This window comes from Metaplanococcus flavidus (assembly GCF_042675885.1).
Lineage (GTDB): Bacteria > Bacillota > Bacilli > Bacillales_A > Planococcaceae > Planococcus > Planococcus flavidus.
This window is the reverse complement of sequence record NZ_JBHTKI010000012.1, coordinates 112,959-170,629: the sequence shown is the minus strand read 5'-3', so window position 1 is coordinate 170,629 and position 57,671 is coordinate 112,959. Positions and strand designations below refer to the sequence as shown.

Sequence of the window (57,671 nt, the reverse complement as noted above, 5' to 3'; positions counted from 1 at the left end):
CATGGAGATTAACCGATTTTCAAACGTTTGAAGAAAATCTGGTCTTATGCAAATGTGAAAACGTTACCGTTCAAGACATCCATAACACCTTAATGCAGCCTTCGCCACCAACCGACTTGAATTCAATCAAACTTCAAACCAGGTGCGGTATGGGGTTGTGTCAAGGAAAGTATTGTGAAGAAAGTCTGTATCGAGTAGCCTGTGGAACTCTCAGTGAGCCGCCTCTGACCGATACATTTAACGGTCAATCGCCTGCTAAGGCAATCGCGATCCGCAATTTGTAACTTCCCTGGAATCTGTTTGGGATACGTTTAAAGTGAAGGTTGTCACTTAAACTGTCACTTTAAGAGATAATTTGCATCAATTTCAAGCTTTATTTTGCATAGGATTTTAAAGACCAGTAACCTTAATGCAGAGGTTACTGGTCTTTGAATTTTTCCTCCATATTATAAAAACTTCTGCCCTTTTAGTTTTAGGTAATATTTAATTCGTAAGTCTGTTGTCGATTTTCACTTTAATTTTCTTTATTACTTCTAAAACTAATGGCATTCCTCTAATGTTTATACTTAAGTTGTATGAAGCATTAATTCAATAAGAATTAAATTAATATTTTCAAAAAAATCCAGAAAGGGAAATTATTCATAATTTTATTTAGTGGATTGTCTATATCTTTCTACTTGATTGGATTTTGAATAGTTCGGTAATAATCATGAAAAAAATTCTGAACAAAAAAACCATGTTTATCTCGTTTGTCACTTTAGGTTTAGTAGTCATTCTGAGCTTCTCTATCTTTTTTATTTGGTCTCAAAATACATTTGAAGCGATAGATGCTGATCAAATAGAAATAGAGGAAGTTATAAAATCCGAAGATGGGTGGTATATCTATAGAGCAGAAAATGCAGATAAAGGTTTGATCCTCTATCCTGGCGCAAAAGTCGATCCTGAAGCATATGCCTATTTAGCACAAGAATTATCAAAGCAAAATATCACAGTTGCTATCCCTTCAGTCAGATTAAATTTATCAATTCTAGATGTTTCAAAAGCGGATGAAATAATAGAGAAGGATGACAGTCTCGAGTGGTATGTGTCTGGCCATTCAATGGGAGGCGCAGCAGCAGCTATGTATGCAGATCAACATTTAGATAGCATAAACGGGCTAATATTGCTTGGGGCATACGCAGCAAGCAATGATTATTTAAGTGAATCCAACTTACCCGTTTTATCCATAAGCGGTTCAGAAGATGGATTAAGTACTCCTGAAAAAATTATCGAAAACAGCTCGAACTTACCAGAAACAACAGATTTCATTGAAATTCCTGGCGGGAACCACGCTTATTTTGGCGTATATGGCAGTCAGTCCGGCGACAATGAGGCTCAGATAACAGTTAGTGAACAACAAGAAATCATCATAGATTTAATTGTTGATTGGTTAGAAAATAATCCTTCCTCCTCAAGGTGAATCATGAAAATTTATGAACTCTATTGAATAGAGGATTGTATTTGATATAGGCACTGGAGAAAGAAAGATCCTATCGATGAGGCGGAAACGAATAGCTGAACTGAAAATATCTTCAATTATTGGAAAGTAAACTCCTCAATATAAAAAACTCGCACCAGCAATGAAGCTGGTGCGAGTTTTTTATGGTGTACTATTCAATTGAAGTATCGCCGAAAAGGTAGTAACCGTTACCTGAAACGCTGAACCCTTGTACGGAATCATTCACGCCAAGCAAGAATTCAGTGTGATTTACAAACATCATAGGGGATTTCTGGATTAACATTTCAGAAGCTTCAGAGTAAAGCTGTACGCGCGTATCCAAGTCGCCCTCTCTACGAGCTTCATCCAGAATTTCATCGACTTCAGCATCATCGAAGAAAGTCATGTTTCCGGCCATTCCGTGGTTGTCTGAATGGAAGAGTTGATAAGTTGAATAATCTCCATCCATTGTCGGAGTTGACCAGCCAAGAATGAACATTTCTGTCTGTCCGCTTGCTGCATCTTCAATGAATGCACCAAATTCCATTGCTTCGATCTTAACAGTGATATTTAAACTTGAGAGTGCACTCTCTACATACGTTGCCATATTCATACGTTGTGAATTGTCACTATTTGTTTTCAGGCTGATTTCGAATCCGTCGCCATAGCCAGCTTCTTCAAGCAATGCTTTCGCTCCTTCAACATCAAAATCCAAACCTTCAATACTATCATCGTATCCTAATACTCCTGGAGGAATTGGCCCTGTTGCTGGAATGCTTGTACCGCCATAGATACCATCGATAATTTGTGATTTATCAATTGCCATTGAAATCGCACGGCGTACACGCTCATCATTTAATGGCTCCACTTGAGTGTTGTAGGCGATAAAGTTCAGGGAGGTTGAACTTTGTTGAAGTACCGATGCGTTTTCAATCTCTTCTACACGGTTAATGTTATCCGCCTCAATTGCATCTACAATATGAACTGCACCTGTTTCGAGCTCTGCAAGGCGAGTTCCTGTTTCTGGAATTGTTCTAAATGTAATTGATTCTAAATCTGGAGCTTCATTCCAATAATCTTCGTTGCGCATAAGTGTGATCTGGTCGCCTGGCGTATATGCTTCGAACATAAATGGACCAGTACCTATCGGATTTGAGTTAATGTATTGATCCACTTCATCACCTGATTCTACTCCTTCGGCATCCGCCTGGATAACTTCCGAAGACATTAGTGCTGTATTGTTGTGTGCCAAGTGGTTCAAGATCGGTGCAAATGCGAATTGCAGCTTGACTTGAACTGTGTAATCCCCTGTTACTTCTACGCTTTCAATTGCGCTGACAATTGAAGCGCCTTGTGAACCGATATCTGGATCCATAAGCCGGTCAAAGTTGGCTTTAACCACTTCAGCATTCAGTTCCGATCCATCATGGAAGGTAACACCTTCACGAATCATAAATTCCCATGTCGTGTCATCTACTTGACTCCACTCTGTTGCAAGATTCGGCTGAGGATTTCCGTCAGCGTCAAGTGTTATCAACGTTTCATAAATATTGGCACGGACATTGCCTGAAGGAACGTCATTTGAACCATGGGCTGATAATGAAGACAACTCAGCAGGAACTGCAATGATTAAATTCTGATCACTGCTTCCACTAGCTTCTACATCTTCAGATGACACATCGTCATCCCCTTCATCACTCTGGTTTGCATTGGTATCCGTACCACCTTCTCCTGCACAGGCAACTAGCAGTAGTCCAAGCACTAGCACTAGCATCATTAACCATAAAATTTTTCTCAAGCTCATAAATTATACCCCCAATATTTTTTTAACCGTCGCAACAATCTGTTATAAATTGTTAGAATATTGCGAGATTATTATAAAATATAAGGGAGATATACATATAAAACTATAAAAAATTTTACAAAGTGAAAAATGTCTTTTCGATTCCTTTTATAAAATCATGGTGAATATTATTGGGTAAAACTATATTCCGTTCTTATAGAAAGAATGAGCAGCGTTAAATCTTTATGTGACTTTGTAAAAAATTATATAGTTTGCGTTAAATACTAATGATAATATTTTGAATAATAATTAGGAAAATTCAAACAAATCAATTTAGAAGTAATGGAGGAATTCACATGGCCAATTCTCATGAAGAAGTAGTGAAATCAGACGCACCTTATGTAACTCTGAAATCAAACCCACGGCTTAGGAGCTTAAGGGATTTTTACCGTAAACTGAAACGAAATAAGGCTGCCTTAGTCGGCGGTTACCTCATTATCTTTTTAATGATAGTGGCAGCAATCGGTCCATATTTTTTGAGCCATGGGATCAATGATGTGGATTACACTGTGCGCCTTCAGCCACCGAGTGCAGAATTTTGGTTGGGGACTGACCATAACGGCCGGGATATATTCTCACGCATTATCTATGGCGCACAAATCACATTATTGGTCGGTTTTCTATCCGTTGTATTAGGAGGAGTCGCGGGAGTTGCAATCGGAATTGTATCAGGTTTTTACGGTGGAAAGATTGATGCGGTAATCATGCGGATTATGGATGTCCTGCTTGCTTTTCCAGGAATCCTGTTAGCGCTTGCGATTGTCAGCATTCTAGGTCCAAGTATTATCAACGTAGTATTTGCGGTAGCGATCAATTCGATTCCAGCATTTGCAAGAATTGTCCGTGGTTCCACACTCGTGACAAAAAGGCTTGAATATGTAGACGCATCCCGAGCACTCGGAGCAAGTGATTTTCGTTTGATTTTTATAAATATCCTTCCAAACGTTCTATCGCCATTAATTGTTCAAGCGACTTTATCGATTGCGACAGCTATTTTGACGGCGAGTGGATTATCATTCCTGGGGCTTGGGGCTCAACCGCCTTCTCCAGAGTGGGGAGCCATGCTGAATGAAGGAAGAGGTTATATGCATGATTCAGGGTATATTGCTTTGGTCCCTGGACTTGCTATTGTAATCGCCGTGCTCGCGTTTAATTTATTTGGAGACGGAGTTAGAGATGCATTAGATCCGAAATCGAAATAATCAAGAGGGATGTGTTGGAATGTTTAAATTTGTAATACGCCGATTGCTTCAGTTGATTCCAGTACTTTTGGGAGTCACATTACTCATATTTTTAATGTTACATATTACTCCAGGTAACCCGGCCGCAATCTTGGCAGGAGAAGGGGCAGACAGGGAAACGATTAACAATGTAGCAAACCGTCTCGGGCTTAATGACCCTTTATACATGCAATATGCAAACTTTTTATGGGATGCTATGCGATTTGATTTTGGAACATCATGGAGATCCGGGATTCCAGTCGGAGATGAAATTTCGTCCAGATTTTGGGTCACAGTCGAGCTCGCAGTGTATAGCACAATACTGAGCATATTTCTCGGGATTATTGCTGGGGTAATTTCAGCGATGAAACGTTATTCTTTTGCTGATGTCGGCATAATGTTGGTTGCATTATTCGGTCTGTCAATGCCGAACTTTTGGCTGGGGTTAATGTTGATGCAGTGGTTTGCAGTCGAACTTCGTTGGCTGCCGGCATCCGGATGGGGGAGTCCTGAACAAGTTATACTTCCAGTCATTGCTTTAGGAACAGCAGGAGCAGCGATTATTGCCCGGATGACACGATCAAGTATGCTGGAGGTTATCTCTCAAGACTACATTCGGACAGCCAGAGCAAAAGGGGTAAAGGAACGCCTTGTTATTTATCGTCATGCACTGCAAAACGCACTGATTCCTGTCGTCACGGTCATCGGCCTTCAATTCGGTTATCTACTTGGGGGCGCCGTGTTAACAGAAACTGTATTTGCTATTAATGGGCTTGGAAGGCTTGTAGTAGATCGTATTTCGTCCAGGGATTTCCCAGTGATTCAAGCTTCAATTCTCATCATAGCGACGTTGTTCGTGCTAGTGAATTTCTTTGTGGATATCTCATATCGGATATTGAACAAGCGGATTGATTTGGAATAAGGAAAGAGAGGGAACAAAATGGGCAATGAAAATATTTTAGAAATTAAAGAGCTGAGAACGCACTTTCCAACCGGAAAAGGCAGTGTGGTAAAAGCGGTTGATGGTGTCTCTTTTGTTGTTCAAAAAGGCAAAACACTCGGGATCGTAGGAGAATCCGGATCCGGAAAAAGTATCACTGCACTGAGTGTGCTGCGTTTAGTGGATGAGCCAGGTGAGATTGTTGGGGGAGAAATTTTATTTAAAGGAGAAAACTTACTCGATCAGAAGATTTCTAAAATGCGAAAAATTAGAGGGAATCAAATCTCGATGATTTTTCAAGAGCCGATGACATCGCTAAACCCGGTCCACTCAATTGGGAAGCAAATTAGGGAAACTTTAGAAATACATGAAGATTTAACTAAAAAAGAGAGTAATAAGCGAGCGCTTGATTTATTGAAGATGGTGGGAATCCCATCACCTGAAAAGAGACTGACCCAGTATCCTTTCGAATTATCGGGCGGGATGAGGCAGAGGGTGATGATCGCTATTGCGCTTGCGTGTAATCCGGATTTATTAATTGCGGATGAGCCAACAACGGCATTGGATGTAACGATTCAAGCACAGATTCTGGAACTCATTAAAGAATCGCAAGTAGAAATGAATATGTCTGTCATGTTGATCACACACGATCTTGGTGTTGTAGCTGAGACGTGTGATTACGTTGCGGTAATGTACGCCGGACAAGTTGTTGAATACGCGGATGTTGAGACCTTGTTTGAAGAGCCGAAACATCCCTATACTGCAGGACTTTTGAAGTCACTGCCTCGACACGATATAAAAATGGAAGAATTGACACCAATTCAGGGGATGGTTCCGAGTCCATTTGATATGCCCCCAGGATGCAGGTTTGCTCCACGTTGTCCATTTGCGACAGAACTTTGCAATCAAAAATTACCTGACTTGATTGACCTGCCGGATGGACATGAGGTTAGATGTTGGATTTATTCGGATGAATGGGACGGAAAAGAGGGAGTGGAAGTCTATGAGACAAGCTCAATTACTTAAAGTCGAAGGGTTAAAGCAATATTTCCCGATTTATGGTGGGTTTCTAGGAGCGCAAGTCAACAATGTAAAGGCTGTTGATGATATTAGTTTCGTTGTTAATCGGGGTGAAGCGGTTTCGATTGTTGGAGAATCAGGCTGTGGAAAATCAACGACAGGCCGTGCTATTCTCCGGCTGGATGAGCCGACAGCAGGATCCATCGAGCTTGACGGAGTTGACTTGCTCTCACTGAACCGGGGAGAAATGAAAGATACACGGAAAGAAATTCAGATAATTTTTCAAGATCCATACGCTTCTTTGAATCCCCGATTAACTGTTCGGCAGATTCTTTACGAATCGATGAATATTCAAAAGCATATTAAGCGGAAAGACCGTGAAGCGAGAATGTACGAATTGTTAGATCTTGTCGGGTTGCAGCGAGATCAAGCAGAGCGATTCCCACATGAATTCTCCGGTGGTCAAAGACAACGTATCGGCATAGCACGTGCTCTGTCGGTTGACCCTAAGTTGATTGTATGTGATGAAGCAGTATCGGCATTGGATGTATCCATTCAAGCCCAGGTGTTAAATTTATTGAAAAAATTACAGAGGGAAATGGGTCTGACGTATTTGTTTATATCACATGATTTAGGCGTAGTGAGACATATTTCTAATCGAATCATCGTGATGTATTTAGGGAAAATTGTGGAAATCGGAGATAATGATTCGATTTTTGAAAATCCGAAGCATCCCTATACTCAGGCGTTGCTATCGGCCATCCCTGTACCAAACCCGAAAAAGAAAAGTAAGCGAATTCTACTAAAGGGCGATGTGCCTTCGCCAATCGATCCGCCACAAGGATGTCGCTTCCATACCCGTTGCCCTTTTGCAACAGACCTTTGCAAAGAAGAAACACCGCAGCTAAGAACCGTCGACAAAATGGCAGAAGGACACCAGGCGGCTTGCCATTATATTAATGAAGTCAGCTTTGATAATTTAAAAATAGAACAGGAGTTAGTCAAAGTTGAAAGTCTGCAAAGTGAGGATGCGTCATATGAAAGAGTTAAGTGATGAAGCGCTGAAAGCACTGCAGCAACTCATTGCGATAGACACGAGTTATCCAAATACGGAATGGGAAGCACTGCTGTTTTTAGAGTCGACGGCAAAAAAAGAAGGGCTTTTTACCAGACTTCGTGAAACTGCACCGGGTCGTGGAAATCTCGATATTTATCTAAATAAAAAAAATGCACCAAAGTTGATTTTGTTGTCACACGTGGATGTCGTACCTGCTGTTAAAGAAGAGTGGACATATCCTCCGTTCTCTGGAGAAATTCACAACGACTGGATGTGGGGACGTGGCACAATCGATACTAAACAATTGTCAATCATCCACCTTTTCACACTCATTCATTTTAAACGTACAGGCGTTGATCGGCCAATACAGATGCTGGTGACATCTGATGAAGAACGTGGGAGTAAAGAAGGGCTGCTTCGTTACATTGAAGAGGAGCCGGATGTTTTTCAAGGAATGCCCGTCCTGAACGAGGGAGGAGGATTCCCGATTGTGATTAATGGTAATGTCTTTCATCTCGTAGAGCTTGGTCAAAAAGGCGTTGCCCGGATCCGCATTCGAATTTCTAATTATCCATCTGCCAATCCATATATGCCAAATCATGAAGCACTCTTTGAGATGACAGAAGCACTTAGACGATTAGATCGTATGAAGGAAAGTGAACTTTTACCCGAAACGGTCAGTCAAATGTTCAAAATCATTGCAGAAGTTTCACAGTCTGCTTTTGAACCTTCTGAGCCAGGAAAATTTATTGACACTCAGATGCCGAAATCCCTGAAGCGAATGATGCGTGCGATGACGAAAACGACATTTTCAGTCACTCAGCTGCGTGCAGGAAAGCAGTTGGATGTTCTGGAGGGCGGGTATGAGGTAATGATAGATTGTCGTATGCTGCCAGCGGTTACATACGATGTGTTGGAATCACATTTGGAAACGGTAATGGAGGGATTGAACGGCTCTTGCGAGATTCTCTCATTCTCTGGAGGGTACGAATCTAAAATCGAAGAAACAAAATTAGAGATAGTAGAAAAAGTGCTTCAGGAAGATTGTCCCTCGCACCGAATTGTTCCATATTTATCGATCGGCAGCAGTGATGGAAGACATATCGCGCCTCTCGGTGCACAGGTCTTGGGATATTGTCCAGTAGATACAGATATGCCATTTGATGAAGTAATCAAGCTCGTGCACGGCGTTGATGAACGCATTTCAATACATTCTTTTGAACTAGGCCTTAAACAAATGACCAAACTCTTAAAAAAATTGGTATAGGAAGTGACTGATATGCAACTGGGAGATCCGGAAATCTCGAAACAAAAACTAAAACAAGCAACTCAATATATGACTGAAGACGGTATTGATACGTGGTTGATTTTAACTCGGGAAGGGACCGATCCTTCTTGCCCACTGCTGATCAGTATCCGCTCTGTTCACCTTGCTGCCGTGTTTATTCGGGCAGATGGCAAACATAAAGTTCTTACTTCAGCAAGTGACTTTGGAAACTATGAAAGCATTGGATTGTTTGATGAAGTAATTCAATATGAGTCTAGTATTGAGTCTGACTTCCAACAGTTATTTAATTCGCTGGGCATAAAAAAACTCGCCCTGAACATATCTGAAACAGATCATTTGTGTGACGGCTTAACAGCCGGGTTGTTTGAGTGGCTGCAGGACACTATAGGACATGAGCAGCTTGATTCAGTCATGATCAGCAGTGAACCGTTATTGAAACAAATTCGGAGTATTAAATCAGACAAAGAGCTTGTATTAATTGAAGAAGCTGTGCGTCTTACGGATGAAATATATGAGACCGTTTTTACAAAAATCGGGCCGGGTATGACCGAGATTGAAATGGGACAATTATTTGTGGAAGAAATGAAAAAGAACGGTGTATCCAATGGACTTGGAAATGCATTCGATCCGCCCATGGTCTGTTGTGTTCGAAACGGACTTGCACACCGGAAACCAGCTGATTTCGTCATACTTCCCGGTGATATTGTGATTTTTGACTTTAGTTTGAAATACCAGAATTATGTTTCTGATATCGCCCGCACTGTCTATTTCTTAAAGCCGGATGAAGATGAAGCACCGCACGATATCCAACATGCTTTTGATACGGCTAAGAAAGCGATTCACACGACCATTAATTCTATGAAAATTGGTCAGAAAGGGTATGAAGTCGATTCGGTGGGAAGAAAAGTCATCGAAGAGGGAGGCTATCCAACCATTCGCCACTCAGTGGGCCATCAGGTTGGGCGGGATACTCACGATGGGGGAACGATTCTTGGACCGCAGCGTACACCAAAGCGCCCTCAAGTAGAAGGGAAACTTCAAATGGATGAAATATATGCGATTGAACCGACTGTAATTCAGGATAACGGCCTTCCGTGCATACTTGTGGAGGAGAACCTTGTGATGACGACTTCAGGTGCCCGCTTGCTGAGTCGCCCACAGCTTGAGCTTATATTGGTCGGGTCTGAACGAGCGGGGTGAGTACTATAATGGAAGCAAAAAAGTTATTCATCCAATTAATTCAAGCTAAGACCGTAAATGACGATCAGAGCGAATGGGCAGGAATTAACGTTCTGGAAAATTGGATGAACGAGTGCGGGCTTGAGTACCAGGTTTTCGAAAGCCCCCAAAGGAGGCCGAACCTGGTGGCAAAACTACTTGGAACCTCAGGTGATTCAGAAAAACCGCCGCTTATTTTACTTTCACATATAGATGTAGTGGCAGCGGCTGAAGAGGAATGGACTTATCCGCCATTTAGCGGGATGGAAGCAGAAAATGCGATATGGGGCAGAGGTACACTCGATACCAAGCAGCTAACGGCCATGCATGCCCACGCATATTACCTTCTTTCGAAACAGAAACAGCGCTCAAGGGATGTCTATTTTATTGTGACATCAGATGAAGAAAACGGAAGCACCGAGGGAATGGAATTTCTGGTTAAAGAACAACCCCATTTATTTGAACAAGCAACAGTTTTCAGTGAGGGTGGTGGTTTTTTGATCGAAGACCAGGACAATGAAACATCTTACATGCTATACGCAAACAGCGAAAAAGGAGTCGCAACAGTTCGCTTGTCTGCAAAAATGGAAGGCGGTCATGCAGCTGCACCACCGGATGAATCATTGATTCTCATACTATTAGAAACAACCAGTCAAATCGCTTCATCAATAAAACCAGCTCACGTCAATCAGGATTTGGTAGATTTCCAATCTAAAATGAACGGCATGCTTGAGTCGAAACGAGATTCAAACGACCATCAAGACTTGGTACAAAGATTTGTTGACTATATGGGACAGCCTTCAATTAAAATTCCAGACTTTGAAATTGGAAGCAGCAGCATAAATGTACTGCCTGCCAAAGGCGAAGTGACTCTGGAGATCCGTGTTTTGCCACAGATGACAGAAGGGCAAATAAGGGATCAGCTGAATCACGTTGTCAGTCACCCGAAGGTTTTGTGGGAATTGACATCGTTTGAACCAGGTTATCAAAACACACAAGATGATCTGCTTATTGAAATTTTCAAGTCCACAGCAGAAGACCTTGGTTTTTATGGAGAGTGGGTCCCTTTTACTGCGCTTGGGAGAACGGATGGTCGCTGGGTTGCTGATTCAGCAGCAAGTATCTATGGGATCTCTCCAACATTGACTAATTTTACAGAGGTATTGAAGAGAGTACACCAGAAAGACGAGCGAATAGAAATAGACTCGTTCGAATTCGGATCGAAATGGATGGATAAAGCAGTAGCAAAAATATGCGAATGAAAGAGGTGGAAACATGTATGAAACGCAGAAAGAAAAAATGAATCAGGCTATTCGCTATTTAAATGAAGAAAAAATTGATGCATGGATAATTTACACCAGCGAAGGAAGTGATCCCTGTTTGCCATTGGTAACAGGCGTGAAAACGGTAGGACCTGGTGCATTCCTTTTTCACAAATCGGGGAATAAAGTCGCTATTACAAGCTCGATCGATGCCCAGGACGCAAGGGAGTCCAAACTGTTCGATCAAGTATTAACCTACAATAATGGTTTGGCAGAGGAACTTTCCAAGGTTATCAGTGAATGGAATCCGAAAACAATTGCACTGAATAAGTCCAGATACGAGCACTTAGCGGACGGTCTCACAGCTGGCCGAATGCTGTGGCTGAAATCAACATTAAAAGATGTCTTTGAAGGGGAATACGTTAGTGCAGCACCTTTTCTAAATAAACTGAGAAGTATCAAAACAGCAGCAGAAATAGAGAAGATTCAGACGGCTATTAATATAACTCATGATATTTATCAAGAGGTTTTTCACAAGATTCATGCTGGTATGACCGAAAAAGAGATGGGGCAGCTTTTCGTTAAAGCTATGGAAGAACGCGGGTTAGTAAACGGAATTGACCGGACCTTGTCGATGCCGATCGTAATGAAAGATAATATTGCCCATCGTGGACCAAGTGATCGCAAAGTTGAGAAAGGAGATCTCGTTATTTTTGACTTCAGCGTCGATTATGAAGGTTACGTTTCAGACATAGCGAGAACCGTTTATTTTCTAAAGGATGGAGAAAAGTATGCACCTGAAAAGATTCAAAAAACGTTTGATACGATTCACGAAGCAATTACGCTGACAGGTAAACAGATGAAGCCGGGCATCACGGGCAATGAAATCGATCAAGTTGCGAGAGAGCACTTAGTGAAAAATGGTTATCCGGAAATAGAACATGCAACTGGACACCAGATTGGTCAGGCTGTTCATGATGGAGGAGCGCTTTTAGGTCCTAGTTGGGAACGCTATGGTAACGCTCCAAATGAACCGTTAGAAAGAGGAAATGTGTTTACGATTGAACCGACTGTATTCTTGAGGGATGAAGGGATTCATTTTATTGTCGAAGAGAATGTGGTCGTGACTGACGATGGAATCGACTATTTAAGCATACGTCAAAATGAACTGATACTGATCGATTAAATAAGAGGAGGTTTCAAGATGACACGTTATGATGGAATAATAGTAGGTGCAGGAATTATTGGAGTATCGATTGCCTACCACTTAAGTAGATTGGGCTACGAAAAATTACTGGTCGTGGACAAAGGCGGTGTAGCTTCTGGTGTGACGGGGATTTGTCCTGGTGGTATTCGCCAGCAATGGGGAACAGAAATCAACTGTCGAATGGCAAAAGCTGCGGTCAATTTCTATGAGAATATTAATGACCACCTGGAGCCGGATGAGCCAATCGGCTACAAAAGTGTTGGCTACATGTATACGTTTCACTCAGATGAAGCAATTGAAAACTATAAGAAACATATAGAGTTACAAAATCGCCTTGGAATACCAACTGAATTTCTAACACCGGAAGAAGCAGCGAAAATTGTACCGGGAATTGACCAAAGCGCTTTCAAAGTCGCTTCTTTTTGCAAAACAGACGGCTTCGTTGATGATGCTTATCATGTGACGCAGAGCTTTGCTGAAGCGGCCAAAAAAAGAGGTACGACAATTATCAATGACGAAGTAAAGCAAATTTTGATGGAAGGCGATCGAGTAACTGGAGTCGAAATGACTAAACGCGGAAAGATTCATGCTGATTTTGTCGTAAATGCTGCAGGATTGGGAGCGAAAGATTTAGCAGCCACTGCAGGTATCGATTTGCCGATTTCTTATGAGACTCGCCGCATTCTTTATACAAACCGTGTTGAAAAAAGATTAATTGAACCATTGTTGATTTCATTTGAAAAAGGTTTTGCTGCAAAACAATTGTCTGATGGTGTTCTATATATGAGCTACCTCGGAGAGAGTGATAAGAAATTATCAATGTTTGAGTTTCAAATGAAAGTTGCAGAAATCGGTATGGAGATTTTTCCGCCCCTTGAACAAGTGGAGTTCCGATCTCATGCGGATGGCGTATATGACAGTACACCTGATCACCAGGCGATTATCGGTGACGTTGAGGGGGTAGAGGGTTATTATCAGGCAGTGGGAATGAGTGGTCACGGTTTTATGATGGCCCCACCAATCGGTGAGACTCTAGCTGATCTGATTGCAGGGAATGAACCATCAATCAATGTTCAGCCATTGCATTTTAATCGATTCAAAGAAAACCGTTTGTTATTCGAACCAAGCGTCGTATAAATTAAAATTGTAAAATAGTGAAAGGTGAGATGTTAATGAACTACTTTGTAATTGAATTTCCTGATTTCAATGAAAGCATCCAATTCGATTTATTGACAGATAAAGCCCCGAATACATGTAGAGCTTTTTGGGAAGTGATCGATGAACCAGTTGAAATTATTGTGAAACACGCAATGTATACAGGGAAAGAAATCTCTGCCCAACTCCCGCCAGAGGGGAAAGCAAAGGATGAACTTTATAATCCCAAGCCCGAAAATCTAACTTGCTTTCCGTTGCCGGGAGATATATTGTTTACGTTCATGCCTGAGTATGCGTTTGGTGGTGCACCAGTTCCCATTTTCGATATAGGCATCTTTTATGGAAGAGATGCGCGCACCTTTTTTCCTATGGGATGGCTGCCTGGGCACTTGATGGCGCAGGTTCATTCTGCAGAAGAACTCGTACGTTTACAAACAATTGGCCAAAAGGTTCATTCAGAAGGACAACAACGCATGATTATTCGGAGAGGTGAATAGAGCAGCTGAATTTCAGGATTAATAGTAGCTTAATTCGATGAGAGCATCTAAATCTTTAATGATGTAATGTCTGCCTTCTTTTCGGATATACGACTCATTAAGCAGCCATTTGATATTATTGGCAATCGTGACACGGGTCATTCCAAGCAAGTTCGCCATTTCCTGATGAGTAAAAGAGATCGTTAATTTGATTTCTTTTTCTTCAACGGACTGCCCATACTCTTTTGCAAGATGAATGAAAGTTGCGCATACCCTAGTAAATGCTTTCGTATAGCTTAGCTCCATTGATTGCATACAAAGCAGCTGATACTTTTTTGTAATCAAATTCAGAAGATGATCATACGTTTCAGGGTGTGAATGTATATGGTTTATGAAGTCCTGACGCTCTACCTTCACTAAATCGCATTTTGATGCGCTGATTGCATTCGTTGCATATTTCATTTCGCTATTCAAGCTGCATTCACCTAATAAACCATTCACACCTATAATAGCGAGTGCTTTTTCCTCACCATTTTGTGAAATCAGACTAAGACGGACCCGTCCCTTTCTCACAATATATATGTAGTCTCCCTCGTCATTCTGATTAAATATGGTCTCGTTTTTCAGGAAGCTAATTGGAATTCCAACCTGATAAAGCGATTCCCAATCATAATTTAAATTTTCCAGCCAAGGGTTTATAAAGCTAAACGCTGTCTCTGAATGACTCATTTTATCACTCCGTGTGAATATAATGAAAGGAAGGTGGAACATGAAAATGATGAAATTACCAGTGGAAAGAAGCGATTTTCCTACTTTACAAAATAAAATTATGCTATCGAGTTGTTCTCAAAGTGCTCCGCCGCAAGCTGTAATAGATGCATTAGATGCTTATAAGTATAGCTTAATTGAGTCCGGAATGGAATGGGGGGAGTGGATTGAGCACGTCGAAGGTGCCAGGAAAAATTTTGCTGAACTCATTTCCTGTGACCCGGAAGAAGTAGCGATTCTTTCATCTGTTTCAGATGCTGTATCATCAGTTGTGAATTCGCTGGATTTTAAAGACGATGAAGGTATCTGTGTAACAGAAATTGACTTTCCTTGCATCGGACAAGTCTCATTATCTAAAAAACTCAAGCAAGGTGTGCCTGTTACCTTTATTCCCCATCAAAATCATATGATGAAGAAAGAGGATTATGAAGCGGCGATTAATGAAAACACAAAGCTTACATGTGTTCCACACATTAGCTATTACAATGGATTCAAACAAGATATAAAAATGATTTCTGATATCGCTAAACGAAATGATTCATTGTTACTCGTAGATGCTTATCAGTCGGCCGGGTCAGTTCCAATTAATGTGAAAGAGATGGGGGTGGATATATTAGTGGCAGGTCTGCAAAAATATTTGATGGGCATACCAGGAATAACATTCCTCTACATTAAGAAAGAGATTTCAGCGGAAATGATCCCTGCCGTTACAGGATGGTTTGGCCAATCAAATCCTTTTGCATTTGACCTGAAATCAACTGATTACGCAGACTCCACCAGGCGATTCAATACAGGTACCCCACCCATTGTAAACGCTTACGCAGCTGAAGCTGCTCTCAAATATATCCTTAATATCGGTGTTGATAACATCCAAGCCTACCTGCAGGAATTATCAAGTTATACAATAGAATACGCAGAACAGCTTGGCATGAAGGTGGCCAGCCCAAGAAATTCCGCTGAAAAAGGTGCAACAACTGCCATTTACGTTGAACATGCTGATAAAGCGGAGACAAAATTAAAAGAAGAAGGAATAGTCGTGTCGGCCCGTAAAGATATTATTCGAATAGCCCCACATGTATATAATACAAAGCAGGATATTAAGCGAGCTTTAGATCATCTAAAAGAATGGACCTGAGCCAAACAGAAACCCTATATTTGAGTGTTGGATAACGCTAAAAATTCTTTATTTCTTATTTAAGCAGAATTCTTATGTCAATTTGATAATTAGAAGCAGCTATCAAACAATCATGCATAATTGGCAGATAAGTGCTGAATTTACATTAACGGGAAAAGTATTTATAAGAGTTTGTGAAGAGAAACCATCTGTAAATGGTTGTATGGCTGAGAAAATCAGATATCATTGCAGAGTGATTTCAATAGATCATAACCGTTGAAAAAGACTACCACCCCCCGGTAGTCTTTTTTAATTTTTCAAATACTTTACATCAATTAATTGTTATTAACGCCTGATTTCATTGAGAAATCTAAAGAAGACATAGAGTGTATACTAATAACTTGCTTCGATAGAGAAGATTTTATTAATGAAGTTAGCAGTATAGCTGGTGTAGAACGACTCGTATATGCCGGAATAAAAGTAAATACACTGCAGGACTTGCATACATGGCCCTATACATTCAATAAAGAAACAATAACTATGGATTCAGCTAACTTTACCTTCAAGGGTTTTTATAAGAACCATGATTTTGGAGTGCTGATGGAGAACGAAATAATCTTTGCGCAAGAGTATAGTCAATACTTCGAAAAATTGCTTCTGATATCATTGATTCAGGTAACTGGGGGTCACTTCTTCTATTGTTGAAGAAGAGAAAAACATATGCAATAAAATAATTGGTGAACGAGCAATTGCTCAAAAAAATCCCGGGAAAAATGTATCACCACTTGTTATACTGCCGAATCCTAAAAAATGTGGGCGGTACTTTCTAGTGACATCTCTAATGAAGATACAGAAGTACCCGCTAATGAACAGTAATATCTTTTCAGATGAAATATTTAAATATCGATTGCGTCATTTAATTAAAAAATATTTAAATGCAGCTTAGTTCTTCAAATTCTTAAAAAATAAAGACTAGAAAGTTCATTTCTATTAATGTCCAAAGATTAAAAACCTCATTTAAATGTAATACTGAGAGCCATACCACAAGTAAAGGCAAAATATTAAGGGACTCTAGCAGCTTCCTTTTATATTTATTAGGTGAAATAGAGCTTATTGATCAAATATTTAGCTGCTGTTCGAGCGCTATTCTAAAGTCAAAGCCAATCATAGTAGCATGAACAAGGGGCCAGGGGCTTTGTCTTAAGACAAAGCCCCTGGCCTCTTAAATTTCATTATTTTAACGAGTAGCCGCCATCTACGACTATTTCTGCACCGTTTATATAGGATGCTTTGTCTGAAGCTAAGAATAGAACGACTTCTGCAATCTCACTTGGTTTCCCGTAACTTCCTCTAGGATGTCCCTGTGATTGTTTTTCATAATTCTCTTTTCCGCCATATGCATTAATGGCCAGGTCGGTTTCTGTAGGGCCGGGGGATATGCAATTTACTCGGATTCCTTGGTTAGCAAAGCGAAGTGCCGTGCTTTGGGTCATCGCGACAACCGCTGCTTTGGTCCCGCTGTAAGCTGGCAGCATAGGATTAACCTTATCGTTTCCAAGGATGGCTGCGTTATTGATGATGACTCCATTTTTTTGCTTACTCATCACGAGTAAAGAATATTTCATGTAGGCAAAGATAGCCGTTTGATTGACAGCAATTAAATGATTCCAGTCATCTAGCTTTACTCGCGACAATGGCCCCATTCCTGTAGACAGAATACCAGCATTGTTGAATAGAATATCAACATTATGCCCATCATTTTCAAGCGCTTTAAAAAAACTTTCGATTTCTTCCACGTTTTCGTTATGGACTTGGTAAAAATGAGCCTTGCCGTCGCATTCACTCTCTACCTGAGAGCCTTTGGTACGATCTCTTCCAGTAAAATGAACAGTAGCCCCTTCTTTACAAAAGAAACGAACCACTTCCTTGCCAATTCCATCCGTTCCACCATTAACAATCACTACTTTGTTTTCGAACATCGTCTGATCTCCTCCAAACACCATAGTAAAGTCATAAAGAATGTGTAATCAGTATATAACATTCGTATCACCATAGGAAATTTAGGTATTCACCACTTAAGGAGACATGGACGTTCCCTTATATGAAGGATTCGCCCCTCTTTTCCCTTCATCTATTTAACTAAAATAATTATGCTTCAAGCTGTATCACAATTTTCGTGAAGCCTTTAAAATCCCGACTTATTGACCTGCAATTTAAGCAAGCTCCCCTGCCAATATATACCGTTCGTATGAGGATAACTGCTGCTTACTAAAAACAGCTAAATCAATGTCGCTATCAGCTCGATTTGCTTCTTTTACTATTAATTCCACTCCTTACAGACAGTTGCGGACACAAAATAAGCTTCATTCATCGTAAAAGATTTTTGGAATGCTTTGAAAGCTTGAAATTTACCGTTATAAATTATTTGAAAATAAAGAAATTTATCCGTATACTTAGTTCGGGGTATATACAAAGTAAAATGAGAAAAAATTTTATCTGCGCAATTCAAGAAATATAGAATATCTTGTCTTACTGATCAGAAAATGGAGGGGTTAGATTGAAAAAGATAGTCGTAACAGGCGGAAGTGGCCTGCTTGGCCGTGAGGTTATAAAAGAATTTTTAGAGCATGGCTATGAAGTGGTCAATGCAGACATCAAGCATCCCAAAGAAGTTCTTTGCAGAACAGTCATAACCGATTTAACGAATCTGGGTGAAGTGTATGGTGTACTGGCTGGTGCGGATGCAGTTGTCCATCTGGCGGCGATTCCGGTGGCATATTCACATCCAAACGAAGTGACTTTCCAGAATAATGTCATGTCCACTTATAACATTTTAGAAGCCGCTGGAAGCTTAGGGATTAAAAAGGCTGTAATTTCATCCAGTGAGTCGTCTTACGGTATTTGTTTTTCAAAGCAGGATCTGCAACCGTTATATGTACCGATAGATGAGGATCATCCGCGACTGCCTGAGGAAAGTTACGGTTTATCCAAGATAGTAAATGAAAACACCGCTGATATGATCCACCGCAGAACGGATATGCAGGTGGTTTCCTTCAGATTGGGAAATGTCATTGCACCTGAAATGTATCAGAGTTTCCCTGGCTTCATACACGATCCTGAACAGCGAAAAACGATTTTATGGAGTTACATTGATACACGCGATGCGGCTGCTGCTTACCGATTGGCTGTTGAAACTGATGGACTCGGTTCTGTTGCCCTTAATATCGGAGCGGACGAAACCAGTATGGATATCGAGAGCAAACAACTGATGGAAACGTGCTACCCGGACGTAAAAGATTTCCGCAAAGAACTTACAGGCTTTGAGCCGTTATTAAACAGCGAAAAGGCGAAGAAACTGCTGAATTGGAAACCTGTTCATAAGTGGAGAAATTACGTAAGCCTGTAATGCCGTGTATTGAAATTTTATAAAAGGAGTGAGCAGTATGTTGAATCATATTCAAAGTACAACCACCTTACATAATGGTGTGAAAATGCCTTGGCTCGGCCTGGGTGTCTTTAAGGTCGAAGACGGGGAAGAAGTGAGGAATTCGGTAAAAGCCGCGCTTGACGCCGGCTACAGAAGTATTGATACGGCCGCCATCTATGGCAATGAAGAAGGAGTCGGCAAAGCGATCGCTGAATCCAGTGTACCCCGAGAAGAATTATTCATTACGACAAAAGTTTGGAACGCCGATCATGGCTATGAAGAGACCCTTGCTGCTTTTCATACTAGTATGAAGAAACTGGGCTTAGACTATTTGGACCTTTATTTAATTCACTGGCCGTTTCCTCTTCAAGGGAAATCGCTGGAAACCTGGAAAGCGCTTGAGAAGCTTTATAAGGACGGACGTGTCCGGGCTATTGGGGTGAGTAACTTTAAGGTTCATCATCTTGAAGAAATTATTGCAGATGCCGAAATAGTGCCGATGGTCAATCAAGTGGAATATCATCCCCGGTTCAAACAACAGGAATTGCATGATTTCTGTAAAGCGCACAAAATTCAGCTTGAAGCGTGGTCTCCATTAATGCAGGGAGGATTGCTTGATGATCCGGTTTTGATGGACATTGCTGCAAAATATAATAAATCCACTGCCCAAATTATTATCCGCTGGGATATGCAAACGGGAGTAGTGACGATACCGAAGTCAGTAAAACTGCATCGTATTGCTGAAAATGCGGATGTGTTCGATTTTGAACTTTCCCCGGAAGATATAGACAAAATTAATACCCTGAATAAGGATCAGCGAATGTTTGCAGATCCGGATGAGTTTGACCGGGTATAGATGCTGTATGAAGACTTAAATCTTCATGGATTTCGCGGTCCATGGGAAATGGGTTTATAGTGAAAAAACGGACTCAGCTGGAACACCTGAGTTGCCACTTTGCACAATCAAACATTGTTATACTAAAGGAGCACCAGAAGCTGCGTAACAGCACTGGCTGCTCTTTTTTTACATATAATATTCTTTAGTCAGAGAAGGAGTGAGCAATATGGCTTTTAGCGAGACCGTTTATATCGATGCACCTATTGAAACCGTATTTAAAATCACAACGGATTTTGAACAGGCTCCGATGATTATGGAAAATGTAATAAAAGCTGAAAAGCTGACAGAAGGACCTCTGCAAGTAGGGGCCCAAGTTAAAGAAACCAGAAATGTAAGGGCCAATGAAATAGTTACTGTCCTTCATGTCATTGAATTTATTCCAAATCAAAAGTATTCAGTGAAAAGCGAGAGTGGCGGTATGACGGTGATATATCAGTATCAGTTCCTGGCCAACGAGGATGGAACGACCGTTAATTTTACTGGAACGATAAAGTCAAAAGGATTGAAAAATGCTTTTATCAGGCCTTTTTTCGAAAAGATCTTAAAAAAAGAAGATGAGAATCATTTGGTGAAATTAAAGGATTATATTGAGCAGCAAAAAACGGAGTGAATCCAATGAAAAACAATAATTTATAAGGAGGACTCAAAAATGATCACCAAAACAGATTTGCAGCATTTGCGGCGTTGTGTGAAATTGGCGGAAACGGCTTTGGAAAAAGGGGACGAGCCGTTCGGTTCCGTCCTTGTTTCAGCTGCCGGGGAAGTGCTTTTTGAAGACCATAACCACGTGGCGGGAGGCGACCATACGCAACATCCGGAGTTTGCGATTGCGCGTTGGGCGGCAAACCACCTGACGCCTGAAGAAAGAAGCAAGGCGACGGTTTATACATCAGGGGAACATTGCCCGATGTGTGCGGCGGCTCACGGCTGGGTCGGCCTGGGCAGGATCGTCTACGCAAGTTCATCGGAGCAGTTGGCCGGGTGGTTGAGTGAATTGGATGCTCCGCCAGCGCGCGTCCGCAATCTGTCCATCGAAGATATCATTGTGGATGCAGAAGTGGACGGCCCTGTTCCTGAACTGGCCGAATTGGTTCACCAACTTCATCGGCGTTTGCATGAGACGAAACGGTAAACAGCCGAATTCTTTTAATTTAAGTGCTGTCTACCCACCGTCATCCATCCCAATAGTTGTTATAATGTAAGAGCATCAAAAGCTGATCGAAGCTTTGGCTGCTCTTTTTTTTGCAAACAACACAGATTTTACTTGCCAGGGAGTTGGAAATAGAAATGAATAAAAAAGACATAGCAGAGATCCGCAAAAACTTTAAGATGGAAACGGATTTGCTGAAAATTGCTGATATTTATAATGTGTATGTCCAGAAGGAAAGCACGGAAATCTTCCATGAGGAGAGCCGCTCCTTTTCGTTATTGGACCAGGAGCAGCAGGAGCTGTTTCTGGCCAATTTCAAAAAGGTTTTGGGCGGGAAACTGGATCAGAAACTGTTTGAAGTCAAGTTTCAGCCGCAGGAAGAAGGACAGAAGGACCATACCCAACACTTGCTATATGAAGGACTCGAAACAGAAGAGACAGCGGAATGGAAAGAACATATGCAAGGGATTGCCCTGAAGATGATTCAGGAAGGCAAATACGAAAAAGACCTGGTCGTCACGTTTATTCGCGGAAAATATTCCAAAACGACAAAACGCCAGCCGGATGAAACGGAAATCGACATGCGGGATGAAGTGTATTCCACACCGTTTATCCTGTGCAGCATGAATCAGACCGAGCTGCCGAAAAGTTCGCTGGTGTTCGATTTTGTCGAGAAAGAGTTCAAGTCGAATCTGGTGACGGATCCCGTCATTAAATTGGCGTCACCGATTGGCGGATTCCTGTTCCCGAGCTTCACGGACAACGCCGCAGATATCCATCACATCCTATATTCGGCAAGCAAAGCGAACAAACCGGATTTCCAGTTTATCGAGCATGTTCTGAATGGCACTGAAATCATAACAGCAGAGGAAGACAAAGCGGTGTTTGAGGAAATTGTCAAAGCGGTCATCGGGGATGAAGTCAATTCGAAAACGCTCGCCAACGTCTACGATGAAATCAACGCCATGCTGGTGGTGGATGAGGAATATGATGACGAAGATGAAGAGACGCCGACTTTGGACGCGAAAGAAGTTGAACGTGTGCTGAAAGCCAGCGGTGTGCAGGACCTGAGCACTGAAAAAGTGGAGCGGGCCTTTCAGCAAGTGGTGGAAGACAGAGCGTACGAGATGAAAGCGAGCCATATCGTGCCAAGTTACGCCTCCAAATCCATCAAAATCAGCACCAAAGTCGCAGATATCAAGATCAGCCCACAAGACTTACGTTACGTCAAAGAAGTCAATTACAACGGCAAACGCTGTCTGTTGATCGAAGTGGAAGAAGATACAATCATTGAAGGATTCAAGCTGATTGCGGAAGAAGAGTTGGAGTAGAGATTTTGGGATCCTTTAGCTAAAAGGGGAAGGCAAGAAGGGGGTATGGAGCAGCTTGTGGAACTGAACATTCCCTCTTCCGGTGTGTCTTGTGCTTGTTTATCCACGAGGGTTATTTTACTGCTGAATGCAGTGTATTTGGCTGCCTTGCATATTTTTTAATCGGTCAACGAAACCCAGGAAATTCTCTAAGCCAGAGAATTTCCTGGGTTTTCGCTTACAAATTTTGCCCAACTCTACCTTTTCGATGGAGAGAGCTTTTTTAGTCGCAATCAATAACCACTCAACCGCCCATTATCATCCCACTGGCCATACATTTTATTTTCTCGTGTATTTTCAATGAACTTATCCAAACGCTTCTCGTAAATTTCGGGGTCGTACTCCTTATAGCCCTGGATATTATCAATCCGGATTCTCCGGTACAGCTCAGGGAAATTCAAAAAATTCCGGTAGGCTTGGGGGTCTTCTTGGAGACGGTCCAGAATATCGGGATCGATGGTAAATGATTCTGGCCGCATATCGGGAAGAATTTTCATTCCTTGCTCTTTCATCAAACCCAATTTTTCCAGCCTTCTGACCCGCTCTTTGTTCAATTCGGTCCAATTGCTCTTTTTCTTTCGGGGTGACAGCCTCTGAGCCGTTTCCGAGGGAGATATTTTCTTCATGATTCCGTCAATCCAGCCAAAACACAATGCTTCTTCGACCGCATCCAAATACATAATTACCCCTGGCTGTTCCGTGACGCTGACGACCACCCAGCAGCATTTTTCCGTCGTTGAATGTTCTTCAAGCCACCTCCTTAATTCCTGCCTGGATGCAGCACCGAGCAAATTCTCAATCTCCATTTTGAACAACGCCTTTCTACAGAAGATAGGGACTTGGACGAATAAGTTATAAAATCGACTAATTTATTTTAAATATTCAGATAATAAAATACAATTAGTGTATGATGAAGTTGACATAAAAACTGGAAGAAGCCGTGACCAGCCGAAGCAATTCACTAAAAGGAGGAGAAACCATGGTAAGGGAAGATCGATTACGAAAAGAGAACGAGATAAATCCATTTACCGATATTTGGCTTCGAACACGCGAAACCGTCCGTAACGTCATTGAATACAAAACAACTAAATACATTATCCTGCTCATTGTTCTGACAGGCTTTGCATCCGGCCTGATCGGGCTCATGAACACCCGCAATGCGGACAGGGAACCGTGGGCAGCCGTTCTTCAGGCACTGATTACCGGTCCGATCGGGAGTGCCTTTGGCTTTTTCATTGGCGCAGCGATATTAGTGCTGGTCGGGCGGCTGTTCAAAGGGACTGCGACCTATCCTGAAATGTTCAAAGCGCTGGTTACAGCGCAGATACCGCAAATTTGGCTCCTGCCGCTGCTGATCATCTGGGCGTTTGCAGCACCGGCCACTTTTTTTGCGGATCGCATGGATGTGGAAGGCGATCCAATAGTGGTAATTATGTCCATAGTGATGGCGGTGGTTTCCATTTGGACATTCGTCATCGTCTGCAAAGCGGTGGGCGAAGCGCATCAAGTATCATCCTGGAAAGGTTTTTTTATCGTTGTGATACCAGGCATCATTATTACGATTTTTGTCCTGATCATTGTCTTTGTGCTGTTCGCCTCGTTTTTTAACCAGTTCAATTAAGAGGAGAAAATTTGGTCGACATAAATGTTATTTCGCGGATAAAGCCGGATCTCCTCTTTGCCGGGCAAGAATTATTTAGTGATTGAGCTCTGATAAAGCGTATGCTGCAGCTGAAGCGGGTGGCATACGCTTTTTTATGATCTCCAAGCGGCCGCATCAATGTAAGTTCCACCCCCGCAAAATCCATTGCCAAAGAGCATTTCTCAATTCGGTCCCCACTTGAAAAGATTTGTCCCTGTTTTCCAGCCATATTACTGTTCAGTGCACCGCTAGTTTAGTATAATTCTAATGTAAGAATTATTATCTGCCGTCAACTACGTCCGGCAACAATAGTTTTAGACAATAGTTTACTATTTTTCATTATTAATTAGGAGGGTTTAGAGAATGGGAAACAATGAGCATGAAAACAACGATCAAAAACGCCACACTGCGGCTTCAGATGCACAATGTCCATTTACAGGGGGGCAAGCAGCAAGCGGCCAGACAGGCGGCCACGCTGACAGCGCAATCACAACTTCGAATAAACCAGGTAAAACGCAAAACAAAGACTGGTGGCCGAATATGCTTAATGTTAATATTCTGCATCAGCATGATACAAAATCGAACCCTCTAGGGGAAGATTTTGATTATAAAGCAGAATTCGAGAAACTGGATTACGATGCCCTTAAGCAGGATCTTCACGACTTGATGACGAACAGCCAGGACTGGTGGCCGGCTGACTACGGCCATTACGGCGGATTGTTCATCCGTATGTCATGGCATGCTGCAGGTACTTACCGTACGACTGACGGCCGCGGAGGCGGTTCTACAGGAAATCAGCGTTTCGCACCGCTTAACAGCTGGCCGGATAACGTCAACCTGGACAAAGCGCGCCGCTTGCTTTGGCCGATCAAGAAAAAATACGGCAACAAAATTTCATGGGCTGATTTGCTTGTCTTGACGGGCAATGTGGCACTTGAATCCATGGGCTTCAAAACATTCGGATTCGGCGCAGGCCGTGAAGATATTTGGGCACCTGAAGAAGACGTTTATTGGGGCAATGAAAAAGAATGGTTGTCGGATAACCGTTACTCAGGAGATCGCGAATTAGAGGAACCTCTTGCTGCAGTTGTAATGGGCTTGATCTACGTCGATCCGGAAGGCCCGAATGGCAAACCGGATCCGCTTGCAAGTGCATTTGATATCCGCGAAACATTTGGGCGCATGGGAATGAACGACGAAGAAACCGTTGCGTTGATCGCAGGCGGACACACCTTTGGTAAAGCCCACGGCGCTGGAGATGCTTCCAACGTCGGTGACGATCCGGAGGCTTCACTTGTGGAAAACCAAGGAATCGGCTGGAAGAGCACGTACGGTTCAGGAAAAGGCCGCGATACAATTACAAGCGGTATCGAAGGCGCTTGGACTGCCAACCCGACACAATGGGATAACGGCTTCTTCGAGCAATTGCTGGGCTACGAGTGGGAACTGACGAAATCTCCTGCCGGCGCTTACCAATGGACGGCAAAAGATTTGTCGGAAGAGCAGATGGCACCGGATGCGGAAGATTCTTCGATCAAAGTGAAAACAATGATGACGACAGCGGATATGGCGCTTCGCACGGATCCGGCGTATGAAAAGATTTCCCGCCGCTATTACGAAAACATGGAAGAGTTCCAGGATGCGTTTGCGCGTGCATGGTTCAAACTTCTTCACCGCGACATGGGTCCGATCGAACGCTACTGGGGACCGGAAGTTCCTTCGGAAGTATTGATCTGGCAAGATCCGGTACCGGCAGCACCAGCTCCATTAAAAACCAAGGAATTGGATGAGCTGAAAGTGAAAATTCTGGAAAGCGGATTAAACCCGCAGGAATTGATCAAAGCTGCTTGGGCATCAGCCAGCACATACCGCGATTCAGACAAGCGCGGCGGTGCAAACGGAGCTCGCATCCGATTCGCTCCACAACGCGGATGGGCAGCGAACGAGCCGGAAGAATTGGAAAAAGTGCTTTATTTCTATGAACACTTGAAAGCCGAAACTGGCGATAAAATCAGCATCGCTGACCTGATCGTGCTTGGAGGAAATGCAGCAATCGAACAAGCGGTGAAAGCAGCTGGATTCGATCTTGAAGTGCCATTTGCCCAAGGACGGGGAGATGCATTCGAAGAACATACAGATGCAGAAAGCTTTGACGTGCTGGAGCCGATTTCTGACGGTTTCAGAAACTACCAAAAGAAAGAGTATGCAACAAGCCCGGAAGAAATGCTGCTTGATAAAGCACAATTGCTTGGTTTGACAGCACCGGAAATGACAGCACTTGTCGGCGGGATGCGCGCACTTGGCGCAAACTACGCAGGGGCAACTGAAGGAGTCTTCACTGACAGAGTTGGTGTTTTGACAAATGATTTCTTCGTCAACTTGTTGGATATGAACATCGAGTGGACACCAAAAGAGTTCAATAAATACGAAGGCAAAAACAGTGCAACAGGCGAAACAGTCTACACTGCCAGCCGTTTTGACCTTGTATTCGGCTCTAACTCCATTCTTCGTGCAGTTGCAGAAGTGTATGCACAGGACGATAACAAAGAGAAATTCGCCCGCGACTTCATCAAAGCCTGGAACAAAGTGATGAACGCTGACCGCTTTGATCTGAAAAAATAAATAAAAATTCCTGCTCAGCATTACGCTGAGCAGGAGTCTTTTGCCGCAAGCACTCTGTTCGATTGGAGTGTTTGCGGTTTTTTGCGTTAAGATACCAGAATGCAATCAGTTTAAGTTTTCCGCTGCTCAGGGCGGCAGAACACATTTATTTTATTGCAGAGGCATGTATCTATGATCACTCCTGGAGTAGAATGGAACTAGCAGAATCTGCCACAGGAAAGTATCATCAACAGACAATAATACTTATTGGGAGGCAGCCCAATAGATAAAATTATCCACGGCAAGCTATTGGTTATAGATTAGGTATTTTTACTAATAAAAACCAGGAGATGACATTATGAGAGAATATTTAAAAGAACTCATGACAAAAAAACCTATTGTATATGCAAGGTTATTTTTGAGTTTAATACCTCTCTATGCTGTCGCATATACACTGCTGCCAGAGTCAAGCATGCAACTAAATAATCACGAGTCCGGATTTTTCAGTTTTTTTTATTTTAGTGTTATAACAATTACTACATTAGGCTATGGTGATATCACACCTGTCGGACCTTTTGGCCAATTACTTGCTGCTTCTGAATCCCTTTTGGGAATAATTTTAATAGGTCTTTTTCTAAACTCTTTATCTTATCACCATGGAATTGAAGTTCAGGAAAATGAAAAACGGATACAACATAAAAGAGATGAAAAGCAGGAAATAGAGAGATTCGCAGCTTTCAATCAATTGATCGAATTAAATATAAACAGATACAAAGTGTATTCATTTACAATAACGACGCCTGTGAGTGAAAGAAAATATGTTACGGCTTTTAAAGAAAACTTCAACTTTAACGACATGAAAGATCTGTTTGAACCAACAACCAGGCTCTCGGATCATCATTTTACTCCCGCCATAGCATATTACTTTGAAAGTCTGAAAGAATTGGTGGCCTCCCTTGAAGAGTTAGTAAAATTGGGATACATTCAGCGATGGCCAGAAATTGAAAATTTATGCATGGAGTTTATAAAAGATTCAAAGGAACTGGACTTTAGTTCATATATATTAAATCAGCCGAATGTGGATATCGGCGAACAAAACGCTGCGGAATATGACGCGGAAATGATAAAAAATCATGAAGGAGAAGCCCTATTTCTTCCAAGTAATGCCCTGAATGCTTATGTTGCTCTTTACCATCTTATCCATAAAAGTTATAACTTCATAAGAACCTACAAGAAAATAGTTACAGAAATTACAGAAGCAAAACCAGATTTCGAACAATAATAAGATAAACCGGCAATCGATGTAATGTTTTCTTTGGAGGGAAGAGTCTTTTTAGTTTAGTCGTGATCGTTTAACCGTCATTTTCGCCTCCTATCCCATATAGAAGTATTTATTGGCCTAACTCTCTATTTTCAGGGCTGCCACTGATAAAATAGGCAGCTTTTCTTTATTGCAGGCGGATAATGGTATATAATTATCAGTTAGAAGTAGAACTATTTACTTTAGGGCAAGTGCCAATAGATTTTACGAAAAACTGAGGCAAAGGGATGCGTTCCGGAAGTCCTGCCTGAGATCGAATGGGACAGGGTGACCGGCATTTTTTTGCAAATATATAATAGGATAAGGACGGGTATAATGAGCAGCGTACCAAAGAAAACAGATGTTATCTTAATCGGAGCCGGCGTGATGAGCGCGACATTGGGTGCAATGTTGAAAGAAGTGGCACCGGACTGGGAAATCAAAGTATTTGAGAAGCTCGAAAAAGCCGGCGCGGAAAGCTCCAATGAGTGGAATAATGCAGGTACAGGACACGCTGCATTATGCGAATTGAACTATACGCCGCAAAAAGCTGACGGCACGGTTGAAATTGACAAAGCGATCAAGATCAACGAACAATTCCATCTTTCAAGACAGTTTTGGTCGTTCCTGGTGAATAAAAAACGGATCAGCAACCCACAGGACTTCATCATGCCGATTCCTCATTTGAGTATGGTGCAAGGTGCGGACAACGTGGACTTCCTGAGAAAACGGTTTGAAGCATTGACGCAAGTTCCGTTATTCAACGGCATGGAATTTTCGGATTCGCCTGACACGTTGAAGAAATGGATTCCGTTGATCATGGAAGGCCGTACTTCCACTGAACCGATTGCAGCAACCAAAATCGACTCAGGAACGGACGTCAATTTCGGCGCGTTGACTGAAATGCTGTTTACGCATCTTCAGGAAGAAAATGTCGAAGTGAATTACGAGCATACCGTCAAAAACATCAAAAGGTTGAGCGACGGCACGTGGGAAGTTAAAGTCCACGACCTGAAAAATGATAAAATCGAATACCATACATCGAAATTCGTCTTTATCGGCGGCGGTGGCGGAAGCTTGCCTTTATTGCAGAAAACAGGCATTCCGGAATCCAAACAGATCGGCGGATTCCCGGTAAGCGGGCTGTTCCTGGTCTGCAACGATCCCGAGCTCGTCAACCAGCACCACGGCAAAGTCTACGGCAAGGCGAAAGTCGGTGCACCACCGATGTCCGTGCCACACTTGGACACACGTTATATCGACAATAAAAAATCCTTATTGTTCGGACCGTTTGCAGGCTTCTCACCGAAGTTCCTGAAAACCGGCTCGAACATGGATCTGATCGGCTCTGTGAAACCAAGCAACGTATTCACGATGCTGGCAGCAGGGGCAAAAGAAATGGGCTTGACGAAATACCTCGTCCAGCAGGTTATGCTGTCAGACGAAAAGCGCGTGGAAGAATTGCGCGAATTCATCCCGACGGCAAAACTTGAAGACTGGGATGTGGTCGTAGCCGGCCAACGCGTCCAGGTCATCAAAGACACGGACGAAAAAGGCAAAGGCACACTTCAATTCGGTACGGAAATCGTAACGGCTGAAGACGGCTCGATTGCTGCACTTCTCGGCGCATCTCCAGGTGCTTCCACAGCAGTCCATGCAATGCTCGAGATTTTCGACAAATGTTTCCCGGAACACAAAGAAGCATGGGAGCCGAAAATCAGAGAAATGGTTCCATCCTACGGCGTATCTCTCGTGGACAACCCTGAATTGTTCAAGGAAATCCATGAAATGACTGACAGAGCGCTGGCTTTGAACGAAACTGAGTACGCTACGACTGCAACAGCTGGAGCAGATGATAAATCAGTGAAAGAAAGAGTGTAAATAATAGAAGGAGAAGGCCTCGGATGATGAGGCTTTCTCCTTTTCTGTGTTTATGCGCGCTGGGAGAGATTTGTGTGCGATAAATGAGATTTGTGTGCGATAAATGAAAATTGTGTGCGATAAATGAGATTTGTGTGCGGAAAATAGAAAATATGCGCGCAGCGCCAATTATATATAGATTTTATCGATTTTCCACCATCCTCAAAGTTCAAAAGCCCTGTGCGGAGATTTTTCGCCATGCGAAAAATCTCCAATCCCTTAAGGAAGCTTTCGACTGCGCGAAAGCTTATCATTAATTCAATACCGATAAACTCAAAAAAGCGCAAAATTCAGAAGCGAATTTTGCGCTTTTTGTATGGTTGAAAATCTTACAAACCTCTCTTAAAAAACGGCACTTTCTTCAACGCAATAACTGCCGGGATAGCTACGAGCAGGCCGACGCCGTTCTGGACGAGGTTGCCTGGAATCGATGCTGCCGGAATGATGAAGCTGCCGAAGATGATCGCTTCGCCGATATAGTAGACCCCGAGCATCACCGGCACCGATGCGATGGCTGCGATGATGTTGAAAGTTTTGCTGTTACCCATGCGTCCGGCATACCAGGCGATGTAGCCGACAATAAAGCCCTGCAGACCACGTGCAACGATTGTAATCGGGGCCCATAGCGTCCAGCCGGAAACGAGGTCGAACAGCCCCATGCCGACAGCGCCGGCAATGGCGGCTTTCTTCGGTCCGAATAGCATGGCGATGATGAACAGCATCGCAGTGCCGAGGTGGACCAGGCCGCCGTTTGCCGCAATCGGCAAGCGGATATTCAATAACAGGGTAGCGACAAATACCAGCGCGATGGCCATGGAAGTGAGGATCAGGTTGAATGTGCGTCTGTTGGGAACAGAAGTTGTTGCTGTGGCAGTTTTTTGCATAAAGATTACCTTCCTTTTTCAATTCAATTTATTGGAACAGGCAATAAAATCAAAAGAGTCCTTGCCGTTATCCCGTTTGCTATTGTATTCTCGCTAACAATAGCAAATCAGTGACCCAGTTAAAAGTGTCAATTCGGGTTAATTCTTAGGGGTCAGATAAGTTGCTTATCTTAATGGACGTATAGAAGCGGCTTTTTTGGTAGAATGGACGATATGGCAATCAGCAGGAGCATCAACGTATATCAACTAAGATAATAATTGCAGAATGTTTAATTTCCGAAGGTAAAAGGGTTTACAACAATTGCTGTGGTAAGAACGGAGAATGTCTTTATGGAAAATGAACAGTCGCGCTATTCGAGGCTTGCGCATATAACGCAGATCATCAACACAGAACTGGACTTGCGGGAAGTGCTGCAGCAAGTGACAACGGCGATCTCCGAGGAAATCGTCCAGTGCAGTTCAGTCGGTATTTATTTGCCGCAGGCAGATGGGACATATCGTGGTTATGTGGGAAAACCGGAGATTATGAGCGGGGCGATGCTGCAGTCGCAAATTATCAATCCGGCAAGGGATCCACTGGCAGCGGAGTTGATCGAGACCAGAAAGACCATCTACATAGCGGATACTGCAGAAGACAGCCGGCCGAATCCCGGTTCTGTAGAAGCATTCCAGATTAAATCATTATTGGCACTGCCGATTTCATATAAAAAAGAATTATTTGGCATGGTGTTCCTGTTCGATTACGGCGCACCGATGAATTTAACAAAATCCGAAATTGAGAGCGTTGAAGCCTATGTGAACATGGCGGCGGTGGCGATTCAAAACGCCAAAACTTTCAAACAGAAGGAAAAGTTGTTGGAAGAGAAGCAATTATTGCTCGACCTGACCCGTGAACTATCTTTCTGTTCGACAATCGGCGAAAGCCTGAAAGTTTGCTTCGCCTATTTGAAACGGGCGTTTGGCGGGAATGAATTTGCGGCGCACATCATAAAACCTTCGAACACGCCTAACAGCAATCCGATGAATTTCCTGGCCGAAAGCGGAATGTCTGAAGGAGCATGGAAGGACCATCTTGCAGAAATGGGTTTAGTGGAAAGTTATGAGGATCTCCTTTCTACTTCGATTTCTAAGCGGACAAAAATCCGTGCGGTTTTGGAAGAGCGGACGAGTGAACTGTATGCGGCTAACAATCGGGTAAAGAGTGTCATTGAAAGCATTACGGACGGATTCTTTGCGCTCAATAAAGGCTGGGAGTACGTCTATCTCAATAAGCATCAGTTTTTGCCGCAAGGAAAGCGTGCGGACGATGTGATGGGTAAAAATATATGGGAAGTTTTCCCTGAAACTGTTGATACAGCCATTTATACGGAGTTCCATCGTGCAATGGAGGAAAGGATCACAGTGCGCTTTGAAACACTATCCGAAGAAGATGATTATTGGTATGAAGTTACTGCGTATCCGTTCGACGATGGAATCTGCTGTATGCTGAAAAATATCAAAGAAAAGAAAAAGTATGAAAAAGAACTGAAACGGCTGGCAAATCTGGATTTAATTGGCCAGATGGCAGCTGGAATCAGCCATGAAATAAGAAATCCAATGACGACTGTGCGAGGTTTTCTCCAATTGTTGAAATCCGATGAGCAATTGGTGCAGCATGCAGCACACTTCAATTTGATGATCGATGAACTGGACCGCGCAAATGCAATCATCACTGAGTTCCTGTCGATCGGCAATACACGGACTTCCGAGATGAAAATGATGAATCTGAACACGATCATTCAGGACATTTCGCCATTGATAAAAATTGATACCTTTAACCAGAACAAACAGATTCAGATTTATACGCAGGAAATTCCGGACCTGATGTTAAATCATAATGAAATCAGGCAATTAATCATCAATCTTTATCGCAATGGCCTGGAAGCTATGGAAGAAGGACGCGCGCTGACAATCGGCACATATACGGAAAACGGCAATTGTGTGGTGCTGGCGATACAAGACCAGGGCAAAGGGATTGCCCCGGAAATTATCGAGAAAATCGGTACGCCTTTCTACACGACAAAGGATGAAGGAACGGGTCTTGGTCTGGGCATCTGCTATGCGGTTGCGGCTCGGCATAATGCCACCATCGAAATTGAATCAGGAACGGAAGGCACGATCTTTTTCACAAGGTTTACGATGGATGAGGACGAATGAAAAAAACGCTGAACTAAAGGGGAGTTTCGATGAGACAGCTTTATATGAAGCAGAAGGTATTCAGTTTGAGTGGCAAATTTACGGTGACAGACGAGCAGCAGCAGGATATTTATTTTATTGAAGGCAGCTTTCTGCAAATTCCGAAGACATTTACAATTATGGATTCGTCCCGTAAGGAAGTAGCGCTGATCACGAAAAAAACATTCAGCTTTTTGCCGAAATTCTTTGTGGAAGTGGACGGCCGTGAAGAGCTGACGATCAAGAAGGAATTCACCTTTTTCAAAGCGCGCTATACGATTGACGCTGCCGGAGTCGAGGTGCGGGGCAATTGGTGGGACATGAATTTCGAGGTGATGAAAGACGGCAAAGTCATCGGTTCCGTGAGCAAGCAATGGCTCACCTGGGGCGACACTTACGAAATGCAGGTTCTGGACGACGACATGGAACACCTGATTATAGCGCTTGTTGTGGCCATCGATTGCGTAAAGGCAGATGAAGCGGCCGGGGCCGGAGGCGGGGCTTCTGCGGGCACATGATAGTTTATGCATTGACTTATTTTTCAATAGGGCTTATTGTTAGAGACGCGATGAGCTCATTTGCGTAAGACGCACAAGCATTCCTATAGGGGAACACGTTGTGGAGCGTGGCTTGGACGCCGCAAATATCGATGCACCCTGCCTTTTGGCAGGGTGTTTTTTGGTGGGTGGAAATGTTGGCATTTTCCCCCTAACACTTTTATTATTGAGATCCGTTGAAAAATGATTTTACACATCATCTATTTCCTCGTTTAAGCTGGAGAAATGTAATATACCAGTTTCTTTAAACAGAAAAACCCCAAATGGGTTCACTTTTTTTAAGTGTCTACCATTGATAGTCAAAATTGGCCGTCTTCTCAAGAAAAGATGCTGAGAACTAAACTAACAATAAATAGGTGCCTGAATCTCTAGGACCTGCAATGCTAAACCTACCTTTCTAACGTACCCGTTATTTTGGGATAAACCGCTTTTTTCTAATGTAACCGCTTCATCAGCTTTTTTACCTTTTTCATTACCTGCGTATTGCAAGAATTAGAAAAAACGATGAAAAATACTGGAATTATCTCTATGGGGAAAAGAATCTGAAATAAGAAATGATGAATTCATTAAACACCTGTATAACTGACAATCAAGAGGGATTAACAAAAGATTTTGTAGTGGAACTTATTGGGGAATCGGTTTACGTATTATGACGTTAGCGGAAGCTGCACAAATACAAAAGGGAAAGAAGAGCCTGATTCAGGCACACTTTCTCTCCCTTTGTTAATTGTTTCCTAAAAAGTACATTTACGACCATATAGTGTTACAACGCACTCATTTATTCCCTAATCTGTTACTGAAGTTGGCTCCACATTAGAGAAAACACATCTTCGTTCATTTCAAAATACACACCCATAAACCCGTAATAGATATACCCGTCTTTGAAAAGAGTAAGGCTGATTCTGGAACCGTCATCCAAGTGAATGATCAGCTCCTTGAATTCCTCGTTGTTTCGGGACTCTCCGATCGGGTCGGAGTTTTGTGCACATGGAATGATGAAAACAATTCAAAAGTTATTGAAATAAATAATGAAAAAATTAAAGCACCTAACGAAAGTGGCATATATGTATATCATGTAATAGCTGACTGGAACCAGGGCGATGGAAATTATGCCTTTTTGATAGAGGTAGAATAAATTATCACTCTTTTTAATTTATTCTATGTTTTTTTGAATCATAATTGTAAATAAAATGAAAAAATGCTTAATTTAGTATTGGAAAGTGTTCAAAATTTTTAATTTTGCCGGGGGGTAATTGAATAAATTCTGATTTACATATGAGGGCTTACCGGAAGAAGGAACTACATTTGAAGTTCCATCTCTTTTTCGTTTGTGAAACTGTACTCCTATGAACAATTTCACTACATTAATATGAGATTTATTACAGTTATAACCGGGATTTCTAAGGGTGTATTTTACTAATTTTAAAAATTTGTCCAAAATGTGATCTAAACTTATCTCGCTTACGTAGTTGTAGTAGAACGATCGGAAAAAAGCAGGAACACAAAACCTAGGAGGAATTTTATTATGAATTGGAAAAATGCAAAGAGAACAGTGATCGCGGTCCCATTAAGCGCAGCGTTATTGGCAACAGGAGCTGGAGCAGTTAGTGCCTCTGGCGGGAACAACGCTGATGTACCTGAGAAAGTGGCAGCACCGACAGTTGAAACACCCGCTGCACAATTGAGAGCGGATTTGAGTCAGCTACTATCAACTCACTTCATCTATCAATCAGAAGTGGCATTGCAGGCTTATCATAAAGCTGAAGAAGGTGGGCCGACTGGTGACGGACTCGAGCAAGCGCAATCACAGCTTGAGGTGAACGGTGAACAACTTACAGCAGCAGTGAAATCCGTATACGGACAAGAAGCAGCCGATGCATTCGATAAAATCTTCGATACCCAATATGAAGACAGTGCAGGATACGGTACTGCTGTTGCAAACGGCAACCAGGAAGAAATCGATCAAGTCAAAAAAGAATTGCTTACGGTATTCCCGACAGACCTCGGAACTCTTTTAAGCCAGGCGACAGGTGGAAACCTGCCGAAGGATACAGCGATTTCAGTTCTTCAGGAACATGAAAAAGACGTTATGCAATTCCTTGATCATTCCATTGCGGGCGATTTTGAAGCAGCCTACGCGGAATTCAATGAAGGCTACGAGCGCATGTTCACAGTCGGCACGGCATTATCAAGTGCAATTGTGACACAAATGCCAGAGAAGTTTGAAAACACGAAAGCTGTAACACCAGCATCAGATTTAAGAGCCACTTTCAGCCAATTGCTTGGTGCTCACTTCTATTATCAAACAGCTACATCAGTAGAGGCGTATGAAGCTGCTAAAGGTGAAGGCGGGGAAGCATTCGAAGCCGTCAGCGAAATGCAGGAAGCGAACGCTGAACAGATGAAAGCGGCCGTGAAATCACTTTACGGACAAGAAGCTGCCGATGCATTTGGCGAAATCTTCTCTACACAGTATGAAGACAGTGAAGCACTTGGAGAAGCGTTAGCTAATGGAGAGACAGAAAAAGTGAATGAAATCACAGATCAATTGCTGAACACTTTCGCTGTTGATCTTGGAACTTTGTTAAGTGAAGCAACAGGTGGAGAACTGCCGAAAGAAACAGCAATCAGTGTTCTTCAGCAACATGAACAGAGCACAATTGACATCTTAAACAGCTATGCAGAAGGCGATTACGAAACGGTTTATAACACGTTTACTGAAGGTCATGCATTGATGTTCACAATCGGCCAAGCATTGTCAGGAGCAATTGTTAATCAGAATCCCGAAAAATTTGCAGCTGCACCAGGAATGCCGGAAACAGGTATGGGTGGCATGGCGGATTCAGGAAATATGAACTGGATCTTGTTCACATTCCCATTATTGGCCCTTGCAGGAGCTCTAGTATTCACAAGAAGAAAAGCGTTACAAGAATAAGCAGATGAAAAAGGGGAGATCTATTCTCCCCTTTTTTATCAATTTATAATGATGCTGGACTTTCTTATGTAGAAAAATTCTATCATTAGCTCTAAACTGAATTTGGAATAGGCATACTTTTTTTAGTGTTTCTATTCGTGCTTCAGTTAAGGAAATGAATGCTTCTTATATTTATCTGTTAATTAATAGTATTTATTAAAAGGTGCGCTATATTCTATTTTAGATAAGGAGTGAAATGTGTGAATTCATTTATCAAAAAAGCTGGTCTTATATATATCCTGTTTCTTTTTACGACCCTCAGTGGAAACCCGATCCAAGCGACCAATAATTCACAAACGGAAATAGATCATGACTTTATACAAATAGAACAACGCTTTACACAGGAAATTGTGGTGCAGAAAAATACAGTAGAAGAAGAAGTTTTGGAAAAAGTCTCTTCCTTGAGTTCAACTTTCGCTGGTGAAGATAAAAGCATAGAAGAAAAACAAGTCGGCGTGACGCCGGTTCAGATTGAAATCCCAGCAATTGATGAAAAAGCGGAAATCATAGAAGTCGGCCAAACGCCGGAGGGCAATATGGAGGCGCCAGCTGATGTCCATACAATCGGGTGGTATGAGCCGGGAACGAAGCCTGGAAATAAGGGGAATGCAGTACTCGCTGGACATGTTGACGGTCTTTCGCAGCCTGGCACTTTCTTTAACTTAAAAAAATTAGAACCGGGCGATTTGATTCACGTTACCGGAACAGATGGTACAGAGTTGACGTTCACTGTAACGGACAAGCAAGCTTATGCACCGGAAGATGCTCCGTTGAATGACATTTTTGGTTCCAGCTCAAAACCGAAGTTGAATTTGATTACGTGCACTGGAACTTTTGATACTGAAAGCGGCCATTACGAAGAGCGGTTAGTCGTTTATGCTGAATTGACTGACTACTAGTCAAGAATGGCAAAAATAGAATGAACAAATGTAAAAGGGAGAGACCATAAAACGGTGGTCTCTTTTGTCTTTTGAGGTTTAGACAGTGACAAATAGCTGAACGTGAATGAATCACTTGTATTAAATTGCAGTATAATGAGGTTAAGAACGAAGAACTAGAGGCTGGTATGGCCAACTTTTTACTTTAGGGAGAATGTAAAATGATGTTGAAGTACTATAAAAAACGCTATGAAGTAATAATGCAGGGGAAGTATCCTGCCAACAGAAAAAAGATAATGTCAGCTAACCTGGCACATGAAATGGAAACGGCGTTTAACATACCTATGCAAAGTAACCCTGGATGGGAACAGGAAAATAAAGAGATTTTTGCACTCTATCGCCAGGTTTCTGTTAGTAGAAATTTTTGAAATCAGTTTTTTCAGCAAGTAATTTAAAGAAAGATAATTTAATAGCCTCACTTATCCTAAGGAAAGAAGCTCAAATACGAGCTTTTTTTCGTTAAATTGATATTTTGCGAACAATTAAAGTTCATGAAGAAGTAGCCTAATCCCGTTAAGTTACTATAATACTTCTGCAAATTTAATATTTGTTAATTTCAAAATTAAATTATGCCAATCGCAGTTAGCACATGAGCGATTACCGCAAATTCACATAATTTATATGCTAAAAATGATAAGCGAAAAATTTCCTTTTTGTTCTGACGGATTGGTAAGATGCTTGATTATCTGCGAAGGTGGTTTGCGCAGCATTCAAAAATAAATTTGTGATTTTTCAGACATTGTGATAATCTTTGGGGGAACAACTGAATACATGCACCACTGGGGGAGCCGGTTAACGGCTGAGACGAGCAACGCTCGGACCCTTGGAACCTGATCTGGATCATACCAGCGGAGGGAAGTGGGCGAGAGTATGCCGGATTTCTCTATTCCTATGCGTATAATTGCCGCTTTCCTTTACTGGAAAGCGGTATTTTATTTTGCCTGAAAGGGGATGGAGAAGATGAAATTAACACAGGAAATGCGACAGGAATGTGCTGGATTATGGCAGGCGAGTTTCGATCATCCGTTTGTGAAAGGGATTGCGGACGGCAGTTTACCGGTAGAGGTGTTCCGCTATTACGTCATGCAGGATGCCTATTACCTGACAAATTTTGCGAAGATGCAGGCGGTCGGCGCACTCAAGGCGCCGGACCTCGCGACAACCAAGAGTTTCGCGCATCATGCGGAGCAAACGTGCGCAGCAGAAATGGCGCTTCACGAATCGTTCATGGGGATGCTCGGAGTGACGGACGAAGATTGGCGGCAATTCGAACCGTCACCGGGTGCTTATGCCTATGTATCGCATATGTACCGCGCAATGGAAGGGGATCTGGCGGATGTGCTCGCGACGATTCTACCGTGTTACTGGCTTTATTATGAAATTGGGGAACGATTGAAAGATGCGGAGCCTGGCCATCCGATATACGACCGGTGGATCGAGACTTATGGTTCCGAGTGGTTTGGCGAACTGGTGCAGGAGCAGATCGGCCGGATGGATTCTTTGGCGGAAAGTTTGTCGGCGGAACGGCGGCAGGAGCTGAAGGACCGCTTCCGGCGGAGCAGTTATTACGAATGGAATTTCTGGCAGCAGGCGTGGACGATGGAAACCTGGGAATTGCCCGCGGCAATAAAGGCTGGTGTCTGACATGATCAATAAAATTCGAAATGAAAATCCCGTAATCCATTGCATCACCAATCATGTCGTATCGAACTTTCAGGCGAATGGATTATTGGCAATCGGCGCATCACCGATCATGGGCGAGGCACAAGAGGAAGTGGAAGAACTTGTCGCCATTTCACGCGCGTTGTCATTGAATATCGGAACCTTGAATAAAGACACGTTTAACAGCATGATGCTCGCCGGAAAAAGAGCGAATAAGGAAAAGATCCCGGTGATTCTGGATCCGGTGGGAGCAGGAGCGACCGCTTTTCGGAAAGAGGCCGTCCAAAAGATTTTAACGGAAATCGATGTCAGTGTGCTGCGCTGCAACGCGGGAGAACTAGCCGCAATTGGCGGCGTGGAATGGGCGTCAAAAGGCGTCGATGCCGGTGAAGGCAATATCGACCTGGATAAACTGGCGAAGCGAGTGGCAAAAGAATACAGCTTGGTGGTGGCAGTGACAGGCAAGACCGATATTGTGGCCGATGGTTCGCGGGTAGAGAAGATTACAGGCGGTGACCGTATGATGAGTTCAGTAACCGGCATGGGCTGCCTGCTCAGTGCTGTAACAGCCGCTTTCACGGCAGTGTCTCCTGAAGATCCTACAGCTGCGGCAATTGAAGCTCTCAAGTTTTACGGGGCGGCCGGTGAACAAGCTGCGGCAACTTCGGAAGGACCCGGCAGTTTCCGCGACACGTTCCTGGATGTTTTATTCGGCATGGAGATTGATGACGATGGCTTCGACTTTGAAAAAGGGGAAGGAGTAGATGTACTGTGGCAGCGATCAAACAGGTATTGACGATTGCCGGTTCGGATTCCGGCGGTGGAGCGGGCATACAAGCGGATATAAAGACTTTCCAGGAGCTCGGCGTTTTCGGTACATCGGCCATTACAGCGGTAACGGCGCAGAATACATGCGGCGTGCACGGCGTTTATCCGATGCCTGCCGCAGCGGTAAAAGCGCAAATCGATGCAATCGGAGCGGATTTTACCATTGCCGCTGTGAAAACGGGGATGCTCTTTGACGCTGAAATCATCGCTGAAACGGCAGCGGGAATCGAAAGACACGGCTGGCGTAATCTTGTCGTGGATCCGGTGATGATCGCAAAGGGAGGCGCAACTTTGATGCAGGAAGAAGCACTCCAGGCAATGCGGACATTACTATTGCCATTGGCGGCGGTCATCACACCGAATATCCCGGAAGCGGAAATGCTGAGCGGCATGGAAATCCATGATGCAACAGACAGGAAAAAAGCGGCCGAACAAATTCTCGCTTTTGGAGCGAAAGCCGTTGTCATCAAAGGAGGACATGCCAACAATCCTCTGATTGCCGAAGATTATTGTCTCGATCAGAACGGTGAATCATTTGTGCTCCGTTCTGCGCGTATCCATACGCAGCAGACGCATGGCACCGGTTGTACATTTTCAGCTGCTTTGACCGCTGAATTGGCAAAAGGGCAGATATTGCCGGATGCTTTGGTGACGGCAAAACGGTTCATCCAGGCGGCACTTAAGCATCAATTGCATATTGGTGCGGGACACGGCCCGACAAACCATGCCGCTTTCCGCCAATTTGCAATGGAAGGGGATGTGCAATTTGTTCAATAAACCCTCTGTTTATTTCATCATGGGAACGCAGAATGCTTCAGGAAAAGATCCTTTAAAAGTATTGGAAGAAGCTTTAAAAGGAGGCATCACCCATTTCCAGCTTCGTGAAAAAGGAACGGGAGCTTTGCAGGGGCAAGACTTGGTCGAGTTTGCGGAAAAGTGCCAGGAATTATGTACCCAATATCAAATTCCTTTCTTAATCAATGATGATGTCGACTTGGCGTTAGCAGTCGGTGCTGATGGTATTCATATCGGACAGGAAGATATGGATTGCGACCAGGCGAGGGCGCTGATCGGCAAAGAAAAAATGCTCGGTGTTTCCGTGCATTCACTCGAAGAAGCAAGGGTTGCCATCGATGCCGGTGCGGATTATTTCGGTATGGGTCCCGTGTACGGCACACGGTCGAAAGCGGATGCCAAACGTCCGGCAGGTACAGCCGGCATCGAAGAAGTCATCAGCCATTTTCCGGATATACCAGTCTTCGGCATTGGTGGGATCTCACCGCAAAATGCTGGAGCTGTCTGGCAGGCCGGTGCGTGCGGTGTTGCCGTTATTTCGGCGCTGTCAGGAGCCGATGATATCGCTTTGCAAATCGCGCATTTCAAAAATTCATATAAAGGGGTATTGATATGAAAAAAAAAAAAGCTTGTCGTAATGTCAATGTTCGTGGCACTGGCGGTTGCAGGTTCGGCGTTTGTGTCGTTTCCGGCAGGAATAGCACGCGCCTATCCGATTCAGCACGCTATTAATGTCATAGCGGCTGTGCTTTTCGGGCCAATCCCTGCCGTAACGATAGCCTTTGTGACCGGTGTCGTACGGGTGCTGACAGGCACAGGATCGTTATTGGCGTTTCCGGGAGGCATGATCGGCGCATTGCTTGCCGGTGTACTATATAAAATGTCAGGGCGCATCGGACTTGCGGCAGTTGGTGAGATCGTCGGTACCGGCATCATCGCATCATTGATTGCGGTGCCGTATGCCAAATTGTTGATGGGCACTGAAACCGCAGCGCTATTCTTCATGCCGCCGTTTCTTGTATCGAGTATCAGCGGTGCGATATTAGGTGTAGTGCTGGTATACAGATTGGAAAAAACGAAAGCGAAGGAATTATTGTATTGAACAGATGTAATACTAACGAGCCGGCAGGTCCTTTCCAGGTCTCAGCCGGTTTTCTAATTGTAATAAAAAGGTGAATTTAAAACGGAGAAAATCGGGTAAACAGGAGGAAAATACGCAAATAAATCATGTGATAGCTTAACCATCACAGAAGAGGTGAAGAGCGATGGATCTGCAGAGAATTATACAGAACCAGAAAGCGCATAAGCATATTTCGCAGGATGAAACAGCTGCTGCGAAATACGGTATGGCGGCGAGTGCGATAAAAGAAGCGACGGAAATTGGGGAACAGGTACTCGAAGACGGCGGCAATGCAATTGATGCCATTATCGCCATCCAATTTGCGCTGTCTGTAGTCGAAGGGATGAATACCGGTATCGCAGCGGGTGGTTTCCTGATTCATTACGACAGTGAAAGCAAGAAAACAATCATCATCGATGGTCATAGCCAAGCACCTTCCGAAGTGACACCGGAACTTTTCGTCAATGAAGAGGGCGAAGCAGTTCCTTTTGATGAACGTTCCACCAGTGCCAAGGCTGTAGGAGTGCCGGGCATCATGAAGATGATGAACGAAGCGCATGAAAGATATGGATCGATGCCGTTGGAACGGCTGGTGGACCCTGCCATCGAGCTGGCTGAAAATGAATATGAGGTAAATTCGTTATGGGAAAGAACGATTGAGCAGTTTAAAGACAGAATGGGTGAAGAGACGAAGAAAGTCTTCATGCCAAACGGCAAGCCGTTGAAAGAGGGAGACAAAATCCGTCAGCCTGATTTGGCGAAAACCTTGAAAATTATAAAAGAGCATGGCTTTAACACCGTTTATGAAGGCGAAATTGCGGATGCCATGCTTGAAACAATTGAAAGCCATGGCGGCCTGATGACAAAAGAAGATATGCAGAATTACAAAGTGGCTATTCGAGAGCCGCTTTGGAGTACGTACAAAGAACTTGATCTTGCCTTTCCGCCGCCTCCGAATGTCGGTGGATTCACCATTGCACAAATGCTGAAAATACTGGAGCCATTTAAAATTGAAAAATATCATCCCCATTCCTGGGAAAAATATCATCTTTTAAGCGAAGTCATGCGGCTGACTTTAGCGGACAAAGAAGCGTATATGGGTGATCCGGAATTTATTGATATTCCCATGGAAGGGCTTTTCCATCCGAAATATATAGAAGAACGCAGAAACCGGATCAGTTTTGATGAACGTTTGAAAAAGGTGAAAGAAGGCGATCCGTGGGATTACGAGGAGAAGGATTCCACCAATAAACTGCATGGTGGGCATTACGAGGAAGGAATGGAAACAACGCATTTCACAGCGGTTGACCACTGGGGTAATATAGCGGCCTGCACATCGTCGATTGAGCGGATTTTCGGTTCAGGCATTATGGTGCCGGGCTACGGATTCCTATTGAATAACGATTTGACCGATTTTAATCCTGAACCTGGAACGAAAAATGAACCGAATGCGAAGAAGTATGCCATCAGCTCCAAAGCGCCCACCATTGTTTTCCATGAAGGCAAGCCATTCTTTACACTTGGCTCGCCAGGCGCGACAACGATTGTCGCATCCGTTCTTCAGGTGTTATTAAATGTTGTGGAATACAAAATGGATTTGAAAGAGGCAATCGAGGAACCGCGAATTTACATTACTCCGGATTTGAAAATCCAATGGGAAGACGGGATTAATGATGAAGCGATGGAGAAATTGACGGAACTTGGTTATGAGTTGGACAGAAGCTATAAGGAAGTGACGGCAGATACCCGAGTGGGGGATGTTCAGGCCATTTTGATCGATCCGGAAACAGGACATACGTATGGAGCTGCTGATTCCCCTCGGCCGGGTGAAGCGGCAGGGCCGGATGAGCCGCCTGAAGAGTGAAATATGGATTAATCGTGGGAAGGCTTGGGAGTTAAGGTATTGGCTCTCAAGCTTTTTTGTGTTTGGTTGAGACGTTATGGGCGATTAAATTAAAATGTGGGCGATTAGCGTTCAATACGGACGTTCCAGCAGAAATTGCGCCAAAAAAGAGCTTAAGCGGGATTTCGCTTAAGCTCTTCTAACGATAAAGCCCATATGTCGGCCGCTTTTTTTATCTTCGCGATAGGAAAACCCTTCAGGATTCATATACGTACATGTCTGATCGATTGAAATATTACCCGTGGGAATACCCGCCAGCTCACATTGTTTTTTGACGGTCAGCTGGTTATCGATATGGTATTTGCCGGTTTCCGCGTTATGGTACATGAATTCATCCGCATAACCGAGCGTTTTGAATTTCAAATAGACGTCTTCATCCACCTCGAATTTTTCCTGGCTCAATGCAGCACCAATCTGGACATGGAAATCTTCCGGATTACAATCTTCCACTTCCTTCAGATGTGCGAAAAGCTTCCCGGTGACTTCTTTGATGGTGCCTTGCCATCCGGAATGTACGGCTCCGATGAGTCCTTTGGTTTCATTGTACAAAAGGACCGGCACGCAATCGGCTGCGAATGTACACAAAAGAATATCGGTTTCGTAGCTGTAAAGCGCATCGGTATCCGCTATTGCATGGCCAGTGTCAGTTGAACCGCGACCTTTATCTTCCGCTTCGACACGGTAAAAATTCGCACTGTGGGTCTGATTGGCACAGACGAAATCGGTCAGCTTCAAACGGAGGAAATCTGCCATCTTCCGCCGGTTTTCCACAATCAGCGAAGGATCTTCGCTGGCATGGAGCGCCATATTATTCAGTTCAAATTCCTCTGTATCCTTCATCGTAAGACCGGCAGTCAGATTCGCCGAATTGACATATAATTTTGTTTTCATATCATCACCTGTTTCTACTATATAAGAGCTGATTTTCATTGTATAGAAAAATCCATAAGAAAAAGGAGGGCACTTTGCCCTCCGTTTCCCTGTTACACAATAAGCGCTTACGAATTGTTGCCGCCGCTGTGGCTATTTTTTCCGCCTTTACGGCCGGCTTCTTCGCGGCTCATCTTGTTGCCCCCGGAATTATTGCCTCCGGAGTTGTTGCCGCCACTGTTGCTGTTCTCTCCACCTTTGGAACCGATTTCTTCATAGAAATCGCTGCCTTGGTTTTGGGAAGTGGCTTCTCCACCTTTTTGGCCAATGTCTTCATAGAACCCTTTATCGTGGTTCTGGGAAGTGGCTTCTCCACCTTTTTCCCCAATTTCTTCGTAGAATTCCTGTCCATGGCTCTTGGATGTAGATTCTCCTCCAAGACGACCAGCTTCTTCGCGACTCATCTTGTTGTTTTTGTTCTTGTCTGCCATTTCTAACTCCTCCTTAAAGTATATTGGGTGTTACAGTAAGTGTTTTTCCCAGACTACAATCATTTAAACACTTCTCCTCCTTTTGTAAAGTACTTGTAATATTTCCCACCTTATATCAAGTAATTAAGCTTTACAGCAATAAAAAACTACCTGCAAAGCAGGCGGTAGGGGATTAATTTTGTATTTTCTTGACGGGTTCCAACATGAAGACAACATAGCCGATGTCATTGGAAAAATTCCAGTCCAGGAATATTTCGGTAATAGGGCAGCCTAATACTTTTTCCGGGTGTGCATCGTAAAGCAGCCTGCGCTCCAGTGGTCTTTTTGCCAACTTCAGAATTTCAGCATAGCCTTCAGCTATCAATTCCATCTCTATGCCGACCAGGATCTGGTTGCGTTTAACCAGCAACGTCCGGTCGTTCAGCCAATAGCTTTCCATCGATCCCGGTTTTTTCTCAGCTTTTTCACTGGCATTTGCCACTTTTGATTCGAATGCTTTTTTATCGATAGTGTCCGGCCATTCAAAATCCTCAAGTTGAACATCATCTGTCATGATTCCAATAAGCATGCCGGTTTCCGAATCAAGATTCCAGTCTGCATAAAATTCCTGGACATCCAGATTTGCGATGCTGCGCAGATTTTCCTTGATTTCACCTTTTAACTCATCAATTAATAGATCTCTGGTTTCCAGCACCCGTTTCGATTCCTTCTTTTTCAGCAGGACCTTTTCCATCGGTGCTAAGAAGCCTCGGAGATGGATGAGGATATACGGTTTTTTTATCGTGACATAAACGGACGTGGGACCTTTTCCGAAATGGCTCCTCAGCAATGCTGAGATATATCCGCTGACTTCAGACTGGATGGTCTTTTCTTTGGACATATAAGTTCCCCCTTTTACTCTGAGGTATCCCTGGCCGATATATGAGAACGAAATACCTTTGTCGATTTTTCTGGTTGTTTTAAGTATAGGGTGAATAACACAAAAATGCGAGGATGCCTCGGTATCGGGACGAATATGATAAATTTCTCTGTACCAGGGGGTGGATACATCTGAAATCCATTAAAAATAATCGCTTAATATTAGTATATTATTCCTGGTAATTCCTGATAAAATGAGAATAAAGGACATAAATCTTTAACGAAAGGGGGGAATTCGTGGAAAAGTCATATCCAATCGGGTTGGATTACGAATACTGGGCCAAAAAAATCCTGTATTTTTATGGGCTGCTTTCGATTGTTGCCATCGGGGGACAATTGGTCGGACTGATTGTCACATTTTATTATTATTACTATTATGTTGAGGAATACATATCATTACGGATGATGTGGCCGACAAGCCTGATATTAGCAATCATGCTCATTTCCTGGATTATGGTCAAAGGTATGAAGATTTACAATCCCTATATCCTTTTTTTTCGCGGGTTCCCTCCTGGCGGTGGTCATGATACTTGCAAATCCGGGTTTGCCGGGCTTGCAGATGACCTTGCTTTTGCCGATGGCGATTTCGCTGATCTATCTCAGTAAACTCAAGTTGACCATCAGTTTCCTGATTAATTTCACATGCCTTCTTGTTATTTATTTTATGAGTGAAGCCAGTCGGGCCGACATGACGCCGTATGAATATTTTGCCTACCTGTTTATTATTGTTGCCGGTTATATCGTCTATCTGGCGGTCATCGAAAGAGGTGCAGAAGTTCTTTCAACTCTACGGCAGGCAGCAGAAAAGGAAGAAGATCTGCTCATACAGAACCGGGTCATGGAACGGTTGTCAAAGACCGATGCACTGACAGGGCTCTACAACCATAAGACTTTCCAAAATACCCTGGATACGTTCGTCCAACGGGCGGACCAATCAGCGATGCAGCTTCAACTTGCAGTGCTGGATATCGACAATTTCAAAAGCATCAATGACAATTTCGGACATAGCGCTGGTGATTCCGTGCTGAAGCATGTAGTAAAAGTCATTTTGGAAAAATCCGCATCCAATGACGTGGTGGCGCGTTATGGCGGAGAGGAATTTGCAATCGTCTTTACGGAAAAAAACTTCGACCAGGCATTAGCATCTCTGGAAGAAATGCGCCGGGCAATTGCCGAATTGAGACATCCCGAAATCGGTGGTGGCACTGTCACCATCAGTGCCGGGTTGCAGAATTATTATGGCAGCCTGTCGAAAAGTGAGTTTTTCAAAAAGGCGGATACCTATTTATATGATGCGAAAAACAATGGTAAAAACCAGGTCCAGCACAGCCGCAGTTATAATTATTTTGTCTAGCAGCAAGCTCACCGTTTTGCCAATTGGCGAAACGGTGTTTTTATTGTCCAGCCGCCCGAGTCCCTTCAATCCTTTCGCATTTCTTAAATAGTTCGTCGGTTTGATTGTACCCTGCCACTTAATTAGCGATAATGGAGAATAAAAGCAGACGTATACGGGAAAGGGAATTTTCATGAAAATAGCAGTGAACGATTTCCGGATCAAAAAACTATGCGGCATGGCCGCTTATCGAAAAGGGAAGGCTTATTTTGACACGGGCAAAGTGGAATTGCTGCCGGTCAGTGAAAATGCGTCCGTTATCAGAGCAGAGGTTCGAACGAACGGAATCTTCGAAGTGTCGGTACGGGAAGAAACGGACGGCAGCATTCAGGCATCCTGCAGCTGTCCGCCTGTCGGATTTGTCAGCACTTATTGCCAGCACATTGCGGCCACTCTTTTGGCGATCAATGAACTCCAGCAGCAGGAGCTGCAAAAAGCGCAGCGGCTGATGAATTTATTTGGCGACCGAAACATTCGCCCCAGTGCCAAGCAGCTACACTTTGATGACCGTCCGGTGCTGGAAATCAGTTTCTTGCTGCATTCGACAGAAGCGGATGACGGAGAGCGCATTTTTTCGGCCAAATTGAGCGCAGGAATGGAAGGTGCGGTGCCGATTCGCGATACTGGTGCATTCCTGCAGGCGGTCGAACGGGGTGCCAGCTACCCGATTTCATTCGATTTGCAGTATTCACGGGAAAATTTCAGCTTTACGCCGGAGACTGATGGAGTGTTGCGCGAAATGATGAAGATCAACGGCAATGTTTCGGGCCGGGGCCGTATCCTCATTCCCGCTTCCGCGTGGGATCTGCTCGTGAAATTATTGTCGGAAATTCCGTCAGTCAATATCGGACATAGAGGAAGAATCTATAGAGGATTGCGTTTTGAAGAGGAATTGCCGTTAGTATTTCGTTTTAAAGCAGCTGGAAATGATGGTTACCTGCTGAAAGTGGAAGGATTGGACGGGATTACGGTAATGAAATCCTATGGACTCGCAGTGAGCGGCGGAGCGTTCGTGAAATTGCCACCGGACGATTGTCGCCGGCTGGAAGAATTAAAGAGTCTAATGGAAGGCGCGGCGGAGCTCGAGATATCGGCAGCGCAGGGTGGCCATTTCATGGATAGCGTGATTCCGGGACTGGAACGGCTCGGGGAAGTACATATGGCGGCCGCTGTCACCCGGCGCCAGGAAGAAACGCCGCTATCGGCGAAGCTGTTTCTCGACCGCATCCGCAACCGCTTGCTTGCCGGCGTGGAATTTCATTACGGCCAGCTGGTCATCAACCCTTGCGAGGAAGCCGATGATGAAATCCGTCATTTGCCCGGCATTCGCCGGCAGCGCGGCAAAGAAGAGCAGATTATGGAATTAATGAAAAACAGCCTGTTCACGCAAACAGATGGCGGGTTTTATATGCAGGACGAGGAAGCGGAATACGATTTTCTGTTCCACACCATCCCGCAGCTCGAAGAATTGATGCAGGTCTATGCCACAACAGCTGTGAAAATGCGTGTACAGAAAAATTATACCGGCCCGAAAGTGAAAGTGGAGTTGAAGGAACGGACGGACTGGCTGGCGTTCAAATTGGAACCGGGTGAAATTCCGGAAGCGGAAATCCGACTGGTACTCGCTGCACTGAAGGAAAAACGGAAGTATTACCGAATCCCTAACGGTACGTTAGTGTCGCTGGAAACAGAAGAATTTATTGCGCTGAATGATTTGTTGCTTGAACTTGGCAATGAAGAAGAATGGTTTGGCGATGAAATCCGGCTGCCGCTGATTCAGGGGCTGCAATTGGTGGCGAATCTGGAGGACGGCGAATTGCTCGATCCGGGTGCGGATTTTGCGAAGCTTTTGCAGAATCTAAGCAATCCGGAGGAAGTGGGTTTCGAAGTGCCGGAACCGCTCGCCGACGTGCTGCGTGACTACCAAAAAGCGGGATTCAACTGGCTGAAGGCGTTGGCAAAATATCGTTTCGGTGGAATTCTCGCGGATGATATGGGCCTCGGAAAGACTTTGCAGAGCCTCGCATTTATCCAGTCAGAGTTGTCGGAGATCCGACGGCGCAAGCAGCCGGTGCTGATTGTGGCGCCTTCTTCGCTGACCTATAATTGGCTCAGTGAGTTTGAAAAGTTCACGCCTGACATTAAAGCCATCATCGTTGATGGCAATAAAACCAGAAGGACGAAGCGGTTTGCCGAAGGGGCAGAGGCAGATGTCATCATCACGTCCTATCCGTCGCTGCGCATGGACGGCGCTTTATACAAAGGGAAAACTTTTCATACCTTGTTTCTGGATGAAGCACAGGCATTTAAAAATCCGGTGACCCAAACGGCTAAAGCTGTCAAAGCGATTGAAGCGGATTACCGTTTTGCTCTGACCGGCACGCCGATTGAGAATTCTCTGGATGAACTTTGGTCGATTTTCCACGTCGTATTTCCGGAACTGCTGCCGAATCGTATGCGTTTTGCCGAGATGCGTCGCGCAAGCATCGCCAAACGGGTGCGCCCGTTCATCCTGCGGCGCATCAAACAGGATGTGCTGAAGGAATTGCCGGACAAAGTGGAAACGCTGCAATTCTCCGAACTATATCCGGCGCAGAAAAAGTATTATGCCGCGTATCTCGCCGAACTCAAACAGGAAGCGCTGAAGCATCTCAATAAAGACAGCCTGCAAAAAAACCGCATCAAAATTTTGGCGGGCCTGACTCGGCTGCGGCAATTATGCTGCCACCCGTCGCTGTTCGTCGAAAATTACGAAGGCGGATCGGCGAAATTCGATCAATTGATGGAAATCGTCGAAAGCAGCCGTATGGCCGGACGCCGCGTGCTCGTGTTTTCCCAGTTTACACAAATGCTGCAATTGATCGGCAACCGGCTGACGCGTGAAAGGCGCCCGTATTTTTACCTCGACGGCCAGACCCCGCCACAGGACCGCGTCGAACTGTGCAACCGCTTTAACGAAGGTGAAGGGGACTTATTCCTGATTTCACTCAAAGCGGGCGGCACCGGGCTCAACCTGACCGGAGCAGATACCGTTATCCTTTACGATCTGTGGTGGAATCCGGCAGTCGAACAACAGGCAGCGAGCCGCGCGCATCGCATGGGCCAGCAGCATACCGTCCAGGTCATTCGGATGGTTGCCAAAGGAACGATTGAAGAAAAAATCACCGAACTGCAGGAGAAGAAAAGAAACCTCATCGACGAAGTCATCCAATCCGGCCAGGAGCCACTGGCTGCGATGACGGAGGATGATATACGGGAATTGTTGATGATTTGAGGTGCATATCAATCGATATTCCGCAAAACACCTCGCTTGCGGGCCCACAGGATGTGGGTCATGCAGTCGGCGCGACAGGACGTCGCGACGCCTACTGCCGGGGGCTAACTCAAAACCCTATGCTCCTGCATCGCTTCGCTGCTTCGTCGCAAAGAGTCGCCCTCGCAGGCTTCGGTCAACTCTTCGCTGTTTTGCGGAATATCGGTTGAAAATTGTTATTCAAGTCATATCCATTTCATTCCCAGAAAAGCTTTTAGAAGGATGGTTTGCTAGAATAGAAGGAAAGGAAACGGAGGTGACGATATGGATCCGAAAAGTTTGGTGGACAAAGTGAAAGACCGGATACCGGAAGTGATGGACAATAAGAGCTTTTCGAAATTTGCCATTCTTCTGCCGCTGATTGAAAAAGACGGTGAAATCCATATCCTCTTCGAAGTCCGTTCCCATCAAATGAGAAGCCAGCCTGGTGAAATCTGTTTTCCGGGCGGAAGAATCGACAAGCAGGACGAGTCGGAAGAAGATGCCGCCGTCCGGGAAACGATGGAAGAGCTGGGGATTCAGCGCAGGCAGATTTCCGATATTTTCCCACTCGACTATATCGTTTCCCCTTTCGGCATGATTGTTTACAGTTTTGCGGGAATCATCGATCCTGATGTCGAATTCCGGCCGAACCCGCCAGAAGTGGACAGCCTGTTTACAGTGCCTTTATCGTTTTTCCTCGAAAAAGATCCGAAAGTTTACCGGATCAATTTCGACATCCAGCCGGAAGAAAGTTTCCCTTATGACCTCATAGCAGGCGGCGAAAATTACAATTGGCGTACCCGGCAAGTCGATGAATTTTTCTATATTTACGAAGACAAAGTCATATGGGGCCTCACCGCTAAAATACTGATGCATTTCATGGAGATCATTCGCTGAATGGTCTTTTTTTTATATTTTTTTAAAAAAGATGGGACCCTTACATCCATAAGGCTTTGACAGCCAATGAAACCCTTTAAAAACTGGAGGGAATTTGGAAATAAAATTTATGTGTGTTAACATAACAACTTATTCTTTTGTTTGAATGTCCTTAATCATCAACATTTAAACAATACCGAACGGTGCAAAGCGCTGGTGGGAAAATGCTTAGATTTGTCGAGAAGACCTTTGTGACGGTTTTGGGATCTACGCAAGATTATACGCTCATCATTTTATTTTAATATTATAAAACTCTTTTTCACAGCGTTAATTCGGTCTATGAAGTTAAATAAAAACTCGTAACAGCGTATAGTCTGATCATTGGATTGAATACAATCTTGAATTGGAAAAAATGCCACGGAGACGACGTTTTTCCGTCTTAAGAGAAGGAAGAACTTTTTTATTTAAAATGGGAGTTGACTGTAAGTGACGAAGAAAAGAATTGTAGTGAAAATAGGCAGCAGTTCGTTGACCGATTCCAATGGGAAATTGTCAATCAGCAAACTGCGCGGCCATGTGGAAGCATTGGCGAGCTTGAAAAAACAGGGCCATGAAGTGATTCTGGTTTCATCAGGAGCAGTAGCGGCAGGGTTTAAGAGCATTGGCTACCTGTCCCGTCCAGATACAGTTGTCGATAAGCAATCGGCTGCAGCTGTAGGACAAGGGCTCCTGCTGCAGGCATATGCGGATGAATGCAAAAAACACGGCATCGTAGCAGCACAATTGCTGTTGACCAAAGATATGTACAAAAATGCAAACGACACGATATCCAACTTATTGGAGCGGGACGTATTGCCAATCATCAATGAGAATGACTCTATTTCTGTGGAAGCACTGACATTCGGAGACAATGATATGTTGTCCGCCTTAGTCAGCAGACTGGTGCACGCAGATTTCCTGATGATTATGACAGATATAAATGGAATCTATCGGGAAAATCCCAACAAGAATCCAAATGCAGAGAAATATACATTTCTTACTGAAATCCATTCTGAAATGGAAAATGCCGCAACCGCAGAAGGTTCTTCAGATGTTGGCACCGGCGGAATGAAATCAAAAGTGGAAGCTGCTAAAACAGCATTGGCTTCGGAAATCCAGGTATTTATCGGATCTGGAGACGGCAGTGAAAAATTGGTTGAGATTTTTGAAGGAAAAGGCGACGGAACTTATATCGGAACAATGGCAGAACCAAAAGTATTAGTGAACGCATAATTCGAAAGGAGACAAAGGATGACTGAACTTCTACAAGAAGAACAAGTTACAGAAACTGAATTGACTTTAAAAGCACAGGAAGCAAAAAAGGCGGCTTTCCAGTTAGCGAAAGCAACTACAGAAGAAAAAAATGAGGCATTGCGAATCATTTCAGCTCAATTGCTGGAAGAACAGGACTTCATTTTAAGTGAAAACGCGAAAGACATAGCGGCCGGAAAACAGGCAGGGATGAACGATTCGCTGGTGGATCGCCTGGCACTGGATGCACCCCGCTTAAAAGATATGGCAGATGCACTCATCCAATTAACCCGGTTAAATGACCCCATCGGAGAGACCCTCGAAAAATGGGAGCAGCCCAATGGACTGGCGATGACAAAAATCCGTGTACCTATCGGTGTCGTCGGAATGATCTATGAAGCGCGCCCTAACGTAACAGTTGATGCCTCAAGCCTGTGCCTGAAAACAGGAAATGCGATTGTACTGCGCGGCAGTTCAACAGCGATCAACTCCAATAAAGCGATTGTTCAAGTGATTCGCAGAGCGCTGGAAAAATCCAAATTGCCGGTTGAAGCGGTTCAATTGCTGGAAGATACACGCCGGGAAACGGCGTCCCAAATGTTCAAACTAAATGAGTATCTGGATGTTCTGATTCCGCGTGGCGGAGCGAAACTCATCCAGACGGTCGTTCAAAATGCGACAGTTCCGGTTCTGGAAACGGGAGCGGGAAATTGCCATATTTACATCGATAAAACAGCGGATGTGAAGATGGCGGTGGATATTGCGATCAATGCGAAAACTCAGCGTCCTTCCGTCTGCAATTCCTGCGAAACGATTCTTGTACAAAGGGATTGGGCCGCAGCACATCTGCCTGAACTTGTGACTGCTTTGCAGGCACAGGATGTAACAATTCACGGAGATGAAGCTGTGCAGCAAGGTTCTTCGAGTGTTGTCCCTGCTACAGATGAAGATTGGGCAACGGAGTATCTGGGCTTTGAAGTTGCCATAAGGGTTGTTGACACTGTCGATCAGGCCGTTCAACATATCAATCAGTATGGCACAAAACATTCAGAAGCCATTATTTCAACTGATGCTGCAAGCGTTGAACAATTCTTCAATGAAATCGATGCAGCTGCTGTTTATCACAATGCATCCACCCGTTTTACGGATGGATTCGAATTCGGCTTTGGCGCAGAAATCGGCATCAGCACGCAAAAGCTTCATGCCCGCGGTCCGATGGGATTGCCGGCTTTGACTTCAACGAAATACATTGTCCGAGGAAATGGACAAATAAAATAAAGCATGAGGGCTATCCAGAAAGTTGTGTAAGCGACTTTTGAGGATAGCCTTTTTTGTATTTTATTACTTTGAAAGTTCTGGTGAATTCCTGCTTTTCCAGTCAGTGAATATGGCCTTAGTAAGTAAGTTAGTTGAGGGGAATATTTAACACAAGGCTGTGTCTGGAGATGTTTAAGAATTAAATTGCAGGCTATTTATATAAGAGTAGACACATATCCATTTAAACCTCGTGATTGTCCATACGACAATGCCGGGCAAATCGAAAGGAGTCGACATTCATGAGTAAACTTGAAGAAACAGCAAAGCGATTCGGAGACATTCTGGGTGTAGAAGCGGAACCGGATTCCGATAAAGGAGTGGTGGAAGCACCAAAACCACGCGATTTGGACGTGACAGTTCAAGGACGGCCATTCAAAAGTGAATTATCGATGGAAATCCATTTTGAAGCACTTGAAGACGATGGCACTGCCCTGAACCATGCAGAAATTGTCTTGCTGCCGGAAGAAGTTCCTGACTTTACCCGTGCACTCGGGGAAAATAACCTTACTATCAGTGCTCTGCATAACCACTGGCTTTATGCAGAACCGGCAATCATGTACCTTCATGTTCAGTCAGTCGAAAAGCCGGAAGATTTTGCAACTAAATTGGCCGCTTCGTTTAGAGTATTGAAAAAATAGTCATCCAGGAAGCCCTCGAATTGTGATTCAATTCGAGGGCTTCCTTTGTAGGCTCTTAATGAATAGGGATGGTTTTTACATAAGTTTTTTTATTATCGATTTTCATAATAACTATTGAATTTATTTAAGTTACTAAGAGGATTATAGTAAGGATGAAAAGAGGTGATGGTGATGGATTTCATTCTTATGTTTTTCATTGGCTTAATCGCGACGACTTTGGGGACCCTTGCGGGAGGTGGAGGATTGATCAGCCTTCCGGCGATGCCGTCACTTACACATTGGCGGGCAATATCATCTGGCCATTGACGATTGCATTGGTGCTTGGTTCGATCACCGGCGCGCAGGCGGGGGTGAGAATTGCTGAAAAATTGAACCCGAAATTTGTGAAGCCTCTGCTGCGCGCTGTGACGGTGCTGCTGATTGCGCAAATCCTGTTTACGCGGGTCTTTTGAGAAAGTCTTAGCAGAGTGCAGAGACTTTTTCTTTAATTTAATGAAAAATGGAAATGTTGATATGCGAAGTTAAATAAAGGGAAAATCATCCGGGTTCGTGGTAGGCTAAAAAACAGCCATTTCATCTTTGACAATTGGGTTCAAGAAGAAATACATAAATGAAAAAAAGAAAGAAGGTTCCATACGAATGAAAAATTTAGCCGGGATGAAACGATCTCGTTTTGTTATTCTTCTAGGTGCGTTAACGGCCTTGATTCCTTTTACCATCGATATGTACCTTCCGGCGTTCCCGGCACTTACTGAAGTTTATCAGACCAATGCATCGACAGTGCAACTCAGTTTAACCGCCTGTTTGCTGGGTCTTGCCCTGGGCCAGCTGGTTACCGGGCCGCTCAGCGATTCACAAGGACGCAGAAAGCCGCTGATTATATTTTTGATCGTCTATGCGGTCGCTTCGATTGCCATTGTTTTCGCCCCGAACATCTACATATTCGTCGCTTTGCGCTTTGTACAGGGTTTTGCGGCTTCCGCAGGTCTCGTTATTTCCCGGGCAATAGTGCGGGATGTCAGCAGCGGAGCAGAATTGACCCGGCTTTTCGCTTTGCTCATGGTTGTCCATAACCTGGTGCCATTGCTGGCGCCTTCGGTCGGAAGCGCAATCCTTTTGTTTGCTGACTGGAGAGGGATTTTCCTGATTCTATCATTATTGGGGATCGTCCTGATGATGGTCAGTGCATGGCGTCTTGAAGAAACCTTGCCTCTAGAAAGAAGGGTGCCGGGAAATCTGACAGAAACCCTCAGTAATTTCAGTGTCATCATCAAGAACCGGAAATTTACCGGCTATGCACTGGCTCAAGGGTTATTGATCGGCGGCGTTTTTGCTTATGTGGCCGGCACACCTTTTATCTACCAGAATGTCTACGGTGTTTCTCCGCAAATGTTCAGCATCTTGTTCGGCATGAACGGCATCGGCCTGATTATCGGCAGTTATGCGGTTGGCCGCTTCAGCTATATCTGGTCGGAGAAGAAATTCCTGGAAGTTGCACTGTTCACAGCAACAGCAGCGGGTGCCATCTTGCTTGCCGTCGTCTTGATTGACGGACCGCTCTGGGCGGTCGTGATTCCCATATTCTTCTTTATTACTTCACTCGGCGTTGTCGGCACCGCTTCCTTTACCTTGGCGATGGAAGAACAAAGCCGCGTCGCAGGCAGCGCGTCTGCACTGCTTGGCCTTCTGCCATTCATCCTCGGTGCAGTTGCAGCTCCTTTGGTCGGTATTGCCGGAGAAGAAACTGCCGTACCGTTAGGGTTAATCATTTTCACCATGAGTCTGCTGGGCTTGCTTGCTTACTTGCTCCTTGTGAAACGGGTGGACAATGAAACAGCTTTCAGCTAAAAATTAATCGCAGGTAATTGCTCCATGACTAATTTGAGCTGCCGTATTTCCGGCAGCTCTTTTATTTGCCTTAAAATAAATCCCAATTTCATCCATATGAATGTTAAAATTAACTTATTACATAAAATACATAATGGGGTGTTTACATGAATTCGTCGCATGACACAATTCTTTCCATACAGGATCTGACGATGAGCTACGGTGGGAAACAGGTGCTGAACGGCATCAATCTGGAAGTGGCCAAAGGACAGATTATTGGCTATATCGGGCCAAACGGCGCAGGCAAAAGCACGACAGTCAAAATCATGCTCGGCCTGATTGATGATTACAAAGGAAAAATTACAATTTTCGGCCAGGATATTTCAAACGGCGACGTTTCCTATAAACGCCGTATCGGCTACGTGCCGGAGAATGCGGAGGCCTATGACAACCTGACCGCTTTGGAATATCTCGTGTTTACTGGAGAACTTTATGGTCTTGAACAAGCGTATGCGCAACAGAAAGCCG

The 57,671-nt window shown here is 43.9% G+C and carries 50 protein-coding genes, 3 pseudogenes and 1 riboswitch (2 of these 54 cut by a window edge); of the genes and pseudogenes, 45 read left to right on the top strand and 8 right to left on the bottom strand.

Annotated elements, in window-relative coordinates; translation table 11 throughout:
• Together ACFQ1X_RS09740 and ACFQ1X_RS09735 are read left to right on the top strand one after the other, a co-directional pair.
• Positions 1-284 carry the 3' end of an FAD-dependent oxidoreductase gene (locus tag ACFQ1X_RS09740; protein ID WP_144839795.1) on the top strand. The gene continues 1,375 nt to the left of window position 1, outside the view, so the window shows 284 of its 1,659 coding nt (coding positions 1,376-1,659); its start codon lies beyond the left edge, outside the window; the stop codon is at positions 282-284.
• 425 nt (positions 285-709) lie between these two features.
• Positions 710-1,459 (top strand): alpha/beta family hydrolase, encoded by a 750-nt coding sequence (locus ACFQ1X_RS09735; protein ID WP_144839797.1) that lies wholly within the window; start codon positions 710-712, stop codon positions 1,457-1,459.
• A gap of 190 nt (positions 1,460-1,649) precedes the next feature.
• Here the strand turns inward: ACFQ1X_RS09735 and ACFQ1X_RS09730 are convergent, their stop codons facing one another.
• Positions 1,650-3,281 carry a glutathione ABC transporter substrate-binding protein gene (locus tag ACFQ1X_RS09730; protein ID WP_144839799.1) on the bottom strand — a complete coding sequence of 544 codons (1,632 nt, stop codon included), beginning with the start codon at positions 3,279-3,281 and terminating at the stop codon, positions 1,650-1,652.
• Between the two features lie 335 nt (positions 3,282-3,616).
• On the opposite strand from ACFQ1X_RS09730, the gene ACFQ1X_RS09725 reads away from it, so the two are divergent.
• The 10 genes from ACFQ1X_RS09725 to ACFQ1X_RS09680 are packed head-to-tail and all read left to right on the top strand — an operon-like array spanning position 3,617 to position 14,184.
• Positions 3,617-4,522, top strand: a complete 906-nt coding sequence (locus ACFQ1X_RS09725; RefSeq protein WP_144839801.1) for an ABC transporter permease — start codon at positions 3,617-3,619, stop codon at positions 4,520-4,522.
• Between the two features lie 19 nt (positions 4,523-4,541).
• Entirely contained in the window at positions 4,542-5,462 is a 921-nt protein-coding gene (locus ACFQ1X_RS09720) for an ABC transporter permease (RefSeq protein WP_144839803.1), read from the top strand.
• A gap of 18 nt (positions 5,463-5,480) precedes the next feature.
• Entirely contained in the window at positions 5,481-6,506 is a 1,026-nt protein-coding gene (locus tag ACFQ1X_RS09715) for an ABC transporter ATP-binding protein (protein WP_144839805.1), read from the top strand.
• Positions 6,484-7,554 carry an ABC transporter ATP-binding protein gene (locus ACFQ1X_RS09710; protein ID WP_144839807.1) on the top strand — a complete coding sequence of 357 codons (1,071 nt, stop codon included), beginning with the start codon at positions 6,484-6,486 and terminating at the stop codon, positions 7,552-7,554. The genes ACFQ1X_RS09715 and ACFQ1X_RS09710 overlap by 23 nt, the downstream gene beginning before the upstream one ends.
• Positions 7,538-8,824, top strand: a complete 1,287-nt coding sequence (locus tag ACFQ1X_RS09705; RefSeq protein WP_379082310.1) for a M20/M25/M40 family metallo-hydrolase — start codon at positions 7,538-7,540, stop codon at positions 8,822-8,824. The genes ACFQ1X_RS09710 and ACFQ1X_RS09705 overlap by 17 nt, the downstream gene beginning before the upstream one ends.
• 12 nt (positions 8,825-8,836) lie before the next feature.
• The gene (locus ACFQ1X_RS09700) at positions 8,837-10,045 is read left to right on the top strand and encodes a M24 family metallopeptidase (protein WP_144839811.1); all 1,209 of its coding nucleotides are present in this window, start codon (positions 8,837-8,839) and stop codon (positions 10,043-10,045) included.
• An 8-nt stretch (positions 10,046-10,053) separates the two neighbouring features.
• Entirely contained in the window at positions 10,054-11,325 is a 1,272-nt protein-coding gene (locus ACFQ1X_RS09695; RefSeq protein WP_144839813.1) for a M20/M25/M40 family metallo-hydrolase, read from the top strand.
• Between the two features lie 13 nt (positions 11,326-11,338).
• The gene (locus ACFQ1X_RS09690) at positions 11,339-12,511 is read left to right on the top strand and encodes a M24 family metallopeptidase (RefSeq protein WP_144839815.1); all 1,173 of its coding nucleotides are present in this window, start codon (positions 11,339-11,341) and stop codon (positions 12,509-12,511) included.
• 18 nt (positions 12,512-12,529) lie between these two features.
• A complete protein-coding gene (locus tag ACFQ1X_RS09685) occupies positions 12,530-13,669 on the top strand; it encodes an NAD(P)/FAD-dependent oxidoreductase (protein ID WP_144839817.1) in 1,140 nt (379 codons plus the stop codon).
• 35 nt (positions 13,670-13,704) lie between these two features.
• Complete coding sequence (locus ACFQ1X_RS09680; RefSeq protein ID WP_379082306.1) at positions 13,705-14,184, top strand: DUF3830 family protein; 480 nt, start codon at positions 13,705-13,707, stop codon at positions 14,182-14,184.
• Positions 14,185-14,202: 18 nt separating this feature from the next.
• On the opposite strand, the gene ACFQ1X_RS09675 is transcribed toward ACFQ1X_RS09680, so the two are convergent.
• On the bottom strand, positions 14,203-14,892 hold the full coding sequence (locus ACFQ1X_RS09675) for a Crp/Fnr family transcriptional regulator (RefSeq protein ID WP_379082303.1): 690 nt from the start codon (positions 14,890-14,892) through the stop codon (positions 14,203-14,205).
• Between the two features lie 40 nt (positions 14,893-14,932).
• On the opposite strand from ACFQ1X_RS09675, the gene ACFQ1X_RS09670 reads away from it, so the two are divergent.
• Together ACFQ1X_RS09670 and ACFQ1X_RS09665 are read left to right on the top strand one after the other, a co-directional pair.
• On the top strand, positions 14,933-16,066 hold the full coding sequence (locus ACFQ1X_RS09670) for an aminotransferase class V-fold PLP-dependent enzyme (RefSeq protein WP_379082300.1): 1,134 nt from the start codon (positions 14,933-14,935) through the stop codon (positions 16,064-16,066).
• Positions 16,067-16,384: 318 nt separating this feature from the next.
• On the top strand, positions 16,385-16,750 hold the full coding sequence (locus ACFQ1X_RS09665) for a phospholipase D-like domain-containing protein (RefSeq protein WP_144839823.1): 366 nt from the start codon (positions 16,385-16,387) through the stop codon (positions 16,748-16,750).
• Between the two features lie 527 nt (positions 16,751-17,277).
• Here ACFQ1X_RS09665 and ACFQ1X_RS09660 read toward each other — a convergent pair.
• Positions 17,278-18,024 (bottom strand): SDR family NAD(P)-dependent oxidoreductase, encoded by a 747-nt coding sequence (locus ACFQ1X_RS09660; RefSeq protein WP_144839825.1) that lies wholly within the window; start codon positions 18,022-18,024, stop codon positions 17,278-17,280.
• A 578-nt stretch (positions 18,025-18,602) separates the two neighbouring features.
• Between ACFQ1X_RS09660 and ACFQ1X_RS09655 the strand changes: the two genes are divergently transcribed.
• The 5 genes from ACFQ1X_RS09655 (at position 18,603) to ACFQ1X_RS09635 (ending at position 22,851) form a co-directional block, all read left to right on the top strand.
• Entirely contained in the window at positions 18,603-19,451 is an 849-nt protein-coding gene (locus ACFQ1X_RS09655; protein ID WP_144839827.1) for an NAD-dependent epimerase/dehydratase family protein, read from the top strand.
• Between the two features lie 37 nt (positions 19,452-19,488).
• On the top strand, positions 19,489-20,328 hold the full coding sequence (locus ACFQ1X_RS09650; protein ID WP_144839829.1) for an aldo/keto reductase: 840 nt from the start codon (positions 19,489-19,491) through the stop codon (positions 20,326-20,328).
• Positions 20,329-20,536: 208 nt separating this feature from the next.
• On the top strand, positions 20,537-20,980 hold the full coding sequence (locus tag ACFQ1X_RS09645; RefSeq protein WP_144839831.1) for an SRPBCC family protein: 444 nt from the start codon (positions 20,537-20,539) through the stop codon (positions 20,978-20,980).
• Positions 20,981-21,019: 39 nt separating this feature from the next.
• A complete protein-coding gene (locus tag ACFQ1X_RS09640) occupies positions 21,020-21,502 on the top strand; it encodes a nucleoside deaminase (protein WP_144839833.1) in 483 nt (160 codons plus the stop codon).
• Positions 21,503-21,657: 155 nt separating this feature from the next.
• Positions 21,658-22,851 (top strand): DUF4317 domain-containing protein, encoded by a 1,194-nt coding sequence (locus ACFQ1X_RS09635; protein WP_144839835.1) that lies wholly within the window; start codon positions 21,658-21,660, stop codon positions 22,849-22,851.
• A 272-nt stretch (positions 22,852-23,123) separates the two neighbouring features.
• Here the strand turns inward: ACFQ1X_RS09635 and ACFQ1X_RS09630 are convergent, their stop codons facing one another.
• Entirely contained in the window at positions 23,124-23,696 is a 573-nt protein-coding gene (locus tag ACFQ1X_RS09630; RefSeq protein ID WP_144839837.1) for a YdeI/OmpD-associated family protein, read from the bottom strand.
• A 173-nt stretch (positions 23,697-23,869) separates the two neighbouring features.
• On the opposite strand from ACFQ1X_RS09630, the gene ACFQ1X_RS09625 reads away from it, so the two are divergent.
• From ACFQ1X_RS09625 to ACFQ1X_RS09610, 4 genes are all read left to right on the top strand, one after another.
• Complete coding sequence (locus ACFQ1X_RS09625; RefSeq protein ID WP_144839839.1) at positions 23,870-24,511, top strand: Yip1 family protein; 642 nt, start codon at positions 23,870-23,872, stop codon at positions 24,509-24,511.
• Positions 24,512-24,895: 384 nt separating this feature from the next.
• Positions 24,896-27,154, top strand: coding sequence for a catalase/peroxidase HPI (gene katG / locus ACFQ1X_RS09620; RefSeq protein WP_144839841.1), 2,259 nt, complete (start codon positions 24,896-24,898; stop codon positions 27,152-27,154).
• Between the two features lie 337 nt (positions 27,155-27,491).
• Complete coding sequence (locus ACFQ1X_RS09615; RefSeq protein WP_144839854.1) at positions 27,492-28,415, top strand: potassium channel family protein; 924 nt, start codon at positions 27,492-27,494, stop codon at positions 28,413-28,415.
• A 354-nt stretch (positions 28,416-28,769) separates the two neighbouring features.
• Positions 28,770-30,314: a malate:quinone oxidoreductase gene (locus ACFQ1X_RS09610; protein WP_144839856.1), complete on the top strand. Its 1,545-nt coding sequence runs from the start codon at positions 28,770-28,772 to the stop codon at positions 30,312-30,314.
• Positions 30,315-30,682: 368 nt separating this feature from the next.
• Here ACFQ1X_RS09610 and ACFQ1X_RS09605 read toward each other — a convergent pair whose 3' ends face one another.
• Positions 30,683-31,237, bottom strand: a complete 555-nt coding sequence (locus tag ACFQ1X_RS09605; RefSeq protein ID WP_144839858.1) for an ECF transporter S component — start codon at positions 31,235-31,237, stop codon at positions 30,683-30,685.
• Positions 31,238-31,567: 330 nt separating this feature from the next.
• Here ACFQ1X_RS09605 and ACFQ1X_RS09600 point away from each other — a divergent pair.
• From ACFQ1X_RS09600 to ggt, 12 genes and pseudogenes are all read left to right on the top strand, one after another.
• Positions 31,568-32,186: pseudogene (locus tag ACFQ1X_RS09600) on the top strand (GAF domain-containing protein); the annotation flags it as partial.
• Positions 32,187-32,389: 203 nt separating this feature from the next.
• Positions 32,390-33,433: pseudogene (locus ACFQ1X_RS09595) on the top strand (two-component system sensor histidine kinase NtrB); the annotation flags it as partial.
• A 29-nt stretch (positions 33,434-33,462) separates the two neighbouring features.
• Positions 33,463-33,969 carry an LURP-one-related/scramblase family protein gene (locus ACFQ1X_RS09590; protein WP_144839861.1) on the top strand — a complete coding sequence of 169 codons (507 nt, stop codon included), beginning with the start codon at positions 33,463-33,465 and terminating at the stop codon, positions 33,967-33,969.
• Positions 33,970-35,533: 1,564 nt separating this feature from the next.
• Positions 35,534-36,943: a hypothetical protein gene (locus ACFQ1X_RS09585; RefSeq protein ID WP_144839863.1), complete on the top strand. Its 1,410-nt coding sequence runs from the start codon at positions 35,534-35,536 to the stop codon at positions 36,941-36,943.
• Positions 36,944-37,182: 239 nt separating this feature from the next.
• Positions 37,183-37,881 (top strand): class F sortase, encoded by a 699-nt coding sequence (locus ACFQ1X_RS09580; protein WP_144839865.1) that lies wholly within the window; start codon positions 37,183-37,185, stop codon positions 37,879-37,881.
• 200 nt (positions 37,882-38,081) lie between these two features.
• Positions 38,082-38,288, top strand: coding sequence for a hypothetical protein (locus ACFQ1X_RS09575; RefSeq protein ID WP_379082289.1), 207 nt, complete (start codon positions 38,082-38,084; stop codon positions 38,286-38,288).
• A gap of 403 nt (positions 38,289-38,691) precedes the next feature.
• Positions 38,692-38,794, top strand: a riboswitch (TPP riboswitch).
• Between the two features lie 86 nt (positions 38,795-38,880).
• Positions 38,881-39,564 (top strand): thiaminase II, encoded by a 684-nt coding sequence (gene tenA / locus ACFQ1X_RS09570; protein ID WP_144839867.1) that lies wholly within the window; start codon positions 38,881-38,883, stop codon positions 39,562-39,564.
• 1 nt (position 39,565) lies between these two features.
• The gene (gene thiM, locus ACFQ1X_RS09565; protein WP_144839869.1) at positions 39,566-40,378 is read left to right on the top strand and encodes a hydroxyethylthiazole kinase; all 813 of its coding nucleotides are present in this window, start codon (positions 39,566-39,568) and stop codon (positions 40,376-40,378) included.
• Positions 40,354-41,187: a bifunctional hydroxymethylpyrimidine kinase/phosphomethylpyrimidine kinase gene (gene thiD, locus ACFQ1X_RS09560; protein ID WP_144839871.1), complete on the top strand. Its 834-nt coding sequence runs from the start codon at positions 40,354-40,356 to the stop codon at positions 41,185-41,187. Before thiM ends, thiD begins: the two co-directional genes overlap by 25 nt.
• Positions 41,177-41,821, top strand: coding sequence for a thiamine phosphate synthase (thiE, locus tag ACFQ1X_RS09555; RefSeq protein ID WP_379082284.1), 645 nt, complete (start codon positions 41,177-41,179; stop codon positions 41,819-41,821). The genes thiD and thiE overlap by 11 nt, the downstream gene beginning before the upstream one ends.
• 6 nt (positions 41,822-41,827) lie before the next feature.
• A pseudogene (thiW, locus tag ACFQ1X_RS09550) lies at positions 41,828-42,307 on the top strand (energy coupling factor transporter S component ThiW); the annotation flags it as partial.
• A 163-nt stretch (positions 42,308-42,470) separates the two neighbouring features.
• Positions 42,471-44,189, top strand: a complete 1,719-nt coding sequence (gene ggt, locus ACFQ1X_RS09545; RefSeq protein WP_144839879.1) for a gamma-glutamyltransferase — start codon at positions 42,471-42,473, stop codon at positions 44,187-44,189.
• Positions 44,190-44,357: 168 nt separating this feature from the next.
• On the opposite strand, the gene pgeF is transcribed toward ggt, so the two are convergent.
• From pgeF to ACFQ1X_RS09530, 3 genes are all read right to left on the bottom strand, one after another.
• A complete protein-coding gene (pgeF, locus tag ACFQ1X_RS09540; RefSeq protein ID WP_144839881.1) occupies positions 44,358-45,119 on the bottom strand; it encodes a peptidoglycan editing factor PgeF in 762 nt (253 codons plus the stop codon).
• 107 nt (positions 45,120-45,226) lie between these two features.
• On the bottom strand, positions 45,227-45,589 hold the full coding sequence (locus tag ACFQ1X_RS09535; protein WP_379082280.1) for a KGG domain-containing protein: 363 nt from the start codon (positions 45,587-45,589) through the stop codon (positions 45,227-45,229).
• A gap of 172 nt (positions 45,590-45,761) precedes the next feature.
• The gene (locus tag ACFQ1X_RS09530; RefSeq protein ID WP_144839885.1) at positions 45,762-46,469 is read right to left on the bottom strand and encodes a DUF2294 domain-containing protein; all 708 of its coding nucleotides are present in this window, start codon (positions 46,467-46,469) and stop codon (positions 45,762-45,764) included.
• A gap of 275 nt (positions 46,470-46,744) precedes the next feature.
• Here ACFQ1X_RS09530 and ACFQ1X_RS09525 point away from each other — a divergent pair, with 275 nt between their 5' ends.
• The 10 genes from ACFQ1X_RS09525 to ACFQ1X_RS09480 all read left to right on the top strand — a co-directional run.
• Positions 46,745-47,113 carry a hypothetical protein gene (locus ACFQ1X_RS09525; protein WP_144839887.1) on the top strand — a complete coding sequence of 123 codons (369 nt, stop codon included), beginning with the start codon at positions 46,745-46,747 and terminating at the stop codon, positions 47,111-47,113.
• On the top strand, positions 47,031-47,861 hold the full coding sequence (locus ACFQ1X_RS09520) for a GGDEF domain-containing protein (protein ID WP_144839889.1): 831 nt from the start codon (positions 47,031-47,033) through the stop codon (positions 47,859-47,861). Before ACFQ1X_RS09525 ends, ACFQ1X_RS09520 begins: the two co-directional genes overlap by 83 nt.
• Before the next feature lie 172 nt (positions 47,862-48,033).
• Positions 48,034-51,174: a DEAD/DEAH box helicase gene (locus ACFQ1X_RS09515; protein WP_144839891.1), complete on the top strand. Its 3,141-nt coding sequence runs from the start codon at positions 48,034-48,036 to the stop codon at positions 51,172-51,174.
• Positions 51,175-51,477: 303 nt separating this feature from the next.
• A complete protein-coding gene (locus tag ACFQ1X_RS09510; RefSeq protein ID WP_144839893.1) occupies positions 51,478-52,092 on the top strand; it encodes an NUDIX hydrolase in 615 nt (204 codons plus the stop codon).
• Positions 52,093-52,557: 465 nt separating this feature from the next.
• Positions 52,558-53,343, top strand: a complete 786-nt coding sequence (gene proB / locus ACFQ1X_RS09505; RefSeq protein WP_144839895.1) for a glutamate 5-kinase — start codon at positions 52,558-52,560, stop codon at positions 53,341-53,343.
• Positions 53,344-53,361: 18 nt separating this feature from the next.
• Positions 53,362-54,639, top strand: a complete 1,278-nt coding sequence (locus ACFQ1X_RS09500; RefSeq protein ID WP_144839897.1) for a glutamate-5-semialdehyde dehydrogenase — start codon at positions 53,362-53,364, stop codon at positions 54,637-54,639.
• A gap of 278 nt (positions 54,640-54,917) precedes the next feature.
• Complete coding sequence (locus tag ACFQ1X_RS09495) at positions 54,918-55,316, top strand: DUF1259 domain-containing protein (protein WP_144839899.1); 399 nt, start codon at positions 54,918-54,920, stop codon at positions 55,314-55,316.
• A gap of 152 nt (positions 55,317-55,468) precedes the next feature.
• On the top strand, positions 55,469-55,768 hold the full coding sequence (locus ACFQ1X_RS09490; protein WP_144839901.1) for a TSUP family transporter: 300 nt from the start codon (positions 55,469-55,471) through the stop codon (positions 55,766-55,768).
• A gap of 187 nt (positions 55,769-55,955) precedes the next feature.
• Positions 55,956-57,164: a multidrug effflux MFS transporter gene (locus ACFQ1X_RS09485; RefSeq protein ID WP_144839903.1), complete on the top strand. Its 1,209-nt coding sequence runs from the start codon at positions 55,956-55,958 to the stop codon at positions 57,162-57,164.
• 146 nt (positions 57,165-57,310) lie between these two features.
• On the top strand, positions 57,311-57,671 hold the 5' portion of the coding sequence (locus ACFQ1X_RS09480) for an ABC transporter ATP-binding protein (protein ID WP_144839905.1). 440 nt of this gene lie beyond the right edge of the window; only the first 361 of its 801 coding nucleotides appear in the window; it begins with the start codon at positions 57,311-57,313; the stop codon falls past the right edge of the window.

What these genes read in the sequence shown, in the direction of transcription:
- ACFQ1X_RS09735 (WP_144839797.1), top strand. Translation starts at nt 710, where the DNA reads ATGAAAAAAATTCTGAACAAAAAAACCATGTTTATCTCGTTTGTCACT.
- ACFQ1X_RS09730 (WP_144839799.1), bottom strand. Translation starts at nt 3,281, where the DNA reads ATGAGCTTGAGAAAAATTTTATGGTTAATGATGCTAGTGCTAGTGCTT.
- ACFQ1X_RS09725 (WP_144839801.1), top strand. Translation starts at nt 3,617, where the DNA reads ATGGCCAATTCTCATGAAGAAGTAGTGAAATCAGACGCACCTTATGTA.
- ACFQ1X_RS09720 (WP_144839803.1), top strand. Translation starts at nt 4,542, where the DNA reads ATGTTTAAATTTGTAATACGCCGATTGCTTCAGTTGATTCCAGTACTT.
- ACFQ1X_RS09715 (WP_144839805.1), top strand. Translation starts at nt 5,481, where the DNA reads ATGGGCAATGAAAATATTTTAGAAATTAAAGAGCTGAGAACGCACTTT.
- ACFQ1X_RS09710 (WP_144839807.1), top strand. Translation starts at nt 6,484, where the DNA reads ATGAGACAAGCTCAATTACTTAAAGTCGAAGGGTTAAAGCAATATTTC.
- ACFQ1X_RS09705 (WP_379082310.1), top strand. Translation starts at nt 7,538, where the DNA reads ATGAAAGAGTTAAGTGATGAAGCGCTGAAAGCACTGCAGCAACTCATT.
- ACFQ1X_RS09700 (WP_144839811.1), top strand. Translation starts at nt 8,837, where the DNA reads ATGCAACTGGGAGATCCGGAAATCTCGAAACAAAAACTAAAACAAGCA.
- ACFQ1X_RS09695 (WP_144839813.1), top strand. Translation starts at nt 10,054, where the DNA reads ATGGAAGCAAAAAAGTTATTCATCCAATTAATTCAAGCTAAGACCGTA.
- ACFQ1X_RS09690 (WP_144839815.1), top strand. Translation starts at nt 11,339, where the DNA reads ATGTATGAAACGCAGAAAGAAAAAATGAATCAGGCTATTCGCTATTTA.
- ACFQ1X_RS09685 (WP_144839817.1), top strand. Translation starts at nt 12,530, where the DNA reads ATGACACGTTATGATGGAATAATAGTAGGTGCAGGAATTATTGGAGTA.
- ACFQ1X_RS09680 (WP_379082306.1), top strand. Translation starts at nt 13,705, where the DNA reads ATGAACTACTTTGTAATTGAATTTCCTGATTTCAATGAAAGCATCCAA.
- ACFQ1X_RS09675 (WP_379082303.1), bottom strand. Translation starts at nt 14,892, where the DNA reads ATGAGTCATTCAGAGACAGCGTTTAGCTTTATAAACCCTTGGCTGGAA.
- ACFQ1X_RS09670 (WP_379082300.1), top strand. Translation starts at nt 14,933, where the DNA reads ATGAAAATGATGAAATTACCAGTGGAAAGAAGCGATTTTCCTACTTTA.
- ACFQ1X_RS09660 (WP_144839825.1), bottom strand. Translation starts at nt 18,024, where the DNA reads ATGTTCGAAAACAAAGTAGTGATTGTTAATGGTGGAACGGATGGAATT.
- ACFQ1X_RS09650 (WP_144839829.1), top strand. Translation starts at nt 19,489, where the DNA reads ATGTTGAATCATATTCAAAGTACAACCACCTTACATAATGGTGTGAAA.
- ACFQ1X_RS09645 (WP_144839831.1), top strand. Translation starts at nt 20,537, where the DNA reads ATGGCTTTTAGCGAGACCGTTTATATCGATGCACCTATTGAAACCGTA.
- ACFQ1X_RS09640 (WP_144839833.1), top strand. Translation starts at nt 21,020, where the DNA reads ATGATCACCAAAACAGATTTGCAGCATTTGCGGCGTTGTGTGAAATTG.
- ACFQ1X_RS09635 (WP_144839835.1), top strand. Translation starts at nt 21,658, where the DNA reads ATGAATAAAAAAGACATAGCAGAGATCCGCAAAAACTTTAAGATGGAA.
- ACFQ1X_RS09630 (WP_144839837.1), bottom strand. Translation starts at nt 23,696, where the DNA reads ATGGAGATTGAGAATTTGCTCGGTGCTGCATCCAGGCAGGAATTAAGG.
- ACFQ1X_RS09625 (WP_144839839.1), top strand. Translation starts at nt 23,870, where the DNA reads ATGGTAAGGGAAGATCGATTACGAAAAGAGAACGAGATAAATCCATTT.
- katG (WP_144839841.1), top strand. Translation starts at nt 24,896, where the DNA reads ATGGGAAACAATGAGCATGAAAACAACGATCAAAAACGCCACACTGCG.
- ACFQ1X_RS09615 (WP_144839854.1), top strand. Translation starts at nt 27,492, where the DNA reads ATGAGAGAATATTTAAAAGAACTCATGACAAAAAAACCTATTGTATAT.
- ACFQ1X_RS09610 (WP_144839856.1), top strand. Translation starts at nt 28,770, where the DNA reads ATGAGCAGCGTACCAAAGAAAACAGATGTTATCTTAATCGGAGCCGGC.
- ACFQ1X_RS09605 (WP_144839858.1), bottom strand. Translation starts at nt 31,237, where the DNA reads ATGCAAAAAACTGCCACAGCAACAACTTCTGTTCCCAACAGACGCACA.
- ACFQ1X_RS09590 (WP_144839861.1), top strand. Translation starts at nt 33,463, where the DNA reads ATGAGACAGCTTTATATGAAGCAGAAGGTATTCAGTTTGAGTGGCAAA.
- ACFQ1X_RS09585 (WP_144839863.1), top strand. Translation starts at nt 35,534, where the DNA reads ATGAATTGGAAAAATGCAAAGAGAACAGTGATCGCGGTCCCATTAAGC.
- ACFQ1X_RS09575 (WP_379082289.1), top strand. Translation starts at nt 38,082, where the DNA reads ATGATGTTGAAGTACTATAAAAAACGCTATGAAGTAATAATGCAGGGG.
- tenA (WP_144839867.1), top strand. Translation starts at nt 38,881, where the DNA reads ATGAAATTAACACAGGAAATGCGACAGGAATGTGCTGGATTATGGCAG.
- thiM (WP_144839869.1), top strand. Translation starts at nt 39,566, where the DNA reads ATGATCAATAAAATTCGAAATGAAAATCCCGTAATCCATTGCATCACC.
- ggt (WP_144839879.1), top strand. Translation starts at nt 42,471, where the DNA reads ATGGATCTGCAGAGAATTATACAGAACCAGAAAGCGCATAAGCATATT.
- pgeF (WP_144839881.1), bottom strand. Translation starts at nt 45,119, where the DNA reads ATGAAAACAAAATTATATGTCAATTCGGCGAATCTGACTGCCGGTCTT.
- ACFQ1X_RS09535 (WP_379082280.1), bottom strand. Translation starts at nt 45,589, where the DNA reads ATGGCAGACAAGAACAAAAACAACAAGATGAGTCGCGAAGAAGCTGGT.
- ACFQ1X_RS09530 (WP_144839885.1), bottom strand. Translation starts at nt 46,469, where the DNA reads ATGTCCAAAGAAAAGACCATCCAGTCTGAAGTCAGCGGATATATCTCA.
- ACFQ1X_RS09520 (WP_144839889.1), top strand. Translation starts at nt 47,031, where the DNA reads ATGATACTTGCAAATCCGGGTTTGCCGGGCTTGCAGATGACCTTGCTT.
- ACFQ1X_RS09515 (WP_144839891.1), top strand. Translation starts at nt 48,034, where the DNA reads ATGAAAATAGCAGTGAACGATTTCCGGATCAAAAAACTATGCGGCATG.
- ACFQ1X_RS09510 (WP_144839893.1), top strand. Translation starts at nt 51,478, where the DNA reads ATGGATCCGAAAAGTTTGGTGGACAAAGTGAAAGACCGGATACCGGAA.
- ACFQ1X_RS09500 (WP_144839897.1), top strand. Translation starts at nt 53,362, where the DNA reads ATGACTGAACTTCTACAAGAAGAACAAGTTACAGAAACTGAATTGACT.
- ACFQ1X_RS09495 (WP_144839899.1), top strand. Translation starts at nt 54,918, where the DNA reads ATGAGTAAACTTGAAGAAACAGCAAAGCGATTCGGAGACATTCTGGGT.
- ACFQ1X_RS09490 (WP_144839901.1), top strand. Translation starts at nt 55,469, where the DNA reads ATGAAAAGAGGTGATGGTGATGGATTTCATTCTTATGTTTTTCATTGG.
- ACFQ1X_RS09485 (WP_144839903.1), top strand. Translation starts at nt 55,956, where the DNA reads ATGAAAAATTTAGCCGGGATGAAACGATCTCGTTTTGTTATTCTTCTA.